This is a genomic window from Parachitinimonas caeni (assembly GCF_030129945.1).
Classification (GTDB): Bacteria; Pseudomonadota; Gammaproteobacteria; order Burkholderiales; family Chitinimonadaceae; genus Parachitinimonas; species Parachitinimonas caeni.
Map to the genome: position 1 here is coordinate 1 of NZ_JARRAF010000039.1, position 41,040 is coordinate 41,040.

Genomic DNA, 41,040 nt, shown 5'->3' on the forward strand with positions numbered 1-41,040 from the left:
GCCAGCAAATCGGGGGCATGCGGCGCCGGGGCGGTCCAGCCTTCCGAAACCAGATCAGACTTGCCAATCGGCACGAATGCCTGCTTGGCCATCGCGGCATTGAGCTTGTCCAGATCCAGCTCAAGGGGTTCTGTCAGGCGGTAGGGCTGTGCATTGGTGAACCAGGTCATGCGCTTATCCTCGTCAGTGTCATTTTCAGAATGCAACTGCACCAAATGTCAGAAGTCGGCTACACCTCCAGTATCAAGTCCACTCATCTGGTGCAGTTGCATTCTGAAAATGACATCGGCACCACGAACGAAACTTTTGCCCGTCCGCACTCCTCAATAAATTTTCTTCTGCCGGTCGCATCAAAGTAGGTGACGCCTCGGCAAAAGACCTCAAAGATCTCAACTTCATCAAATACACGGTATTTCGACAAAGCGACGTCCCCGCCAACAAAGCAGATGACGTTCTGCTTGGCTGCAAGCTCGGCAAGTAAGGCGTAATCTTGGCTGATCGGGTAGCCGGTTAATTTACGGAGGGATAAGTCAGATAGTGCCATTGGTTTGCCCCAATGCAATTTTCTCTTAACGCAGAACCAATTTATACAAATTGCTTTTCTCGCCGACTATCTCAATGGCCCCATCCTTTCTGAGTTGCCGCACAACCCTTGCTACTGACAACGCCGCACCTTGCGCCCCTAAAAATTCCCTGTCTGGGCGGACTTCGTAGCCGATTGCAGACAGGGGTAAGCCGTTCGGAAAGCGCATCAGCACGGCAATGATCCGTTGTTTAACTTCTTCCTGCCTCAATGCTTTTCCCTTCCATGCGGTCTAGCCGCTCAATCTCTGCAACAATCAGCGCCGCAGCTTTGACCAGCTCGCGCCGGCGGTCGCCTAGCGCAAGCCTCCAGCCTTTCGGCAATAGCCTCTCGGTTATTGTCTCTTCGTACTGCCCAGTCGCGATGTCTCGAAATCGCTCAGGCATCGCATAGAGCGCGGCCAGAACCGCTATCTCGCCGTTTGTGTGCCTGTCATCGTTCTCCGCGTCGTAGCCCATTAACTCTATTTGCAGGGACCGGTCAATCTGGATATCAAGCAACACATCTCTAGCTCCTTCAGCTTTTGCTGCGTTGCGCTCAAGCAATCGAATCAATGTATTTGCTGCGGCATTCGGGCGAATTTTCCCATGTGCCCCATGTATCACGGCTATGTGAAATCTCATTTGTTCCCGCCACCAATCTGCCGACCCCGGCACTCTTGCGCTGTCACTCCACATCGGCAGGTCTTCGTCTTGCTCCATTTAAGCCACTCCTTTTTGCATCAAATCAAAATCATTGAGTGCATCGGTTTTTGGGCTGTTGGTCATGCCGCAGCTCGCTCTCTCTGTTTCAGCTCGCGATGAGTCCACGCAGCAAGGTCCATGCAGTTAGCGCGGATCAATGCCATTGCAGGGGGTGGGCTGACGCTGTTGCCGCACATATGGACCTGCTGCGAGATCGTGAACTTACGGCCGTCGTGACCGGTAGTGATGCGGTAACCAATGGGGAATCCCTGACCACGATACAACTCGGCCGGCGCCAGCATGCGCAGCGTGATATCCACGATCACATACGGCATGCCTTTGATGGTGACAGTCACCAGCGCCAGGCGATCCTTAGTAGTGATGGTTGCCATGGGTTCACGTAGATCGCCCCATTGACCGCCTTCGCCGTAGTAGCGCATCAAAAATGCGGCAACACTTTCGGCGCCAGCTTGATGTTCCGGTGATAAGGTGCATTCGACCAGACCAATTCGGTTTTCGGTGGTAATGGTCGCCAGTGGATCATTCGCATCGCGAGCACGGTTAGATTCGTCGGTGTAGTAGCTGGTCATGAACGCTGTGACCAGTTGTTGCTGGCTACCAGTATTAGTGATCGTGCTGAATGGCCGGCGGGTGTCATGCCCTGGAGTTTCATTGAATCCGCCATTCATTTGGGCTAAGAACGCCGTGGCCAATGCCTGACCGCCTCCGCTGGCGGTGATGGTGCCCATCGGCTTCTGAATGTCGTTGTGCCCATGGCTCCAGCGCTGAGCACCGGGGCTGCCCTCGCCGTGGCCAGCTTGGATCAGGATCGGGCTGGCTAACGCTATCTCGCCACGGTTGGCACTAGTGATGGTGCGGATTGGCTCGGCAATGTCAAAGACACGATCGCAACCTTGGTGGGTCAGCGGCACCAAAGATGGTGCAGCCATCGCTAAATGCCCACCTTTCGGGTATGCCGTAACGGTCCGCATTGGTTCGCGGATATCATGCGTCGGCTCGCTGCCGTTGAAGTGAGCAATTGGCACGATGAATGGGTCGCCGCACTCTAGTACGTACCGTTTCAATCCCTTTGCAATACGGCGTAGAGTAGCGTCAGCTAATGGTTTCTGGCGGTCGAAAATACTCTTGCTGGCTATCGACCAGTCGATACACTCGGCTGCCGAGCGCCATTGTTTTTGCCCTCTTGTGGGGTTTTTAAAGTGCGTGGGCTGCGGCCAGGTGATGGGCTTGCCATCGCGGCGAGCGACCATGAATAACCTCTCGCGGGTGGTCGGGGCACCGTAGTCGGCAGCACAGAGTGTGCGCCACTCAACCCTATACCCCTTGATCTGCAGCAGCTTGATGAAACGGTTCCAGGTGCGGCCGGCATGAGCCGGATCCGGAACTAGAAACTGTTGTTGCACTGGGACGCGCTCACCCGGCTCAGCTACTCGATTGATTGTTTTGCCAGTTGTCGGGCATTGAATTCGGTCAAGCGTGACTACGCGACCAGTAGCTGGATCGCGCTTAGCAATCAAGGGCCCCCACTTGAGGATCTGTGTGACGTTTTCGAGCGTCATCACGTCAGGTGCCACTTGTCCCGCCCAGCGGTAACCGACCCACGACAATGCCCGGCGCTTCTTGTTGCGCGGTTGACCGCCAGCAGCCTGGCTGTGGTGAGTGCAGTCGGGGGATAGGTGCAGCAGGCCAACGGGGCGGCCTTGCGTTACATCGTACGGGCAGACCTCAAAAACGTCGGCGATGTAGTGCTCAGTCTGCGGATGATTGGCCCGATGCATCGACAGTGCATTGTCATCGTGGTTGACGGCGATGTCTGGCGAGCGTCCCAATGCCCATTCAATCGCAGTGCTCATGCCGCCACCGCCGGCGAACAGATCAACGATCAGCTTAGGATGCAAGTCAAGTTGGAATTGATCACGGATCACTTTGAGGTACTCCAGGTCGGGTATTGGTCGTATGTGACACCCTGCAACGCTCTACCCGACAGATTGCGACCAACTTTTTGCATGTACACATCATCGCCATCATCAGCGTTGCCAAGCTGTTGGCCATCATTTCCAGCGAATGTGAGTCGGATGCACGGCCAGCGTGTCGCGTCTGGATCAATGTCTGCCGCAGCCTGGCCACACGTAAGCGTGTGGTAGCAGGCTGATCGCGGAGACCAACTCCCCCATTGCTTGAAAAAAAACGGGATTCGTTCTTTAGCGCATTGATCTCGCAGGCCCTTTACCCAGTCGGGATGCATGGGCCGAGCATTCGGGCCGGACTCCCCCCCCACTACCACCCATTTCAAGGCGCTTTCATCCAAGGGGCTGAGGTACGGGGTTATGTCCACAGGCCCTAGAAGTGGTTCAGCGCTTACCCAAGGCATAAAGGCCGGGGTTTTCAGCAAGAGCGGGATGCGCTCGTCAGCGGTTTCTTGATCTTCGATACTCACCCCCAGCCAGACATTCGGCAGAGTGACGCCATGGCCAGAACGCAGCGTTGCCCCATTTCGTTTCCAGCGCTGCAGTAGCGCTAGCATCCGTTGAGGTCGTTTGGTGAGGACCTGGAATTGATGCTGGCGCGCAGTTGCCATGGTGGTAAACACCGCTTGTACGAAACTCTCCGGCACGTCGTCATGAAACAGGTCACTCATGCTGTTGACAAAAATGCGACGCGGCTTCTTCCAATGGTATGGCTGATCCAGGCGCTCACGATGACATTGCACCTGCTCGAAGTCGCGGCCGGTATAGATGGTATTGGGCATGGCAGACAGACGTGGCCATGTCTGATGTTTGGCGTAGCAATTTTTGCAGCCCGATGAGACTTTTGTGCAGCCCGTTACGGGGTTCCAAGTCGCATCGGTCCATTGGATGCCTGTATGGTCAGCCATTTCGCCCTCCTGCTACATCCAATGCACTGGCATCTTGCTTGTGCTGATTAGCCTGCGTGTAGCTGTACTCATGCAGGCTGACGGCCAATCGCAATGCCATAGCGGCCGTCTGTATTGCCTCTGCGTACACTTCTTGATGGCTTGTCTTTGCGGGCTCATAAGTAAGCTGGAGCATGGCTTTTGTCAGCTCGCCGAATTCTTCGCCAAGTATTGCCAGAGCATGCAAAGGGTCAGTTGGCCAAGTCGGGTGCTTTGTCATTGCCTGTTTCAACTCGACTAAGACTTCAACAGACAGAGCAAAAAACCCTTTTGGATTTCCTTCGTGGTCAAGGTTAGGCAGCTCTGCTGCAGACAGCTTTTTTGTCTCGCTCATTGCTCGGCCCCCTTTTGTGCAGCCAGCGCAACATCCTCGGCCGAAAATGTCCTCTCTTCGGTGTCCACAACCGCCCAAAACGATACCTTGATGTTTTTGTCCAGCCAGTTGCTGATGAGGGACTTCAACTCAGCCTTTTCTGCCGCCGAAAAATCCGGAAAATCCTCGGCAGACTCCCCCGCATCATCGTATGCGGCGTCTTCCATGTTGCTGATCAGGTCATCCATCGCGAAATATTCGGACGCTGTTTTCTGGATGCGCTGGCCTTGGTAGTAAGTGGTTCCTGCGATGCCTTCCGAGTCACAGTTCTCAAGCGCGTCTTGCACCAGCTCAGCAAAATCGGTGTAACAGTAGTTCTCGCCATCGAGGCTGTAGCAAAGATTGCAATCCGCTTGCGCAGGTTCAATGACTGCACTGACGCAGCCTGTTTTGCCCTCCAGCTGCTGTTCCAATTCTCGGATTCTATTGTTCAGATGGTTAAGCCCCTCAACGAGAGGCCTGTTTTGCTCAAGATTTTCTGTGCTGATGCCAACGCAGGCTTTCACGCAAGCCGCGATGCGTCGTTCGTTCTCTGATGTCATTGCCTGGCTCCCTTGAAGTCTTCGCCCACGATGTTTTTTGCCTGAACATCCACCCGCGATGAAGCGCTGAATGCAATGTGATCGGTCAGCAGCCGCTTGATGCCTGCGTCAAGCACAGCCTTCGTTTCCTCTGGCAAATCAAAGCACCCGCTGTAGCAATCGCCAAACACATCACTGACAGCTGCACGTAAATTCTCCAGCAAGGCATCAATGTCGAAAAACGCGGACGCCCGCTTCTCAACCAGCTCTGCAACCCAATATCGGCGTCCGATCAGCTCTTCATTGCTGCTCGTGGTTTGGGCGTAAGCAATCATCGCGTCAAGGCTGTTAAAGGTGATGCCATGCTCGTCCCACTTGCCGTCACATGACCAGACCCAGCGCCTCTGGGGCTGCCCGATAACCTCTTCGAGGTATTCAACTTCCCATGTTGGATGGCAGGAGCGCACAAGATCAGGCCAGTGATGGTCGAATCGCACGCCGATGCGATGCCCTTGCGCTTCGCAGATTGTCCCCAGCTTGCCATTGATGATGACGCGCCGGCCGAATTCAGCAGGGACGCCATACGATTTGCGGATGTAGTCAAATGCGTTGTCGTGAGTATTCATTTGTCTCTCTCTGTCTGGTCACGCCGCATAGGCCAATTCGGCGAGCCGTGCCGGCAGGCCAATTCCGCATCGGGAAACGCTGGCCGGCATGCGGCCCGGAGCGATAGCGTAGAAACCATGAGCCTTCCCCGATTTCGTCTTGCAGCTGGCAAATAGCCTCAAATTGCGCAGGGAAATCTTCGCGGATCGCCCGCCAGTAGCCTTCGCCACCCCTCACGCAGCCAATGCAGTTTGCGTTGTCATACCCCAGCCGATACATCATCGGCAGTTCACTCCCTGCGCGCTCCAGCATGGCTTTACAGTCTGCCTTGCAGAGTCCGGCCTCAATCAGCGGCGCTACAACGGGGCGGTCAGGGTTCCGCTCGTGGAAGTCTTCAAGCCGATCTAACACGCAAGAGGTCAATGTCCGGCCACTTTGTCATTGATCAGCTAGCAGACGCTGCTCTGCAGAGAGATATGCTTTCCAGCCAGTGTTCTACGGCCTGTTCCATCCCCCTCTCCATCAGAAAGCACTGCCATGTGGCAAACAATACCCCATTTAAATGGGGCTATCAAGCAGCGATCGCTACGCTCTTAACACTTTCAACAAATACCCCACGCCGCAGATGAATCGGCGTCAGAAAGTCCACGCATAGGCTGGCATCCAGTTGTTCCGCAATTTTTTCGCGAACCATGGCAATCTGCCCTTCGGAGAGCTTGCCAAACGACTCTGCCACAGCCCCAGCCTCATCCACCGCACTCCTCCGCAACTGATCCAACAATTCACTGACCACCAAAAAGTCGCTCGGCCGCCGCTTGACCCAGACCCCCTGCAAATAGGTTTTCCCCGCCACCTGATCCGGTCCATACACCCGCATAGCTTCCGCAAACAGCTCGTCAAAACCGCCAAAGAACCGTTCGCCATCCAGGCTGAAACACACTGAGCCTTCCTTCACTTCAACACCCTTTCTCAAACAACCTTATCCAATTGCCTCACGGCCTCCAGTAACGCTATTCCCGCCTCTTCAGCTTCTAGTGATACCGGCTCGTTGTAATAACTGGTGTGCTCATCCAGATGCCAGCATCCTTGCTGCTTCACCAAACCAAGGGTTGATCGACTTCCCGCCGGGCCTTCTACTGCAAACACCAGATACCTTCCTTCAAAGCACGCCTCATCAAAGTTACCGACACAGTGATGAAGCAGGTCCCCTTCCTCCCACAGCGCTGCCGAAGAGGTTAGCGGCCGAAACAAAAAATCCCGCTGACAGGTTTCACCGAGTGGTGATACCCATTGCAAGTTCTGGATCTCCGTCCTCTGGCGCGTTTGACGTTCATGCCAAGCAGCACTTCGCCGACGCAGCGAACCCCAGCTAGCCTGCTTCGCTGGCTGGCCTTGTTCCAACCCCTCAAAACACAGCCAGTCGACCACTTCAAGAAAACTATTCGACAGTGCCCAACAGTTCAGCTCACGCCGCAGAACCTGATACCCCGCTGAGACCCAACGCTCTGCACAGTACTGAGCCAAGGCACGAATTAGGCGTTGAATGGCGATGGACTGCCCTAGTCGGACGAAGCTATGGTGATGCTTAATCAGAAAGCACCAGAACACCGCAGGTACTCGGGCCTGGACCTGGCAGCGCACAATCATGTCGAGAATGTTGGTGTCCATGCCTTGGTAGCACCAACAATTCACCACCGTAAATCGCGCCCGGCACAGCCAGCGGAAAGACGCTGCTGACTCAAATCCGCTGAAATTTGGATAGCGTGATTGAACCCAGCGGATTCCTTCCTGTCCCGGTCCCCAGAGGTGTCGGGCAAACAGGTCCTCCCGCTGCCAGTGCGCGGTAGGCACTATCAAGAGCCAGGGCAGCAGATTGCGCCGCTCACGCGCCACCCGCAGCACGGCCTCCCGATGCAAAGCCAGCTTCAGGTAGAACCACAAGTCAACCTGATTGGGCCTCAAGGCCACAGCAACGGATGCCAGCTCCCGCTCCAGCACGTTCTGAAACAATGCGGCACGCAAAGCTCTGGCAGCTCGTTCCATCGATGCGCGATCCAGAAAGCCTGGCCGCTCGGAACAACCGATATAGTGCGTCACCAGTTTTTCCAGTACCCATTCAACTTTCCTGACTTTGAGTGGCGGGTCCGCACGCTGATAACCAGTGGCTTTGGCTACTGCATGGACCATCTGTCTAATCAGGACCATCCACCAGTTCAGCCCACGGGTATTCCGGATTGGCAACAGGGGCACAGCCGGCACCGACTTCAGTGATACCGTGGCGCGCCAGCGCCCGGTGTGAAGATTGCGCTTGGCAAAGCGCACCCGTCCGTCAGCCAGTCTGTCGATCCGCCAAAAGTTGCAGATGATTACTCGCTTGCCGCCAGCGGGAAGCGACACCACCTGCACGATCCGTAGCATTTGGAAAGTGACAATGAAATGTTTGGTCTGGCGATACAGGGCATGCAATGCCTCGTCACCGAAAGCGGGTGACTTTTTTGGCGTGGATCGACGCTCTCCTTGGCGACGCCGATAGATTGATCCAGGCGCAGGCAGGTTGACACTGGCTGTTCCCGCATTCGCGGAATCCACAGTATTCCCCCCATCTTCTTTGCCTCTCGACATTGGATAGCTCCTCATCAGTCCAGGCATCACTCCGCCAAGGCGGCCTCCAACACCCCCAACAGCACTTTCTCTGGTTCAATCACCTCCGAGGCAACCGTCTTTTTGTGCAGCAGCAACTCCCACAACTGCTGATCAATCGTCCCGGCCAGCAGCGGGATCTGCACAATCACCAAACGCAGCTGCCCCAATCGGAATGCCCGGTCTTCCGCCTGTTCCAGTAATCCAGGTGTCCACGGCAGACTGGCAAAACAGACATAATTCGCAGCCGTCAACGTGATACCGGTCCCTGCCGCCATCGTCGTGCCGACGAACACCCGTACCGCAGGATCCTGCTGAAAGCGATCGATGGCCGCCTGCCGTTGCCGGGTTGAGTCCTCGCCAGTCAAGCTGACACACTCGATCCCCAGCTGCTCGCAATGCGCGACCACCTCCCGCACGGACTGTTTGAACTCGCAGAACACGATCAACTTGTCATCGGCACCGAGCAATCCGATCCGCTCCCGCACCCACGGCAGCTTCTCCTGCTCCAGCCACTGCCGCAGCGTGCCCATCCGCTGAAAGCCGATCAGTGCCGGGTCGCGCAGAATTTCCTCGTATTCGGTGGTTTGGGTATCGTTCAGAGGCAAAGTCAGCAACTGCCGCTGCTTGCCCTGCAACTCCCGCAGCACCTCATCCTTGGATCGCCGCAACATCCAGTCACCGAGCTGCGCATGCAGCGACTGCCGGAACTCACTGCTGCCCGCAAATTGACTGACAAACTGCCCCTGTGGCATCTGCCCCAAGGCATGTCCGGACAGACGCAACAAGGTGTGCAACTCCGCCTCCCGGTTCATGATCGGCGTCCCCGTCAACAACATCCGGTGCGGGATCTGCGCTGCCACCTCGAAAGTCAGTCGCGTCTTGGCCGCTGACGGCTCCTTCAGCACATGCGCCTCATCGACGATCAGCACCGCCACCTTGGCCAGCGCCGATTTCAACTTGTGCAGCTGCTCGTAGTTGCACACCAGCCAGCGGGCCTCGAACTCAGCCCGTTGGATCCCAATCCTTGCCTGCGGATCCACCGCCAGAATCTCGTTCCGCCAGTTCAACACCAGCGAGGCCGGGCAGGCGATCAACACCTGCTGATCTGGCTCCGCCACCAGATCCGCCGCCACCACCGCCTGCCGGGTCTTGCCCAAACCCATGTCATCCGCCAGCAACGCCCCGGTCTGGCGAATCAGATGCTTCACCCCAAGCTGTTGATGGGTTCGCAGCGAATACCGTTGCAATAGCTGCTCGACCGCCGCCCAATCCCAGGCCTTTGGCGCACACGCATCGGTCGCAGCCAGATAGACCTGGCCGACCTTGTCGTCCTGCAAGCCGTCAGCCGCCCCACTCGCCGACTCACTGCCGGCCGGCGGCGGGGCACCCTGCAGCGTAATGGCCGCGTCACCATTCCCCCCGGATCCAGCCCCTTCCGCTGCCAGCCCATACAGCACGTCGGCAATCCGCACTTGCGACACATCCAGCCGCAGCGATTCAACCAGGTTGTGGCGGACATAAGCGGGGGACGACCGTTGCAAGCGCCAGGCCTTCATCGCTGGCAAATACGTGCCATGCATCGCCTTGGCCACCGCTACCACACCCGGGTGGAAAGGTGCTGCCTGCAACAACACCGCTCCACCCTCCAGCGGCGCCAGCGAGATCTGCAAACCCTCGGCAAAACACGACGGATCCGGCCGACTACGTGCCGCCAGCAACATTTCCGACAAGACAGTGCGGTCGACCCTCACCCCGCAGGCCTCACATACCGGCGCCAGCTCCGCCAACAAGCCCTCCAGCCGGGTGTCCACTACCAGAGCTGACAGCCGCCACCAACCCTTGAACCGGCCTTGTCGCAAATACCACCCACGGTAATCTGGCCGAGTCAGCACGACCGACGCGCCCGGCATGTAGGGCAGGCGCAAGCCAAAATCCCACCCGTCAAACACCACCGATCGCAGCAAAGGCTGACTCACAACATCACCAGAGCCTGACTGGCCAGATCAGACGCCCGGTTGCCTTCGACCTCGCCAACAAGCGGCGCAGGCGTACCAAAAAGGTAACCCTGCCCGAATCGAATTCCCGCATCCCGCAATACCGGCAACATCGCAACATCATCCACATGCTCCACGATGACTCGGCCTTGCCATGGCTGAACCAGCTCCAGCAAACGCGTGAATTCCGCCCCACACTGCTGCGTCATTGCCCGTTGCACCAAGCAACCATCTGTTTTCAGGTAGTCAGGTTTTAACTGCCGAACCAAACTCTCCGTAAACCAGCCCCTGCCAAAATCATCCAGGGCGAAACGGCAGCCGTAGTCAAAAATCACTTCACGAAAGCGCGAAATCAGTCGCAGATCCTTGGGCGGCAAAGACTCGGTCAACTCCCACACCAGCCGAGGCGCCACCAGACGATGCTGGTCCAGCAACACCACTACCGAATGGAAAGCGTGTTCCACCGTCCAGGGCGAAACATTGATTGCCACCCCGAAGTCGTGAAACGCCGTCTCCTGCAACACCCGCTCCACCATGGCCAGGTCGAGGTGATCGATAAATCTCGCCTCCTCAGCCAACCGGATCAAACCGACATGGGCATCCCCATCCAGCTGCCCACTGATCCTGGCCAACGCTTCGTAGTGCAAGACATGGCTGGAGTCCTCCAGATCCACAACCGGCTGGTACACCGGTTGCAACAGCTGCAACATACGACCTCCCTAGCGGACGACCGCCGCTTCCCGTTCCGACGAGTCCGACAGCGAACGAGGCCCCAAACTGCGCAGGGTCTTGATCACCAGCTCTCGATTCACCTCATCCAGAGACCAGGTCAGCAGATCCGGCAACCGGCCCGACTCAGCTGCCAAATGACGCACCAAACGGTCACCGTCAGAATCCTTCGGGCATAGGCTCACTACCGCGACAATATCCGGTCGCCGCATCAAGCCTGACAACATCGCCGCATGCTGTTGCGCCTTCTCCGCCAGCGACGTCGAAAACCACCCGAATCGAGCACTTTTCCCGACTTCCGGCAAAGCGGCGAATACACTGCTGACCAGCAATAACTCGCCTTGCCACCAACCCGAATCATTTTGCGCAAAGCAGCGATCCAGACTGTTTGTTAAGGCTCGCGCAGAGGTCGTTTGCTCAGTCAGCAGCAACAAGCGTCGCCTCTGCAAAGGCATCTGGGCGCCCTCCACCTTTTGCAATTCCGCGTCTGGAAAGGGCAGTCCAAAGAGCCGTTCGGCTGCACAATCGGCACTTGGGTGCAAAGCCAGCACGCGGTCCAGGTCCAGACTTGTCAAGGCTTTCAGCGTCCGCTCTGCCTTGCACAACCACTCCAAATAACTACGGAGCTTTTTGCGGAGCGGAGCAAGCAGCTCACGCTTATTGGCGTAGGACAAGACTTCGCAGGCCAGCGCATGGACCATCCATCCGACGCAGCAATCAAACTCATGCAAGAGATCGACCAATACGGCTGCATGCTGGCTGGCGAATCGAATTTCGATGGTGTATCGCGGCTGCGGCAATGCGGCATCAGCGGGCAACATATCTGCCACCCCCTTGGCATAACCTCGACACTCACGTACCAAACAATCCGTCACGCGACGAAACTGACCCAGCAACCAAGGCACTAGTACATGACCTTGCGACTCCATCGAACTGAGTTGCTCCACCGCAGACGCCACGCGCCGGACTCCGGCCAGCGGATGCTCCCCACCTTTTGCCTTACGGCCATTGAACAATTGCAGAGCATCTTCGGTGTGCAGGCGTAAGGATTGCACGACGGGTGACGACATTTTCATCACGCTGCCCCTCACTGCGGAATGTCGCCGTTGTCGTCGTCAAACCCTTGATAAGCGGGCGGGTAATCTAGTGGTACAGGTTCGGATCCAGACGCGCTACTGGCATGGGCACGTCTTTGCGGTGGCTGAGCTGAGGTGCTAACGACAGGTGCCTGACCCTCTCGCGGCACTCGCGTAATGGACTTGATACGGCGTAGCTTCAAGGCGATCTGGTTCGCACGTAGGGACAGCGAACGACGTTCAACACCCTCATTGTCGGTGTAGACAGACCCCTGCAATTCTCCGAAAGCTACGATTTCATCGCCTTTTGTGAGCAGACTGGCGATGTGATTGGCATCCTCCGTCCACCAGGCAATATCGAGAAAAAACCCCTTGTCAGTCTGTACAAACTCCCCATTCTCAAGCTTGCGCCATTTATTCTCAGCGATGCTGAGTTTGAGCAGCGTTTGATCGTTGTGATACATCACTTCAGGCGCCTTGGTCAGGCGGCCTTCGATTCTGACTTCATTCATTTCACGCTCCTGTTCGGTCAACACAAAACAGGGCAATTGCTTCAGAGCTCATCCTGAACGGGATTGCTTCTGCAATCTCTCGTCATCCGCCGTTGGCGGTCCTACCTGTATAACGCCTACTGCCCGATTCGTCTGGGACGCAAGGCATGCTGCCTGACCGCCACCAACCCACGTCCGCGCTGCCGCAGAAACTCGGCCTCAGTCCGAATCGCCAACACAATCCGCTGCCAGGACTGCAGCTCTTCCAATCGACTGCGTAGCGCCTTCAGCCGTTCCGACAGGGTTAATGACAACAGCGGGTAGCCCAGCACTGTTGACCAGTCCACGTACTGATTGGCGGCTTGGCGGCGCCAGCGAAACTTGAAAGCGTGGCTTCGTTCTCTTGGCGCGGTCACGTACAGCAGAAAAGGCGTCTCAACCTGCAGCACAGGCCGGACTTCAGCCACCAGCCACTTCGCCCGCTCCAACAAGGCATCGTAGGCTTGTAAACAGACCTCAACCGCCCGTCTGGCCCCTCCCTTACCCTTAAGGGCCTTTGGTATCTCCGTTAGGTGTATTGCAAATTCCGCACTCGACACCACCCCCGGCACCTCATCCAACCACCCCTGCGGCAGCCCAACATCGGCCCTCATTCCACCAGCTCCGCTTCGTTCAAAGGATCCAGATCTGCCGCAATCGTCACCTGCTCCAGCGAGACCAATTCAGACTGCAACTGCTGCACGGCCACGGGTGTAGCTGGCGCCACCTGCATCAACTCCAACGGAATAACTGTTGCACTGCTCTGCATCACCGAGGCCAGCTGATCCAATTCGACTTGCGACAACACACTGCGGCGTTGATGCGCGCTGGGCAGTGTGGCGTAGAGCATGACTGGTGCAGGCACTTTCTCGATATGCTTGAGCTTGGCTACTGCTGCCGAGACCAACGCGACCCTTTGTTGCGCGGCCGCGTCGGCGCCAGGCAGCCAGTCCTTCCGTGACAAGGCACGTGTTGCCTCAATTCGGTTCAACAGCAGCGACCAGGTGTGCACCTGATCAAATAAAGCGCGGATCTTTTTTCGGAACGAGAGTCGCAAACTCGCGTCCTGGTCCCACGGCTGCAAGCCACGGTTGCGCAGGGTGAGGCTGTAGCGAATCAGGCGATCAAACGTTGCCAACAAAAAAATCATCTTGTAGGCGTACGGCGACGCGAAATCTAGCGGGTAATAGCCTGGCCTGGAGGACTGTTGTACGGCTAATTTCATCCCATACTGTTCGGTGCTTTTAAGGCATTGATCGCACCATTCGATCTGGCTTTGCAAGTGCTTAAGAATGTCGTCTGCTACCCGCTCGAATTCGAGCAGCGCGCAATCCGCATACGGGTTATCTGCAACTGACAACAGAGTGAGGATCTTGAGATCCGCCGCAACTCGGCGCCCACCAATGATTTGAGACAGTCGCTCCCCTTGCACATGCGATGCCATGCGTCCCAAAAAAAGTGCAGCCGCCTCCCGCGTGTGGAGCTCGATCTGGTCCTGGCCATCAGTCACCAAGCGGCCAATGCTTTGCACCTTGGTCTGACCAGACTGCACCGGCTTTTCAACCGTCACGGGTCGTTCAGGCAGACCAGGCTGGCTATTCGCCACGGCAAGAGATCGCGACTCAAACTCTGACCACCGTACAAAGTACGGATCGTCCGGCGGGGGGCCATCCCCCTCCAGCACACCCGCCAAGCGCAAGGTCTCACGCTCGGCTTCAAGATCGTAGCCATCTGCAAATTGGCGCAGCTCTTTCGAATGCGCTGCGCCGATTTGCGAGGCTGATCGCCATTCTTTGCGCCACGCAACGGGTGACGCTTTTACACCTTCTGTCATATACACCTCCAACACCATACAGGCCAATTGGTGGCCAAACCCCTGTCCCATCCATGAGACAGCACAAAGCGGAGAGTGACAAATTGCTATATATAGATAAATGCAAAAATAGTGCCAGGTCTTTCTATATCAGCTTACTATCATTCAACACATCAAAAATCTGCTGCAATTGCAGATTGGGGAACCGGTCTCTCACGGACAGAATCAGGCTACGTCTGGGTGTGTCCGGGCTGCATTTAGCCAGCCTCAGAATCTCATCAATCTGCTCTTGCGTGGCTTGTGATCGTCGCCCCGCCTGTGGCCGCACACCATAGTGCTGGCGCGCTTGACGATAGGCGTCGCGAGACCACCGGAACAACTTGTGCATCACCATCCAGTTCACGCCATCGGTCACGAACTGCTCCACCTCTCGTTGATAAAGATGCTGCTGCTGCAGTTGATCACGGCAGAATCTTAGCGAGGGCAAACTGATCTGCACCTGGATCTGTAAGTCGGGCATATCAGCAAGGTCTGTGAGCTCGCCCAGAGTGATTTTCGATAGCAGATCCAGCACCTCAGCAGGGGCGCCATTACCCAACCATCCCGCCACATCACCCTTTGCCATTCCCTGCGCCAGATCCGCCAACACCAGCTGCCGCAGGCTGCGCGAACAATCGACACTGAGCACTTCGCTGGACGTAACCATCCCTGCACAATCCTGCATGTTCATTTCTCCGATAGGGACTGGATGGATAGGGATTAGGCGCTGGATGATCGAAGCTTGCGCACGATCTTCAGCATCATTTCGCCCGTTCGATCACGGGGATTCAGGATGCGCGCAAAGATGTCTGAATAGGAGTCGGCAAATGCTTGTCGCATCTGGTGCATTCGACCACCTGACCGCTGGATGCCCGACCATCGACTCGTTGGCGGCGCCTCAATGATTTTTTCATCACTGAGCTGCCCACAGGCATAGGCGAGCAGTAGCCATTCAGGGCGAGGTGCGCCCTCGCCCTCAGCCGGCTCCATAAAATAGCCCAGAGGTGACGCATCATGTGCCAACACGCACCCCTGCAGATTGGCCTGTTCGGCCAGCTTGCGACAGTCATCAATCAACCCTGGACGGCCGTTGCTCGAGCCGTCCAGAGTTGTTACTTCAGCCTCCGGTTGACTGGACAGACCCTCCGCCACGGCGGTCATATCCAGTTCGGACAACATCGGCGTGACGGCAGAGACGATCTCAGCCTCTCCCGCCACCAAAGACGCGCTTTCGGCTTGCGCTGTCGCAATCGCCTGGGGCTGGGCATAACCACATTGCATCAAATCCACAACCCGACGCATCTGAGACAATGACAGTCCGAATTCTGACTGCACAACCTCTGTAAACGCAGACTCAAACGTTGCAAAATCGACAGTCAAACGTTGCGCATAATCTGACTCCAGCGCCACCATAGCTTGTTGCAGCAGGGCCATCGCTCGCGACGCTGACTTTTCGCACAATCGCTCCAGCATCCCGTACATTGGCTGTATGTCGCGCACCACACTCTGCGGAATGGCATACGCCACATCCCCCAACTGCCCCAACACTTTGACCGCAAACAAGTCCCGACCCAAGGTGGTTCGGCTTCGCTGCACCCCTCGCGCCGACAATTCGTCTTCGAGTCGCCGCAACGAAATCTCCTGCAGATCCAATTGTCGCTGGATCTGCCGCCGCGCCTTATCAATTGCCAGCGCCTCCTCGAAGTACGACAGATCTTCGCGGGCACTGTTTTCGACCAAGTGATCCAGCAATACCTGCGTCTCACCCTGCCATTCGCTCACCCAAAAGGTAGCATGGCGATAAATTGGATTACCCGACGCCCGCCATAACTCCTGTTGCACTGCGAGACGGGTGTTCCCGCCGGCGATAAGCGTGTAGCGGCCTGTCTTGGGATTGATGGCGACGAGAGGAGGCGACATCATCGGAGGCAAACCCTGTGCCGCTCGACTCTGCATCGACAGTCGAATCGTCGCTGTCTGGCTATTTCCACGCAGGCGAGGATTTTCAGAAAAATAGTCGACGTCATCGACGCACAGCTCGATTGGGCTGACGGGCTTTACTGCAGGCTTGTCAGCATAGCGCCCCCATCGCATGTTGCGGGCGATTTCGACAAATGTTCGGGTGAGCGGTATTCGGGCAAATGCGGGCATGATTCACTCCTAATCTCAGGAGGGCTCTCGGCCCCCGTCATACTTAATCAGTTTTATTGATTTAAAGTATGACGGGGCAGCTAAAAACCTCAATCATTACCGTAATGATTGACAAATCCGCAGATTTAATATTTATGTTATTTAACGCTTAAACAGATAACTCATGCCATGAAAGTCAGACAGCTTGAAACCTTGATTCCATATGGCATTCATGACACTTGCGGCCTTTTTCTCACCAATGGTTCTAGGGTGAATTTCGACAAGTAATGTCCGAACGGATAATGGAAGCTCGACTTCTAAGAGGAAAATTTCGCCGCCTTCGATATCGCAAATAGCGAAATCAAGTCCTTCAAAAGCTTGATGTGGTGAAATTGCAACAACCTGAATTTGATATCGGGGGCGGTGCTGGCAATCACTGGCACTCGCCCAAAACTCGTCGGACACCGTAAATGGCACAATTGACGACTCAAAAATGCCGACCGCACCATGGCGAATATCGAAAATCACTTGGTTGCGATGCGCTGTGTCCCGAAGTCGAGGCAGCATTTTCGGGTTTGCTTCGATAACGCGCACCGGCAATCCGCTAATCTTGGCAGACAACGCGGCTGTTACTCCTATACCTGCGCCAATCACTCCTACAATTTGGCCTGGCTGCATATACTTGCGCAGCAAATCCATGTCGCCGTGCTCATAAGCGTCACAGATCAAGGCATAAACTATCCAAGGATCTATTTCACGATCAATTTCGATCCTTATGCCTTCGACTTCCAACTCAAATGGATCAACACTGGCTAATTCGGCAAGTAACGGGAGTTCAGCCGCCGTAGGAGACGGAAATACTGGCTTCAGATCCCACCGATCTCGAATGCGCGATCGCTTGCCCAGGCAACGGACTCGTTCAAGCAACGACTGAGTGTCGTTGATGGCACTCCAGTTGTGTGTAGATCCGGGCGAGTTGTCCAATTTCCGAGCGAGTCGGCTTACGCCCATAAGGGACTCCCAGCATGTTCTGAATATTAAGCGTATGGTTGTTGACGGTAGGTATCGACTTTTCACTCCGTGTAGCGAGCCCCTTGCCGTCATCCCCTTCAGCGAAGGCCACAAACACCTCTAGCTGCGCTTCTGATAGCAGCTTGATTTGCTGTAGGATGGGATGAATGTACAACAGATCAGCAAGAATACCGGTATAAATAGCCAGATGTCTGGGCACTGATGCATCAAATTCGTCAAAACGTCGGAAAGTTCGGCAAAACGCCACCATGATATTCATACCAGACCGACAATCGCTATAGACGAGCATGTCAGCTAAACCTTCAACCGGTGTTTGAAATCGTGCCACACCTTTACGGTAGGCGTTTCCTGCCAATTGGCGCAACGCGGCAGCCCAGTCCGTTCGATTTTCGACTAAAGGTCCAAAACTGGATGAGCAGAAATGCAACGACGATGCGGCATCACTTGGGCCTGGACTGAACACCAACATGCCATCTATCAATTTATCTTGCCGCAGCGTTTCGCCGATCTTCGCACACATCGCGTAAGGGCTATCGTGTACTCTGACACCAGCAATTCCCAGCATCGTAATTGCCCAATCGCCAACGAGCTCACGCATAGACATGATTGCTCTCCTCGCCTTTGGCTTTTGCACTCAGTGCTTGATGTATACGTCTTTGGAGATCAACCTCATTGATGGGCTTGACCAAGAAGTCATCCATCCCGGCGGCAAGTCCCTGACTCTCCCAGTCTGGATTGTCCGCAGCAGTTAGTCCTATGATCAGGGTGCGCGCCTCCGGCCCAGGCAGCGCGCGAATGGCCGCAGTCGCAGTGAGACCATCCATACCTTCCATGTGTACATCCATCAGTACGACGTCGATCCCACCTTGCCTGACGCGATCGACCGCCTCTATACCCGTGCTCGCTTCGTACCATTGAATTTGCCGCCACGCGCTGAGCAAGGACCGCACAACCATACGATTCATGCTCATATCATCCACAATCAACATGCCGATCCGGCTCTGGTCTGGCACTACCCGCGCAATAGCGGGTGCCGGCAAGCGAATGGACACTTTTGTCCCTACATCTATCTCACCTGCTAGCTTGATTTCCCCCCCCATGACTTCAACCAGTTGCTTGGTAATTTCCAATCCCAAACCCGTACCACGTTGCGCCCCTCCTGCGCTGAATCGCGAGAAGGCACTACGCATCTGTTCGTGAGTCATACCGCAGCCGGTATCAAGCACCGTCATTTGCAGCTCGTCTCCTTCATAAGCGAGGGTGACTGTGACATGGCCACGCCTGGTGAATTTGATCGCGTTACTGATCACATTAATCAGAATCTGACGCAGCTTTGTCCGGTCTGCCTCGACTAATGCCGGCAAGTCATCGCGCAAATCCAGATACAGGTTGAGTCCCTTCTCGGATGCCAGGATTTCCAGTTCATCCTTTAGAGATTCGGCAAGGTGGGCGGGCGAAAATGCCGTATTGTGGCAGACGAGTTTGCCAGCTTCGCTCTGAGCCAAGGTCAGTAAATCGTTGATCAAGGCAAGCAACTCCTGTGCACTTGCCACGATCACTGCCGTCGCCTCCTGAGCGGATTTTGATGCAGAGCGGTCTGACAGCAGGTTTTGTCCCAATCCCAGAATTGCATTGAGGGGACTGCGCAATTCATGACTCATATTGGCCAGGAATCTCGTTTTGGTCTGCGCTGCAGACTCCGCGCGCTGTCGGGCTTGCTCCAAGTCGTTCGACCGGAGGGTGTCACGTCGGATAACCCACCATACGGTCAATACAAATATGGCCATAATGCAGGCTTGAGCGTGGGTCATCCAACGATTCATCTGGCTATAGTGCCGGACCATATCTTTACGTGCCGATATCGCCGCACCTGTCGCACGATTTACGGCCAAGCTTTGATCAGTGAGCACTGGCTCCAGAGCCGCCAACCTGTGTATCAATTGCCTACGCCGTGCATCATCGGGCGTCGCATCTTTAATCCAGCCGTCCGTCCACGACACCAATACATCCAAGTCAGCGAATAACTGTTGCTGTTGCGCTGCCTCTCCTTGGGCGACCAAGACCAAGGAGTCTCGACCATCACGCAAGATCAAATATCGCGACACGAAAAGTTCCCACTGTGTCGCCAATAAACTGGCTGGTACACCCTCAAGCAGACTGCGTCGCAGACGCTCGAATTCAACGCTTAATTGGTAATAAGTCCAAGGCGCATTGTCGGCACTGGGATTGGACTGTTCCGACATCACTGTCTCTTGGTCGTTTTGGACCTTGCCAATACCCAGATAGAGCAACACGAGCGCGGAAATTAACGCAATAAGCAAAACACCGTGGCTTGAAATTTTCGGCAGCGCACGCCCACGCGTCATCATGGCAACACCCGTACCTGGACGACTTGCCAAATCGACTTTTGCCTAATTGGTTCGATGGCGGTGGATATCGGTGTGCGCTCTGCAAACGGATACATCAGCCAAAGGGGGCCACGCTGTCTGATCGACAAAAGTTTCCCGTTCTGTCGACGGGCCAGGATGACTGGCATATCAGCGAAGTCACTGGACGGAATGGTCACTTTGTAGCGATTGAGCGCTACGAACTCAACGTGCTTGCCTCTGGCTCCGACAGCGTCCAACACAGACAACATGGTGGGGCCGGAAAATTGCTGTTTGCCCGCAAGCCAGACTGGTATGTCAACAGTCAGGCTTTGTTGTGGCAAGGCTCCGAGGCGCGCTTCGTCGAAGCGCGCACACGGGGCCGGCTCACATCCAGGATCCGCCTTATCGATTTGTCCCGTCACGATCAGAAAAGCAGAATCAACTGCAATAGCCTGTCCTGCAATGAGCACTGCAATAGCAAGTGTAAACCCCCGCATCCGCTACTCCCCCCTTTTTTTCCAAGTCATTCCATGACGATTTATCGACCTTGTCCGGACAGGCTCATGCTAGCTCGCCCAACCAAGGTCGCTTTGGTCATAATTTTTGATTTAAATTGGGGGATTCAGCAAGCCAAACTTTATTCCATCGATCAAAACTGAGCGATATGCGTCATTTGTTCAACAAACGGAAGTCAACACATTGAAGATTTAAGAAGAAGTGCTGCTGCACCCTGGACGGAAGAGACACCGGCCCGCTCCCGAAGCTGGGAGGCCAGCAGCACGGTTTGCCGACGCGACAGTCCACATATCTCACCCGCTTGCTCCTCAGTGCAACCATCTGACACCCTGTATAGCAATTCTTTTTCAGTAGGGCTGAGGGATGAAACGAAGATCTGCAAATCGAGCAATGGCGTCACCAACGCACCCAAACAGTGTGTGAGTGTTGCGCCTAAAATGATGGTATCGATCAGCTCAGTATTCATCGGCAAGCTGTCGCCACGAATCATCCCAAATAGAAGCCCCCCTCTGGAATGGCTTCTAGACAAAGGGAAATCAATCCCTGACATCAAACCGAACTGTTTGAAATACTCCCAGAGGTGCATCTTGCCCGCAGCGGCGTAAAGGGAATCATCCCATGTTATGGGGACGTTAGAACGCTGGGTGGCGATTGCCTGAACCAAAGGATCAGAAGCCATAATTTCCGGTGAAACTACACCGGTCCAGCCCGTGGGAAAGTGATGAGTCGTAAAGGAAGGGATGCCATCAGACCGATGACCATAGGCGAGGCAGAAGTAATCGTGATTACGCTGACGCACGAATGCCAAGATGAGGCGTCGCAGATCGTCCAGTCTTTGGGCCGAAATCAAATCTGCAATCAAATTCCGCCGCATTGCTCTCGTCACTTCTGCGTTCGCCCATAAAGCGTCGCAGCCGCCATAGGGGTCTGGACACTATCCCCTGCGAGACGGCAAATCGTAGTAAAACGCTGCTTCACAGCCCGTATAGTCAAAGCGGTCTCATCTGCAATGTCCTCGATACTCAAGCCATCAAGACAGTATTGCAGCAATCGTCTTTGCACAGGACTCAACCGATCTGCAAATAGTTCAGCCTGAATAATATCCATGGCGACAGCAGAGAGGCAGTGCGCAAAGGTCGCGGCTTTGGCCAATTTCTCTGCCATTTCGAATCGCTTGGGCAACTCACCATCTCGGATCAAGCTCAAGACAAATCGGTTGGTGCTCGATGTAGAAATCGGTATATCAAAACCCGATCGCATCCCGTGTTCCGCAAAAAGATCCCAGATATCAAGCGTATCCGTCAGCGCAAACAAGGGCCTTGACCAAGCAATGGGTGGAGGACGACTCTGCCGCAATAACCGAAAAATCGGATCACGATGCCTGATCTCATCGGTAGCAATAGCCAACCATGAGTCAGGAAGATTGTGCAGGACGCAGCTCGGAACATCGCTGTCGGAAGTTCCGACAGCGACCACAAAATTGTCAAACTCCAGTCGCGAGCAAAAGTTGGCGGCTAGAGCGGACACCTCATTGGAGGATCGCGCTTGCGCGACCTCCAGAATCATGTTCATTCAGCTTAGGTTGGGAGATTAATTACCGGCGGCACCGTTGGGTTCGGCCCGCAGGGCATGACCGGCGGGGTGCCCGTGTCGGATATGCCTGCAGATACTGATTCAAGCTCTTGATCGGTCAATGTCCTTGGTTCTTGACTTTTCTCGTGATACATAGTTCTCGTCCTATCGGTTTGGTAATGCAACATCGCGTGTAAAACAGTAGAAATTTTATCGGCCGATGGCGGTAGCAACCAAAAGTTAGTCATGGCAACGTATTGCATGTCTCTCGGTAAATTCGCGTGGTAGGAGTCCACAAAAATTATCGGTACATCGGAACCTACCTTGACACGACAGCGGCTGGCCGGTAGATCCGAATCCTCGAACGGAGATCCCGGTAGTATGATCGCAATGACGGTCTCAACATTGATCGCATCAAGCAGTTCTCCAGTCGTATCAAATATTTCCATTGGCATAGATTCAATTTGATCCATCCAGCGCCCACAATCCACCGCGTAGACTGTTCCGGCCATTGATAGTGGCAAGTGGCCAATCAATTCTGCATGTGCCAAGCGACGCACGGCACCTGGTAAAGCCACCCGTAAAGGAGCAATCACAAGTCCTTCAATACCCAGATCAAACGCTACCAATTCGTCTGGCGCAATTGGCACCTCTTTCGTAAGCCATGCGACACAGGGGTAAGCCCTTCCGTATTGCATCATGGTACCGTTACGACGCTCACATCCCGCTAGCTTGGGCTGCAACAGGTTGCTGGTTGATACGTCCCAAGTCTGCGCAATCAACTCCAGCAGCGACAGATCTACCGGAGCCTTGCCGGTATACACGCGCTTGAGCGTAGCATCCGACACCGCATTGGTAGGTAGTTTTGCACGCAACAATGACACTGCCGTAGCAGGCCCGAAAAGTTTCCCTTGTGCTTGGCAGTCCATCCAATGGATCAATGATTTTTGGGCCTCCGGCATCACTGATTTCGTAGCAGGCATTGCAGCAGACCTCCCAAATTTCTGAACGATTCTACTGTTCTGATGATTCAGCGACAAATCAAATTCTCAGTGCATACCCATGCTTGATGCGACGACGATGGATGTTGTTCAGCAAGAGATCCCCTTCCTCACGCGTACAAACGGGCTTAAACAATGAATTGCCACGACGACTGTTTTTACCACCCCACGCTTGGTATACGCCCCAGTCTCCTAGTAGATCCGGTTGAAGAATCGCCAGGTAGTAGCGTTCCGACGTCTCCCAACGCATTAAACGTATAGTTTCATCATCCGAATTGAAATCATCCCCAGAAACTGTGGATAAACCCATAAAAAAAACTCCCAGCTTTATGATAATTAAAAGATAATTTTCTTCGATCAAATTCTAGGCGACACACTGCAACATGGCTGAGTCAGTATTTGACGCGTATCCCCAGCGTCTGCTGGATGTGGTTCACTACGGGCTTTGAGTCGTGCACGCACTTCAACAATCGAAAAGGTCTTGGCATTGCCCGCCAGCCCCTCATCGAACGCTGGACCAACCGCTTTTCTCAGCCAGTCATCCAAAGCACATTCACTTCGCAACTCACGATGGGAAGTCATGGCGGCACTCCTTGAAGTCATTTAATGTAGTCCCGGCTATCGCCGGGAATTCAACCCTTGGCACGACCATTTCTGCCATCCACGAACATCTTTAAATGTAGTCCCGGCTATAGCCGGGAATTCAACAGCGGCAGTGCGAGCTTCGGCCACAGTCAGCCACTCCTTTAAATGTAGTCCCGGCTATAGCCGGGAATTCAACATCATTGGCAGTGGTCTTGCCTTGCCAATGCAATGCTTTAAATGCAGTCCCGGCTATAGCCGGGAATTCAACGTCAGTTTGATATGTTTTTCCACAGTCTTCCTCCTAACTTTAAATGTAGTCCCGGCTATAGCCGGGAATTCAACGCCCCTGTCCTAGTTACCTCATGATTAGGTAGGATCTTTAAATGTAGTCCCGGCTATAGCCGGGAATTCAACCAAACCGTGATGCCGCTCGGCTTCGACGTCTCCTCCTTTAAATGTAGTCCCGGCTATAGCCGGGAATTCAACGGCGAGGTCTGGTCGCGTGAGCAATGTGCTGATGCCTTTAAATGTAGTCCCGGCTATAGCCGGGAATTCAACCCCTGTCATTGCTGATTCCGAAGACCTGTACATGCTTTAAATGTAGTCCCGGCTATAGCCGGGAATTCAACAGCCATGTTTTCGAAGGCTGCAGCACAATTGCGCAACTTTAAATGTAGTCCCGGCTATAGCCGGGAATTCAACATGTCGCAGGCCCTTGCAATCTCTGGCAAGTACATCTTTAAATGTAGTCCCGGCTATAGCCGGGAATTCAACGGCTCAATATCTGGAGGATGTGGTCCCGCCAAAAAAGCTTTAAATGTAGTCCCGGCTATAGCCGGGAATTCAACCCTTCTTTTCCAGGTCTTTGAATACCCATCATGTTTTTGGCCCATTGCGCGAACCTCTACAATATGTCAGGAGCGTGTCAGTAGGTTTGCCGTGCCGCAATGTGTCGGTGCCCTTCCTCACAGCAAGCGCGAACTCCCCGTATTTTCTCCATCAATCGGGGTTCGCGCACATCAGCCCGAGCCCGAAATGTCGGCCGCGACCAATAATCAAGGGACCAGCGATTGGCTCTCTGAAATGCACTCTCGCATAAGTCAGCGGTATGGCATGTGCCTGCCATCGCTTAAGCATCACGGCTGACAACTGAGGCTCATATCTATGGTAAGGAAATCGACTGACCTCTATCTCTTCCACCATCCCCAGATCCAACCCCGACTCGCGCAATGCTTTTCTTACCAACTTACGAGTCTGTTTGTGATCGGTCGCGAAACAGCCTGGTAAAGCAATCGGTGTCACCGTCTGATAGGTATAACCTTTGCGACGGTATGCCCACAAGACACCGTTGGCTCGCCGGTCTTGTCTGGATTGAACAACGCGCGCGCGTGCCACACAGCATGCCGATCTTTCGTCTCGCAACGGCAATGCTTCGGTGAGCAGTCGTTGATAAAGCGCTTCCATCTCTTCTTGCTCGCTGACTCTGGCGACCAGCAAGGCTTGCCGGATCCTGCGATCAGCATGGGCATGACCAATCGAGGGGAGAGGAATCCATGACAGGCGCGCACCCTTGTCGTCTGGGGGGCTATGCCCGGCCGCCCAGGCTGCATATGGTGTGTCTTGCATCAACTGCATGACACCATGCCGTAACATCGCCGACACCTGTACCGTGAGCTCGGGCGCCCAGGATAATGGCTGCTCTTCCTGATCAGGATGCAGCAGTTTGATTGGCATCATCAGGTAATGCGTGTTCCGACCGGCCAAACTGTAGCGCTGTATTGCGTAGGTTGCATCGAGCCGAAGGAACGAAGTGAATGCATCCGGCGAATGGCAATGCCGCTGGGACCGGGCATGCCGTTTCGCGATCGATGCCACCGAGCCAATGACCGGTATGCGTAGATCGGTATCACTATTAAGAAGCTGAACAGACCCTGGTAGATTCAACGGCGTCCAGAGGCTCTGTCCCGGCACGCTTGTCAGCGCATCTTCGTCAAACCAGGCCCGAGCGGCACACATATCCTGGCCTGTACCCAGGGTATGCAGCTGCGCGGAAATCTCGATGATCGGTGACAGCGCGGTGATCGGTGCCGCGTCGATCTCCCAACAGTAGACGACCGGCCGGGATGGACGGCGGATGGTGCGTACCTGCTCAGCTCTTTCAAACGGCGTTGCATCGGTGCCTTTCCGGGTATTCAGCGGAACATATGTCTTTACCGTGGTACTTGGAGGGTCGTCTTCAGCGAGCAGTGTTGGGGCAGGAAGTGTCTCCAACACAAAGAGTGCCGGATGGGTATCCCGATACCCTCCAACCAGTGCTTGCAGTAGTCGCATCGGTGCGGGCGGCCACTCCTCTCCGCCATATCGGCCCGCCAGAAAAGTCACTTCAATCTTAAGTCGCGTCATCTTGACCGCCTTTCTTCTTCCTCTTGCCTGCACCCTCCTTTTTCTCTTTCGTGACGGCATCGACGTAACCCTTGACTGACTTTGGTGTCAACTTCGCGACTCGATCCACGAAGCCCATTTGACTCGCCAGAGCGCCAAGCGCTTCCAGTACCGCATCATGTTCAATCGACACGACTTCGCGCGAGCCATCTCGCCGCACCAAGGTCATGGTTGCAGACCCTGCAGGCAACAGGGTGCATCCGACTCTCAGGTAAGGAGAGGTTGGCATAGACAATGCCAGCAGGCCCAAAGTGGCTGTGTACTCTGCGGTGATCTGGTGCGCCGCGTCCTTATCTTCCGGCGTCAGCCAACCCAAATTGGATCGGAGCGGAATCATGGACAGCGTGGCACGACGAACAATCTCCCCATGCACTTCGACCCCCGCGCCGGCATCGCCGTCGGGCGCACTTTCCAGCCCCACTACTGAAGGCTTGACTGTGCCGATCGCTTCCACCAGTGAAGAGTGCAGGTGACTGGCATGCCATGCAGCGTTATAAAGCGAGTGCTTGATCCTCTCCGACACATTGGTCGCCTCAATTTCAGCACTAAATGCCCGCGGCAGCTTCAAACCGGTGCGATTTGGGCGGCTATCCCAAAGGCCCATTAACAATGATGTCGGTGATAGTCGGGCCAAGGGTACCGGGTTGGGGGTTCGCGAGGACATGGCCAGCATCGCAGCAGTCACCTCTTCATTCAGCTCTGAGGCGAGAACGGCACCATCCGCCGCCCGATGACCCAGCAGCATCAAGGGTCGAACCGAAGTTGAACCATCGTGCTGGGTTGCTTCGATCGAGACATTGGGAAACAGGCCTGCGTATCGTGGATTGGACACCCACTCGGCTTCCAGCCGATTGGCCTGCGAGGGGATGGAATCTATCGTGCAGACATTGCTCCCATCCCGTAAGTGGGCGATGCAATAGCGCGGCTTATCGTCTTTACCGTTTCCTGCGTAAGTCGCCGGATAAACGGTCCTCCCGGTAAGCGGTTGCAAGGCCTGCTCATGCACCATCGCCACGACATCCGGCGAATTGAGAATCCACTGAATCAAATCACGAACATGGCTGGACACAATCTCGCTCCTCTACTTGTTTGAATGGACGACTCATAGCTATCGGTGAATTTTCCGGACTGCACAAAACGGGGGCTGAACTGCTGCAGCACATCCCCCAACCCGGCTCTGGCCGCCAGGCCTACCTGCCGGATGGATCGCGGGCGTCTCCAGGTCGCATAGGCCTGCGTGCGATCCCAGGGTGGTAGAAATACCTGCTGGATGCCCAGCAATGCCAACACCTCAATCCAGGGCCGGACCGCTGCCATGTTTTCATCATGGGGAGACCAGCCGACATCCCGTGCGCTCCAACTGGTGCGGGCATCCAGCCTGAACCGATCTGTTTTCGCTTTATCGCTTCGCCAGCGGAGGATCTGGTGTGACAACACGTCACCGGGATGACTCAGTGACGTGCTTGCACAGTGCATCAGCAATTCCGTCAGGGTCTTGGTCAGCGTGACTTTGGCAGTAAAAAGCTTCCATTTCGAAGGCTTGTCAAACAGCGGAGACAAAAATGCGTTGATCGCCAGAGGGGGGATGGCAAGGTCTTGCGCGAAAACCAGATATAGAGGGAGATTTTGCTCATTTTCGTTTTTTGACATCAGCGTCATTGCACGCTGCTTATCAATCTCAATTCTCGTGCGTTGCAAACAGGCCAGGGCCGTCATGACATCGCCTTGGGTAATACCACTAAACACTGCCATATCCCCCTCCGCTTGCCATTGCAGGCAAGCCTGTGGCTGTCGAAAGGACAGCAGCCGCAGCAGGCCGATGGCAGCGAGATACTCACCGAAATTCCGGGGGTTAAAGCCAAGAGAAACGGTTGACTGGGGGAAGTCAGGTGTCAAAACAGGGGAATGATCGGTCACGCGATCCATCAGGTCGGCATCCAGTACGAGCGCATTTGCATACCACTCGGCCAGAATGTCAGCCCCCTTAACCAGGGATTCGAGGTAGGCACAGCCCCACTGCCCGTAACGCCGTACCACCTCATCAAAATCGCCCTGGGCGGTCGCAGCAGCTTGCTCGCACCCTGCATGCAACTGGCTGGCAACCGGAAAATTCGGACGGGCGTAGCCATGGTGAGCCGCAATCAGGTGTCGCGTAACGGAATCCAGGTCTGCCCATTCCGCCGCAGATCCCAATTCGTGGCGATAGCCGGCATTGGTCTGGTAGTCGAAATCCTTGTGACCCGATTTACCCAAGGGTTGACTCAGGTCGCGATTGCCAATCGCGTGCTGCCAGCAAGCGCGACGCTTCCCATCATCATGATGGCGAGCCGCACACTCGATAGCCGTACCCAGCTCATTGGGCAGTTTCAGCTTTGACGCAATCCGACGTGCCGCTTTACCCGCCAAAGTCTGGTGATCCTCCAGCAAGCGGGCCGTACGCCCTGGTACCTCGTTCGCATCGGAGATTTCCCGCGCCGGCGCCGATAGCCAGGCCGTGGGCCCTTCCGCCCCGTCTGCATCCAGCCAGACCACCTGATATTCGGGATAGTGTTCAGCCAGATAGGCCGACAGCGTCAGGTAACTGATGGTCTGTTCTGTCAGCCATACTTCGTTCTCGTCATCAAACTCGAGGGGCAAGACCTCGACTCGGCCGTGATAGCGGCCAGACACATCCTCAACTGGTTCGGTAAGGGTGGCATCGACCAGGCCATGCAGAGACAAGCCTCCCAGCCGCCGGTCAATGAGGATGGTTTGATTTGGTTGTATTTGTTTAACGTCGCGGACGGCAATGAGCGATCCCTCTGGCTGCAAGGTCACGACTTCCGCGCCATCCGGTTCGGTGCGGCGAGCCAGTAGGGTTTGCAGATAGACACGGGTGGCTTGGTTTAGGGGCAGTCGCAATCGCTCGGATTGCTGCAGTGGCCACCGCGTCAACCATTCATCCTGGTCCCGACCCGGCAGGATCCGCCAGGCCAGTTCAATTTCCGGGGTTTCCTCTACCAGCCCATGTATCCAGAGCGCTGGATCAGGAACCTGCAGTGATGGCAGTGCCTCCGTCGTGGCCGCAAACAGATCGATGATCCCATCCTCCAGGTCTCGATCCGGAACTGGTGCCTCGCAAGCCATCGCATATTCCGGATGTTGCCGAAGCTGCGTCAGGGCTGCGGGCGAAGCGTCGCGTACCTCAGTCTCCTCGAACGGGGTAGGGAGATGATCGAGCAGTGCAAGCGCCTTTGCCACTGCGGAACGGACTTTGCCTTCATCACAACGCATCAGATGAATATGGGCCAGACACAGGCCACGGCGATTACAGCGGCCAAAGCGCTGGGTCAGCCGCTCAATCGTCGCAGCATCACAGATCAACACATCCACATCCAGGTCAATGCCGATTTCCCCCGCACTCGTCGCGATCAGCACCGCGGATCCTTGTTCATCCTGCTCGGATCGCCCGGCACTGACCCGCTGCCAGGCTTCTGATTGCAGCAGGTCATCCCGCTCAGCACCTCGCATGGTCCCGGTCAAAACCACGACCCGATTCCTGGCTATCGCAGGCCCGACGGCTTTGCCATCGACCTTTCCCCGCTGCGTCAACGCCTTACTCAAGCGGTTGGCCATTTCGGGAGATGTCACAAAAATCCCGATGGCCTTGTTTTGGGGGGCATAGGCTTGCACCAGTTCGACAACGCGCGCTTCGAACGCTTTCCGGGTCTCACAACGTTCTATCTTGAGGGCTTTTCTGGCCTGCATCCGTTTTAACAGTGCGGGATCCGCTTGCGGGTCACAGACGATTTCGGCGCCTTGACCTTCCGAACGGGAAGTGTCGATGCGGCTCGTCGCCGTCATTTCAACAACCCGCAAAGCCGGAACACCCATTTCTTGAGCAGGACACGCCACTCGGCGCTCAATTTGTCGCAGCAGATGGGTAAAGGCGGGAGACAGATGCGCCTCGTCATGCACGACCGTCGTATCCATGGAGAGCAAACCCGCATGCAACGCGGCCCGGTTCCGGCCGACGCCGTATCCTCTGAACAACAAGCGACTGCCCAGCATGTCCGGTGTCGCCAGAATAATGGCCGGGGTCGTCGGATCGGTGGCCCATTGGCCATCATCGACAAACTGACCTCGTAGTGTCGCGATCTGCAGCGGCTGCCCCGTCGCAGACAGCTCGGCCAGGGCTTGGCGAAGGCCTGGAATCTCATCCTGATAAATGATCGTCCGGAGCGTTTCGGCAAGGCGGGTAGCGTCATCAACCAGTACCCGTCGATTGACGACAAAGACCAGTCGCCGCGGAAGAGGCTGGCGCGTATCCATCTGACACTGGGTTGCCAGGGCCGCCAGATAGGTGGGAATGATCAGCGCTTTACCTGCGGAGGTCGGCGCATGGATGGCCTGAGGGACAACCCCTTGCACTAGCTGCGCAAAGGTCTCTCGCTGCCACTGATACGGTTCAGCCGCATCCCCCAGCAGTCGCTGAAACAGCGACTCCTGAAAATTCTTCAAAACATCCATGGTTGCACCTCTTCGACGTTGTAGACAGCCAGCAGGTAATCCGGCGGACACTGGATCTGGACGTTCATCGCGAGGTGCATGACCTGGACATAGTAATGCACCAAGGCACCACGAACGGTGGTGACCCGAGAAGGTTGGCCGGCGCAGAATTCGGCACTCACCACACCGGCTTGGGCACGGGTCAATTGAGGATGTGGCCCCAGCTCGATCTGGACGAGGGTTTGCCAGGCCTGATCAGGCGCCACCTCGGCCGGCAAGACCTCATCACACAATGCGATATCCAGAATGCGCCCCAGATTGTGATCCCGATATTCACCATGCTCGGGGCTGAAGCCGCGCACATGCCATCGCTGGCCGGTGCAAACCAGACTATGAGGAAAAAGGACACGCCAATGCGGTTCGGGTTGATTCAAGGACACATACTGAATGTTGACCCCGACCGATGTCCTGATGGCGAGTTGAAGGCGGGACACGACCCGGGCACTGGGTTGCCCGATTGCCTGAAATCCCTGAAATATGATGCAATGCAGGTCACTTTGCAGCGTCGGCTGTCGGGTCGACAGGGCCAGGTACTGGCTAAGTGACAGCGCCGGCAGCTCTGACGGGACCTGTTGATATAACAGGCTGCTGGCTAAAAAGCGGCGTCGCTTGGAGTGCCACTCGCAACTATCCGGGAAATGCGCTCTGAACTCCTTGATCCACTCCGAGGCCCGGACCTGGCTCAGATCAAATAAACCACGCAGGCGCTCATTGCTGACCTCCCCTTCCCAGAGTAGGAGCAACGCGATCTGCTGCAGGCGGCCAGTGAGGATCCCATCGATTTGCATAGACATTATGTTTTTTCGTAACTTACGAAAAAACATAACATTGATTCATAAGCCCTGTCACTTCTCCATTTGGTCAATACCGTTCCTTGGGCGCCGGTTTTATCGTGCCTGCGCCGATTTCAGGCATCTACCGACAAAAATGTGTAAGAGGAGGATTGAATCGATAAAAGTGTCTTCAAGCGGAATGATCTGCCTGGCCCTATGCAGCGGCCTGGCGGAGGCGGCGACCTTGGCCGCCGGCGACGCGCACTCCATTGCGATTCGTAAGGATGGCGTGGCATTGGCCTGGGGTCAGAATGAGGACGGCCAAACTGGCAACGGTCATACCAGTACCAGTTTCACGCCTCAGAAATCACGCTATCTGACCGGGGCTAAGTCCATTGCGGCAGCGTCTCGCCATACGCTGCTGCTCAAGGCAGACGGCACGGTCTGGTCCTGGGGCGCGAATTTTTCCGGTCAATTGGGCACCGGCAATACCTCGTCCTCCAGCACCCCACAGATGGTCCCGTATCTGGGCAATGTCACGGCGATTGCCGCAGCAAGCAACTTCTCGGTGGCCTTGAAAGCCGACGGGACGGTATGGACCTGGGGTGACAATGGTAATGGCCAACTGGGCATCGGCAGCACCCAGAGTTACACGGTGCCGCAACTAGTCAAAGGCTTGTCTGGCGTAGCGGCCGTCAGCAGTGGCAACAATTTTGCGGTGGCCCTGAAAAGCGATGGGACGGTCTGGTCCTGGGGTAGCAACTCACAAGGTCGGCTGGGCATCGGCGACACTACCGAGCAACGGCAACCTGTTCCGGTAAAGAGCCTGAGCGGGGTGGTCAGCGTGGCGGCCGGCAGTGGCCATGTCCTCGCCGTGACCCAGGACGGAAAGGTGTGGGGCTGGGGCTTTGGTGATCGTTGCCAGTTAGGAGAAGGCTCCCTCTCCAGCTGGAAAACCTGCACCTCCTCCGGGCTCCCTGTCTTGATCCCTGGACTGCCCGCCATTCGAAGTGTCTCAGCGGGCGAAAGCTACTCGCTGGCACTCGGCCAGGATGGCGTCGTCTACGCCTGGGGAGACAATAGCAGTGGTCAACTGGGGGACGGGAGTAAAGACAATCGCGCCAAACCTGCCGCAGTCCCATTGCCCACCGCCATCACCGAAATCGTCGCGGGGGAAGATCATGCGCTGGTGAGAGGCCAGAATGGCCGTGTCTATGCCTGGGGATACAATCGCTATGGCCAACTGGGGGACGATGCTGGTGGCACCCTCAACTATCAAGCCGTGGTCAGCCCCTCGCCGGTTGCGGTGTCGGGACCCGGAGGGGACGGCCAATTGAATCTCGATAGCACCTTGCCGGCACCCAACGCGGATGGCTGCAGGAGTACGGCCGGCGACCAGGATGGTCTGGTCGCGACCATTCCCTGTATCAGCTATCAGGGCATGGATTACCAGATCAAACTCAAACTGGATGCCAGCATCGGACAGGCACCACAGATCTACTTCAAACTGATCGATTTGAAACCGCTCAGCCCACCGTAAACCATGTCCTCTGATCAACGCCCGTTGTCGATCCGCCTTGCACTGGTCGGGAAACCGGCCAGTGATTCTGTTCGTGCGGCGCTGGTCCTGCCAGCACCTTCAACACCGTTGTCGATTGCGGGCCACCCGCCTGGTCAAACCAATGGCCCTCCAACCCGCGTCACATGATCAAAACGATACACATGCTCTCTAGGTGAGGCCTCGCAACTACCGACCAAACGCCCCCAGAATCGCAGCCCGCCAGACCGGATGGTCACCCGCCCGCCACAGATCGGACACTGGCCGATATAGCGTACCGCGACGATATGCGCTTGGGGGCCATCGGGGGGCCTGCGCCATTCCAGTACCAGCCCCGCGTCCCATGACAGCCAGAAGGGTGTCATTACGACCCTTGCCGTCGGTAAATTCAAAATAGGCCATGCCACTTCGACCACACAGGCAGCCCCCAGCAAGAGAACGAGTAACTCACCGCCACGAACCTCCAATGACCTCCAAGCCAGCCCCATCAGAAACGTCAACAGGAGGGTCATGACGGTCAAGACAATCAACGTGATCAGACCCAAAAATACACCGCGTCGCCATCCCACGACTTGATAGCCTAAGCAGAGCATCCGCAGCATGGTATTTCCTTGCGTCACATCTTCTGGAAAGTAATGAATTTGAACGGCGGCGCAGGAACGGACCGGATCCGATTCGACTGGCGAGGCCGCATCGCTTGGCTCCGCCGGCAAGTACCTCATGGTATAGCGCGTGGGATTGCCCGCACCTCCTTTGGACTCGAACTTCTGCAACACGACTTTCCCCGGGAACCCCGCATGGCGTAAGGCCAGGTGAATGCCCTCCTGCTTCTCTCCCCACCTTTTCTCGACCAGCTGATCCCAGTTGTCTCGGACTTTCCTGGAGACGTCGCTTTGGTTGCTCAAATCCAGAATCCAGACCTTCCCTTGAACCTTGGCAACCATTTCGGCCAATTCCAGTGATGTGAACCCCTCTTCTTGATACGGGTGTGCCTGGCACAGCCGCAACAGCGCCCGAAACAACCACACGGCCAGAACCGGTTTCTGCCCCCAGCCATCCGAATATTTCACCAATAAATCAATCACCTCAGCTGGAACCAACCCGGTATCCAACCGGTTCCCCCCCTGTTCAGCCCTCACTGATACCGCCGAATCTGCCGTCTTCATCCAAACTCTTTCCAATGAACTAATCATGGCTATCGTGGGTTTACTACAGCAATTCGCCTTCAACCAGGACCAGCAGCTGGTCTCCGTCAGAGAAGTGCGGCGCGGGCTCCATTGCGCCTGCTTTTGCCCCCTGTGTTCGACCCCGTTGATGGCCCGCCAGGGGGAAGTCAGAACCTGGCACTTTGCCCATCCTCCCCATCAGGCAAACTGTTCCGGCGCCGCAGAGTCGGCCTTGCATCTTGCCGCGAAAGCCTGCCTGCAGCGGTCACGCGCCCTGCAGCTACCCGCCTTCAGCATTACCGGTAAGGCTTGCCTGCAGGACGGCCGGCAAGCAACGATTCACCTGCCACAAGCACCCTGGATAGTTCAGTTCACGGCAGTGGAATTGGAGCGACGATTCGGGGATCTACGACCGGATGTCTATGTCACGGGCCCCGACGGCCCCCTATTGGTCGAAATAGCCGTCACCCATGCCGTTACGCCAGAGAAGCGGGTCAAACTCCAGTCATTAGGTATCCCGGCACTCGAAATTAACCTCAGTGCCTGGCATGGCCTGGACTGGGATTGGGAAACGCTGACGGAGCAGGTGACACAGACGCTCGACAATCGCCACTGGATTGTTCCACCCGACTTATCGTCGCTACAACGAACGGCCAATGTTCGGGCATGGGAACAGGCCATGGCCCTGCCCATACCGGAAGTCATACCGGACGGCACGCAAACCCGTGTGATCGGCAAGGCAAAACTGACTCTCTATTTCCAACCCCGATCAATCGTGGTGCACGTGGCGGGCTATCTAGAGGAGAAACCTTTTCAGGGCCTGCGGCAACTGATGTACCGTTTGAAGGGTGAGTGGCGATGCCAGAAGGGAAACTGGCGGTTGCCGCGCCACGCAGGTAAGGCGCTATTGGAAGGCATCAGGACTCTGCAATAAATTGCCAGCCGAAGTCGTGGCGATGACTGGCGTTCTCATTCTCAGACAGACCGGCTTCTCGCTGAACCCGAGGCCCAGTTCTCAATGCCGCCTTGCCTTCTCCTTCAGCAAGCGCAACGTCCCCTGTAACAATCGACTGCCCTCAGCATGGGGCAGAGACAGCTTTTGTCTCCGTGCCGCTTGGCCCGCCTCAGTAATGGTATAAACTTTACCGTGTTGGCGGCTAGCTAAGCCGCGTGCGACCAGGCGTTCCAATGACGCGAGTGTCATGGCTTCGCCACCCACCACAAAGTTCGCCTGCTCAAACACGGTATGTTGCGCCAATAGATTGAGCACCATGGCATCTATCTGCGCATCCGACTGATCCTGTTCCGACATTTACACCCCCCTGATTCACTTGTCCTGACTCAAAAATTCCAGATGGCGAGCCTGCGTATCGCGTGCCACACCATGATGCAGACGCGCAGCTCGGCCGGCCAGATGGCCCTGCACCAGATCCTGCCGATTTGCCGCGCCACGCGCATTCCTGTCCCTGGCCGTCAATGACCGGGTGATAGCATTCTGCTGATCAATATAGGCGGTAAGGAGAGCGGACTGCGCCTCACTGGGCTGTGCAAACTCACCAAGCTGGCGGGCCACCGCGCCGACCCAGCCTTGGCAGAACACGTCGGCCCGCCGGGTCTTGTTGGCGGGTCTACATCGCTGCAGCGCTGTGGCCAGGTAATCGCGGCGCGCCGCCTTGGCCTGACGTAACAGACAACTGAAACCGTAAGCGGCAATATCACCTGCCGGCTCAATCCCGATGAATTGCCAGTAGGCGCCGACCGTACTGGCATTGGCCGGCATCAGAAAAAACAGGCGACAACCGAAAGCCGACGCCACCAGATTAGCCAGTGCCGCCTCCCACAGGGCAGGCTGGCGACTGGCGCTGGCCTTGATCTTGGCCTCGCTAACTTCGGCCAGAGAAACGTCCAGTTCGCTTAGCTGGTAGGCATCCATCAGCTTGCGGGCCTGACGCAGGGCAGCCGCCGCCTCGTGTTCATTCGCGCTACGGGCCAGCGCCAGGCACTTCCGGATTTTCTGCAATGCGGTAGATCGATCCATTACCACTCCCATGATACCCCCGGCTCTGGCCGGGCGAATGCTGGGGCAGATGCCGTCAAACACCGCTCCAGCTAGCGAAGCGTGCCGAACCTTTCCAACACGCAATGGCCCCTATCGGGTTACGGCATCAAATACCGCATCCAGTTCATCCTCCACGCCCGTGACCAGGCGGTACAACGAGTGCCGCTTCACTGCTTCTAGCCGCTCTTCATCCGAAACAGCCGCTTTAGCCGCAGCCAGATAGTCCGTCGTATCCGCCAACACCTGCCCAATCGACAAACCTGCCTCTCTCAACTTGCCGTATACCTCGTTTTTGTGGAGCACGGCTGCCGATGGAAATAAGAACTTGCGCTCCGTCTCCTGATAATCAATCAGGCCCGAGAACAGCGATGTGGGCTCATCGCCTTGTTCCACCATATTCATGACCACCCGGATTTTATTGGCGGGTATGCCAAGCGAAGCCAATGCCTCAATCGTGCCGATGGTGTCACGTTGCTGCTTGGCAGCTGGCACGACCGGCACAATAAAAAGATCGAAGTCTTGGTGCGAGCCCCGATATTGACCCATCAATTGCATGAAGTCTTCGACGTTGCTTGCGCCAATATCCACGACGGCTGACTCCATTAACATCAGTCCCTCCTGCAACAAACCAAACTGCTTGCCCTTTAACGTCTGTGTTTCGAGTCCGCCATCCGAGTTGATCGACTCAATTGCGATTAACTCGGCATCGTTCAGGCGTGGCCATAACAGGTACTGGGCTATCGTCGACTTGCCGACGTTCCCCGAAAAGTTAATCACGGCAATCTTCAGACTTGGCTTGCTGGTCATCGTCATTTTTCATCCTTCTTTCGCTTTAAAAGCGGATTGTCATTCGATATGTAGCGGTTCGCTGTTGCTTCCCATGCAGCCCTACTGCCAATTCCGTGCTGCCCCTCTGACGACGTCAATTTGCCTTCCTCCAGAGAGGGCTGCGTCTTAACGTTTGGCTTCGCAGTCTGGTGCTTCGGTTCTGCAGGTGATGCCGCAGCGTCTCGCAAGTACCTCACAACGGTTGAGGTCGAGACCTCAACCCCCTGCAGCTTGAGCCAGGTCACGATCTGATCAGGGGTACACCCCCCGGCATGCAACTTGGCAATTCCCTCTGCGTAACGCTGCAAAAAGAGTCGCTTCTTTCTTGGACTGGGTTTTTCTTGAGCCAAAAACTCATCGGCGTCCATGGGGTTCTCCTCAAAGTGATCGTCATAGGATAGCACAACCAATCACTAACAACCCACAACGATCCACTATACGCCACTAAAATCCATTAAGCAACACTAATCAGCATTAAACATCATTCCACATCTTTAAATGTCACTAAATATCATAATTGAGCAATATCGATCACTTTATGCCTATCAATGTCACAACCGATATTGAGAACAAACGTTCACCAAACTATGATGGATCTATGAAAGTCACTCTCTACCTCCAACGCCAGCACGGCAGACGCCTCAGCAACTCCCAGAAAATTGCTCTGGGGCCAGGCACCCTCACCTCCCATCACAGCCAACTTGCGGGCGGGTGGCCAGTGATGGTGGTGCAGTTTGAAATCCCCATTCCACTTGGAGCACCGGGCATGGGGCAAACATGGAAACTTTATGACGCCCGACTTCAGGCAATCACCCCAAACGGATTGCGATTTATCGGTTTTGAGCGATCAGGACAGGGGGAAGATGCAATTGGGGTGGTACAGGAGTGGCTCTGTGACTTTTGCGAAAGCGACTGACTTGTCGTCATAGCGGAGAGGGAAGCGCCACACGGGGTTTATGCTATGGTCCAGAGATACCTCGCCTTCGAGCCACCAATCATGTGTGCCAACTATCGCCCCAGCCGTCGCGAACTCATCGCTGCACGATATCAAGTACAACTTGACGTCGAACCCAAGGAAGCGTGGCCATTGTCGCTAGCACCGATCATTCGACAGTATGAGGGGCATAGAGTGGTCGAAATGGCGCAGTTTGGATTGCTTCCGCATTTCGCAAAGAGCCGACAGTTCGGTCGTGCTACCTACAATGCCAGGTCGGAGACTGTGGCCGAAAAAGCGTCTTTTAAGGTCTCATGGAAAAAGGCGCATTTCTGCTTGATCCCTGCCGGCATGATTATGGAACCATGCTATGAGAGTGGCAGGGCCGTACGCTGGGAAATCTCCCCGAAAGAAGATGAAGACTGGGCGATCGCAGGGATTTGGAGCTGGTGGAAAGATCCAGAGACAGGACAAGGTATGCCCAGCTTTGCCATGCTGACACTCAATGCAGACCAGCACCCGCTGATGCAACGATTTCACAAACCAGAGGATGAAAAGCGAATGGTCTATATCGTTGATCCAGGCGATTACGATACTTGGCTGAGCGCCACCCCAGATCTAGCCCGAGCCATGATCGCCGCCTACCCTGCGGAAAAGATGCAGGCGAGGGTTTCTGCGAGCAAAGCGAACGTCACCAGCCCTAAAGCGACCGGGGATGTATTTTAACTTTATGTCGACCGTATGTAGCAGCAGGGCGGGACCGGACTTGCCAACGGTATACAAAAATGCATTTGACATGTTCGGCGTGCGAACTTATTAATCCGGCAATTTGAAAGCACATTCAATCTCGGTGTCTTAGGCAACAAAACCCGAAGACGAAGAACCACTGATTTATTGTGCGACTCTTCCTTTCTTTTCGGATGAGATCGCTATTCATATCATAAGATGATTATTTCAGCAGCCTGATAGGGAAAAAGTCACATGAAATTATACTATATCGTCACCATGATAATTAGTCTGATCGCTTTGGGTGGAGGATATATTCTTGGATCTTCCAATCCTGGCTCCGTTTCATGCACGATTAATTCGGCAAAGAAATTTGAAGGAAAGATTTATGAAACTTTTGGAGATACAAAATCAGAAAATCCCAACGAGAAGGTCATTGGCAAACTAGTACTGGAGAAGGATATTGATCTTGTCATCATTGAAGAAAAAGGTGTAAAGACCATTCGGGCCCGCCATTACGAATCAAGATAGTATCGCCTAAATGATTTTTAATTGCAGGCACATCTGCAAATGGTTTATCTTTACTCTTCCCTAAAAAAGTAGTTAGGACTGAGCATATTTCAGAAATAAATGTGCTGCGCCGATAAAAATTTCATCGGTGCGTGCATTGCTTTAAATCTATAGCAGGTTGAATTGGCGTTAAATTTTCATATTGAAACTTGTTTAAATACTCAATGGCTGCGAGATGACATGTCGATGCTGCCATAACAACCCATTCAGCAGATTTATTTTTATTTACATAGCCAAATCTCCCTTCAAACAAGGCCGTTCCGATAGAATATTGAATGAGCTGTATATCACTCTGACTTAGCTCGTTTTTGCATCTATTTATAAGGTTTTTTATTTCCTCTGCCCGGCCTGTGGGTCGGGCGGCAAGAAGCAATGAATAGTAAAATACTTCTTTTTTTTCATTGCGGCATTGTTTGGCGGATTCCTCAAGCATCATGATCGCTTGCTCAAACTGATCAGACTGAATTGCTTCAATCAGTTTGGTTTTCCAGTTATAGTGATAATACTTATAGCCTATGGCAGTTAAAGCAAAGGCAACACCAGTCAAGATTGCTATTTTTTTCATCTATATACCTGAAGTGTACTGGCGGAATCAGCATTAATGATTTTCTGGATATCTCTATAATTTTTAATTTGCTCCTTATTAAACTTATCTACTGTAATACAGCCTTGAGAAACACTACCTGGATGCAATTGAAAGTCACAACGGGCCAAACCCACCACACATAATGCCATGGCCCCGTTATACCGCGTCTCGGAAGTTGTATTCTGGGGAACAAGATTATAAAACTCTGGTTTTGATTGGTGTGGTTGGATTTTATATTTATCAACAGGAATGGGTCCTTCAAATGGCACATTACTGGCCGCTGGATTGTTTTGGGAGTTGCCTTCAGCGCCGGAAAATACTCCTATAGGCCCAACTGTTGCTGATTTATCCCCACTATCGGAAAAGCAAGTCAGAGAATGGGCAGAAATTGAGTAATGGCAACTTGCAAGACCCAGAGCGTCAGTACGACTGAGGGGCGAATTGTCAGCATAGGTATAGGCGTTTGTTCCTCCGTGCCACCCCACCGGATCCTGCGTCACATACCGCCCTAGTTTGGGATCGTAATAGCGGAAGCGGTTGTAGTGGAAGCCTGTTTCCTCATCCTGCCATTGCCCCGGCAGCCGTAGCGGCTGATCCCCCTGGAGGGGGCCGGATTCGTTGAGCAGCTGGCCCCACGGATCAATCTGAGCTTGCCAGACGCGCTGACCATCGGGGTCGGTCAGGGCATAGGGCGTACCCAGGTGGTCGGTGTGGAACAGGTAGCAGCCCGTCTTCGGCGCTTGCGGGGGTTTCCAGGCGGCCTGTTTGGGCGGTTTGGCCGTATCCAGCCGTAGCAGCGGGGTGAAGCTGCCGGGGCGGTAGACGATGCGGCTTTGCCGGTCGGGGTTGTCAATCAGGCACAGGCGGTCGCCGTCCCAGCCATACCAGGTGATCTGGTCACCGGTCTGCTTGGCGATGCGGCGGCCGAAGGCGTCGTAGTCGTACCAGGTGGTACGGCTTTGGCCATCGTGTTCGGTACGCTTGCTGCAGTGTAGTTGATGCAGGCCGTCATAGCCCAGATGCAGGCGACACGGCCCTGCGTGATCGTAACGCTCGACCAGATTGCCGTGGGCGTCGTACCGGTAGTCGATGGCGCCATCGAAGTCGATCCGGTTGCCGG

At 55.2% G+C, this 41,040-nt stretch carries 45 protein-coding genes and 1 CRISPR repeat array; of the genes, 5 read left to right on the forward strand and 40 right to left on the reverse strand.

The features are described 5' to 3' along the window. The 33 genes from rdgC to PZA18_RS20845 form a co-directional block, all read right to left on the reverse strand. The coding region (gene rdgC, locus PZA18_RS25485) for a recombination-associated protein RdgC (protein ID WP_407951202.1) at nucleotides 1-170 on the reverse strand (170 nt) is incomplete at its 3' end. Between the two features lie 83 nt (nucleotides 171-253). Beyond that, entirely contained in the window at nucleotides 254-544 is a 291-nt protein-coding gene (locus PZA18_RS20690) for a hypothetical protein (protein ID WP_284102783.1), read from the reverse strand. A gap of 25 nt (nucleotides 545-569) precedes the next feature. Beyond that, complete coding sequence (locus PZA18_RS20695; protein WP_284102784.1) at nucleotides 570-794, reverse strand: hypothetical protein; 225 nt, start codon at nucleotides 792-794, stop codon at nucleotides 570-572. After that, nucleotides 775-1,284: a hypothetical protein gene (locus tag PZA18_RS20700; protein ID WP_284102785.1), complete on the reverse strand. Its 510-nt coding sequence runs from the start codon at nucleotides 1,282-1,284 to the stop codon at nucleotides 775-777. The genes PZA18_RS20695 and PZA18_RS20700 overlap by 20 nt, the downstream gene beginning before the upstream one ends. 62 nt (nucleotides 1,285-1,346) lie before the next feature. Further along, nucleotides 1,347-3,212, reverse strand: a complete 1,866-nt coding sequence (locus tag PZA18_RS20705; protein WP_284102786.1) for a DNA cytosine methyltransferase — start codon at nucleotides 3,210-3,212, stop codon at nucleotides 1,347-1,349. Further along, nucleotides 3,209-4,162, reverse strand: a complete 954-nt coding sequence (locus PZA18_RS20710; protein WP_284102787.1) for a DUF5131 family protein — start codon at nucleotides 4,160-4,162, stop codon at nucleotides 3,209-3,211. The genes PZA18_RS20705 and PZA18_RS20710 overlap by 4 nt, the downstream gene beginning before the upstream one ends. After that, on the reverse strand, nucleotides 4,155-4,535 hold the full coding sequence (locus tag PZA18_RS20715) for a nucleoside triphosphate pyrophosphohydrolase family protein (RefSeq protein ID WP_284102788.1): 381 nt from the start codon (nucleotides 4,533-4,535) through the stop codon (nucleotides 4,155-4,157). Before PZA18_RS20715 ends, PZA18_RS20710 begins: the two co-directional genes overlap by 8 nt. After that, on the reverse strand, nucleotides 4,532-5,116 hold the full coding sequence (locus tag PZA18_RS20720; protein ID WP_284102789.1) for a hypothetical protein: 585 nt from the start codon (nucleotides 5,114-5,116) through the stop codon (nucleotides 4,532-4,534). The genes PZA18_RS20715 and PZA18_RS20720 overlap by 4 nt, the downstream gene beginning before the upstream one ends. Beyond that, complete coding sequence (locus PZA18_RS20725; protein ID WP_284102790.1) at nucleotides 5,113-5,721, reverse strand: hypothetical protein; 609 nt, start codon at nucleotides 5,719-5,721, stop codon at nucleotides 5,113-5,115. Before PZA18_RS20725 ends, PZA18_RS20720 begins: the two co-directional genes overlap by 4 nt. Continuing rightward, complete coding sequence (locus PZA18_RS20730; protein WP_284102791.1) at nucleotides 5,696-6,112, reverse strand: hypothetical protein; 417 nt, start codon at nucleotides 6,110-6,112, stop codon at nucleotides 5,696-5,698. The genes PZA18_RS20725 and PZA18_RS20730 overlap by 26 nt, the downstream gene beginning before the upstream one ends. A 160-nt stretch (nucleotides 6,113-6,272) precedes the next feature. Beyond that, on the reverse strand, nucleotides 6,273-6,674 hold the full coding sequence (locus PZA18_RS20735; protein ID WP_284102792.1) for a hypothetical protein: 402 nt from the start codon (nucleotides 6,672-6,674) through the stop codon (nucleotides 6,273-6,275). Next, complete coding sequence (locus PZA18_RS20740) at nucleotides 6,671-8,323, reverse strand: PcfJ domain-containing protein (protein ID WP_284102793.1); 1,653 nt, start codon at nucleotides 8,321-8,323, stop codon at nucleotides 6,671-6,673. Before PZA18_RS20740 ends, PZA18_RS20735 begins: the two co-directional genes overlap by 4 nt. Before the next feature lie 26 nt (nucleotides 8,324-8,349). Beyond that, the gene (locus PZA18_RS20745) at nucleotides 8,350-10,320 is read right to left on the reverse strand and encodes a DEAD/DEAH box helicase (RefSeq protein ID WP_284102794.1); all 1,971 of its coding nucleotides are present in this window, start codon (nucleotides 10,318-10,320) and stop codon (nucleotides 8,350-8,352) included. Continuing rightward, nucleotides 10,317-11,048: an EAL domain-containing protein gene (locus PZA18_RS20750; protein ID WP_284102795.1), complete on the reverse strand. Its 732-nt coding sequence runs from the start codon at nucleotides 11,046-11,048 to the stop codon at nucleotides 10,317-10,319. Before PZA18_RS20750 ends, PZA18_RS20745 begins: the two co-directional genes overlap by 4 nt. Nucleotides 11,049-11,057: 9 nt before the next feature. Further along, nucleotides 11,058-12,143, reverse strand: coding sequence for a hypothetical protein (locus PZA18_RS20755; protein WP_284102796.1), 1,086 nt, complete (start codon nucleotides 12,141-12,143; stop codon nucleotides 11,058-11,060). Nucleotides 12,144-12,154: 11 nt separating this feature from the next. Then, nucleotides 12,155-12,655 (reverse strand): single-stranded DNA-binding protein, encoded by a 501-nt coding sequence (locus tag PZA18_RS20760; RefSeq protein ID WP_284102797.1) that lies wholly within the window; start codon nucleotides 12,653-12,655, stop codon nucleotides 12,155-12,157. 116 nt (nucleotides 12,656-12,771) lie between these two features. Further along, the gene (locus tag PZA18_RS20765) at nucleotides 12,772-13,287 is read right to left on the reverse strand and encodes a hypothetical protein (RefSeq protein ID WP_284102798.1); all 516 of its coding nucleotides are present in this window, start codon (nucleotides 13,285-13,287) and stop codon (nucleotides 12,772-12,774) included. Then, nucleotides 13,284-14,507 (reverse strand): PFL_4669 family integrating conjugative element protein, encoded by a 1,224-nt coding sequence (locus tag PZA18_RS20770; RefSeq protein WP_284102799.1) that lies wholly within the window; start codon nucleotides 14,505-14,507, stop codon nucleotides 13,284-13,286. Before PZA18_RS20770 ends, PZA18_RS20765 begins: the two co-directional genes overlap by 4 nt. Before the next feature lie 124 nt (nucleotides 14,508-14,631). Continuing rightward, the gene (locus tag PZA18_RS20775; protein ID WP_284102800.1) at nucleotides 14,632-15,192 is read right to left on the reverse strand and encodes an STY4526/YPO1902 family pathogenicity island replication protein; all 561 of its coding nucleotides are present in this window, start codon (nucleotides 15,190-15,192) and stop codon (nucleotides 14,632-14,634) included. Between the two features lie 53 nt (nucleotides 15,193-15,245). Beyond that, nucleotides 15,246-16,676, reverse strand: a complete 1,431-nt coding sequence (locus PZA18_RS20780) for a hypothetical protein (protein WP_284102801.1) — start codon at nucleotides 16,674-16,676, stop codon at nucleotides 15,246-15,248. Nucleotides 16,677-16,817: 141 nt separating this feature from the next. Further along, nucleotides 16,818-17,582 carry a class I SAM-dependent methyltransferase gene (locus PZA18_RS20785; RefSeq protein WP_284102802.1) on the reverse strand — a complete coding sequence of 255 codons (765 nt, stop codon included), beginning with the start codon at nucleotides 17,580-17,582 and terminating at the stop codon, nucleotides 16,818-16,820. Further along, complete coding sequence (locus PZA18_RS20790; protein ID WP_284102803.1) at nucleotides 17,575-18,291, reverse strand: hypothetical protein; 717 nt, start codon at nucleotides 18,289-18,291, stop codon at nucleotides 17,575-17,577. The genes PZA18_RS20785 and PZA18_RS20790 overlap by 8 nt, the downstream gene beginning before the upstream one ends. After that, entirely contained in the window at nucleotides 18,278-20,056 is a 1,779-nt protein-coding gene (locus PZA18_RS20795; protein WP_284102804.1) for a hybrid sensor histidine kinase/response regulator, read from the reverse strand. The genes PZA18_RS20790 and PZA18_RS20795 overlap by 14 nt, the downstream gene beginning before the upstream one ends. Beyond that, nucleotides 20,053-20,553, reverse strand: coding sequence for a molybdopterin-dependent oxidoreductase (locus PZA18_RS20800; RefSeq protein WP_284102805.1), 501 nt, complete (start codon nucleotides 20,551-20,553; stop codon nucleotides 20,053-20,055). The genes PZA18_RS20795 and PZA18_RS20800 overlap by 4 nt, the downstream gene beginning before the upstream one ends. A 194-nt stretch (nucleotides 20,554-20,747) precedes the next feature. Further along, a complete protein-coding gene (locus tag PZA18_RS20805; protein WP_284102806.1) occupies nucleotides 20,748-21,446 on the reverse strand; it encodes a helix-turn-helix transcriptional regulator in 699 nt (232 codons plus the stop codon). Nucleotides 21,447-21,454: 8 nt separating this feature from the next. After that, on the reverse strand, nucleotides 21,455-22,144 hold the full coding sequence (locus PZA18_RS20810; RefSeq protein WP_284102807.1) for a helix-turn-helix transcriptional regulator: 690 nt from the start codon (nucleotides 22,142-22,144) through the stop codon (nucleotides 21,455-21,457). 5 nt (nucleotides 22,145-22,149) lie between these two features. After that, nucleotides 22,150-23,127, reverse strand: a complete 978-nt coding sequence (locus PZA18_RS20815; protein ID WP_284102808.1) for a hypothetical protein — start codon at nucleotides 23,125-23,127, stop codon at nucleotides 22,150-22,152. Between the two features lie 58 nt (nucleotides 23,128-23,185). Then, nucleotides 23,186-23,506 (reverse strand): WGR domain-containing protein, encoded by a 321-nt coding sequence (locus PZA18_RS20820; RefSeq protein WP_284102809.1) that lies wholly within the window; start codon nucleotides 23,504-23,506, stop codon nucleotides 23,186-23,188. Beyond that, the gene (locus PZA18_RS20825; protein ID WP_284102810.1) at nucleotides 23,503-23,727 is read right to left on the reverse strand and encodes a hypothetical protein; all 225 of its coding nucleotides are present in this window, start codon (nucleotides 23,725-23,727) and stop codon (nucleotides 23,503-23,505) included. Before PZA18_RS20825 ends, PZA18_RS20820 begins: the two co-directional genes overlap by 4 nt. An 18-nt stretch (nucleotides 23,728-23,745) precedes the next feature. Then, nucleotides 23,746-24,578: a CRISPR direct-repeat array (repeat unit 37 nt; unit sequence CTTTAAATGTAGTCCCGGCTATAGCCGGGAATTCAAC). 151 nt (nucleotides 24,579-24,729) lie between these two features. Further along, nucleotides 24,730-26,133 (reverse strand): type I-G CRISPR-associated protein Csb2, encoded by a 1,404-nt coding sequence (gene csb2, locus PZA18_RS20830; protein WP_284102811.1) that lies wholly within the window; start codon nucleotides 26,131-26,133, stop codon nucleotides 24,730-24,732. Next, a complete protein-coding gene (cas7g, locus tag PZA18_RS20835; protein WP_284102812.1) occupies nucleotides 26,120-27,241 on the reverse strand; it encodes a type I-G CRISPR-associated RAMP protein Csb1/Cas7g in 1,122 nt (373 codons plus the stop codon). The genes csb2 and cas7g overlap by 14 nt, the downstream gene beginning before the upstream one ends. After that, entirely contained in the window at nucleotides 27,217-30,681 is a 3,465-nt protein-coding gene (cas3g, locus tag PZA18_RS20840) for a type I-G CRISPR-associated helicase/endonuclease Cas3g (RefSeq protein ID WP_284102813.1), read from the reverse strand. The genes cas7g and cas3g overlap by 25 nt, the downstream gene beginning before the upstream one ends. Beyond that, nucleotides 30,669-31,514, reverse strand: coding sequence for a WYL domain-containing protein (locus tag PZA18_RS20845; RefSeq protein WP_284102814.1), 846 nt, complete (start codon nucleotides 31,512-31,514; stop codon nucleotides 30,669-30,671). Before PZA18_RS20845 ends, cas3g begins: the two co-directional genes overlap by 13 nt. Nucleotides 31,515-31,677: 163 nt before the next feature. Here PZA18_RS20845 and PZA18_RS20850 point away from each other — a divergent pair, with 163 nt between their 5' ends. Continuing rightward, nucleotides 31,678-33,033, forward strand: coding sequence for an RCC1 domain-containing protein (locus PZA18_RS20850; protein WP_284102815.1), 1,356 nt, complete (start codon nucleotides 31,678-31,680; stop codon nucleotides 33,031-33,033). A 134-nt stretch (nucleotides 33,034-33,167) separates the two neighbouring features. On the opposite strand, the gene PZA18_RS20855 is transcribed toward PZA18_RS20850, so the two are convergent. Beyond that, on the reverse strand, nucleotides 33,168-34,217 hold the full coding sequence (locus PZA18_RS20855) for a hypothetical protein (RefSeq protein WP_284102816.1): 1,050 nt from the start codon (nucleotides 34,215-34,217) through the stop codon (nucleotides 33,168-33,170). A 25-nt stretch (nucleotides 34,218-34,242) separates the two neighbouring features. On the opposite strand from PZA18_RS20855, the gene PZA18_RS20860 reads away from it, so the two are divergent. Beyond that, nucleotides 34,243-35,151 carry a competence protein CoiA family protein gene (locus tag PZA18_RS20860; RefSeq protein ID WP_284102817.1) on the forward strand — a complete coding sequence of 303 codons (909 nt, stop codon included), beginning with the start codon at nucleotides 34,243-34,245 and terminating at the stop codon, nucleotides 35,149-35,151. 81 nt (nucleotides 35,152-35,232) lie between these two features. On the opposite strand, the gene PZA18_RS20865 is transcribed toward PZA18_RS20860, so the two are convergent. The 4 genes from PZA18_RS20865 to PZA18_RS20880 form a co-directional block, all read right to left on the reverse strand. After that, a complete protein-coding gene (locus PZA18_RS20865; protein ID WP_284102818.1) occupies nucleotides 35,233-35,529 on the reverse strand; it encodes a hypothetical protein in 297 nt (98 codons plus the stop codon). Nucleotides 35,530-35,544: 15 nt separating this feature from the next. Next, the gene (locus PZA18_RS20870; RefSeq protein ID WP_284102819.1) at nucleotides 35,545-36,255 is read right to left on the reverse strand and encodes a DUF2786 domain-containing protein; all 711 of its coding nucleotides are present in this window, start codon (nucleotides 36,253-36,255) and stop codon (nucleotides 35,545-35,547) included. A gap of 111 nt (nucleotides 36,256-36,366) precedes the next feature. Further along, on the reverse strand, nucleotides 36,367-37,089 hold the full coding sequence (gene stbB, locus PZA18_RS20875) for a StbB family protein (RefSeq protein WP_284102820.1): 723 nt from the start codon (nucleotides 37,087-37,089) through the stop codon (nucleotides 36,367-36,369). Further along, the gene (locus tag PZA18_RS20880) at nucleotides 37,086-37,472 is read right to left on the reverse strand and encodes a hypothetical protein (RefSeq protein WP_284102821.1); all 387 of its coding nucleotides are present in this window, start codon (nucleotides 37,470-37,472) and stop codon (nucleotides 37,086-37,088) included. Before PZA18_RS20880 ends, stbB begins: the two co-directional genes overlap by 4 nt. Before the next feature lie 149 nt (nucleotides 37,473-37,621). On the opposite strand from PZA18_RS20880, the gene PZA18_RS20885 reads away from it, so the two are divergent. From PZA18_RS20885 to PZA18_RS20895, 3 genes are all read left to right on the forward strand, one after another. Then, nucleotides 37,622-38,020: a hypothetical protein gene (locus PZA18_RS20885; protein ID WP_284102822.1), complete on the forward strand. Its 399-nt coding sequence runs from the start codon at nucleotides 37,622-37,624 to the stop codon at nucleotides 38,018-38,020. Between the two features lie 81 nt (nucleotides 38,021-38,101). After that, nucleotides 38,102-38,764 (forward strand): SOS response-associated peptidase, encoded by a 663-nt coding sequence (locus tag PZA18_RS20890; RefSeq protein ID WP_284102823.1) that lies wholly within the window; start codon nucleotides 38,102-38,104, stop codon nucleotides 38,762-38,764. Nucleotides 38,765-39,019: 255 nt separating this feature from the next. Next, a complete protein-coding gene (locus PZA18_RS20895) occupies nucleotides 39,020-39,295 on the forward strand; it encodes a hypothetical protein (RefSeq protein ID WP_284102824.1) in 276 nt (91 codons plus the stop codon). A gap of 121 nt (nucleotides 39,296-39,416) precedes the next feature. On the opposite strand, the gene PZA18_RS20900 is transcribed toward PZA18_RS20895, so the two are convergent. Together PZA18_RS20900 and PZA18_RS20905 are read right to left on the reverse strand one after the other, a co-directional pair. Beyond that, the gene (locus PZA18_RS20900; RefSeq protein WP_284102825.1) at nucleotides 39,417-39,899 is read right to left on the reverse strand and encodes a hypothetical protein; all 483 of its coding nucleotides are present in this window, start codon (nucleotides 39,897-39,899) and stop codon (nucleotides 39,417-39,419) included. Continuing rightward, nucleotides 39,896-41,040: RHS repeat-associated core domain-containing protein (locus PZA18_RS20905; protein ID WP_284102826.1), on the reverse strand; the 1,145-nt coding region annotated here is incomplete at its 5' end. The genes PZA18_RS20900 and PZA18_RS20905, both read right to left, overlap by 4 nt.

Excerpts from the sequence above, each read along its gene's own strand:
- PZA18_RS20690 (WP_284102783.1), bottom strand. The coding sequence starts at position 544 with ATGGCACTATCTGACTTATCCCTCCGTAAATTAACCGGCTACCCGATC.
- PZA18_RS20700 (WP_284102785.1), bottom strand. The coding sequence starts at position 1,284 with ATGGAGCAAGACGAAGACCTGCCGATGTGGAGTGACAGCGCAAGAGTG.
- PZA18_RS20710 (WP_284102787.1), bottom strand. The coding sequence starts at position 4,162 with ATGGCTGACCATACAGGCATCCAATGGACCGATGCGACTTGGAACCCC.
- PZA18_RS20715 (WP_284102788.1), bottom strand. The coding sequence starts at position 4,535 with ATGAGCGAGACAAAAAAGCTGTCTGCAGCAGAGCTGCCTAACCTTGAC.
- PZA18_RS20720 (WP_284102789.1), bottom strand. The coding sequence starts at position 5,116 with ATGACATCAGAGAACGAACGACGCATCGCGGCTTGCGTGAAAGCCTGC.
- PZA18_RS20725 (WP_284102790.1), bottom strand. The coding sequence starts at position 5,721 with ATGAATACTCACGACAACGCATTTGACTACATCCGCAAATCGTATGGC.
- PZA18_RS20740 (WP_284102793.1), bottom strand. The coding sequence starts at position 8,323 with ATGTCGAGAGGCAAAGAAGATGGGGGGAATACTGTGGATTCCGCGAAT.
- PZA18_RS20750 (WP_284102795.1), bottom strand. The coding sequence starts at position 11,048 with ATGTTGCAGCTGTTGCAACCGGTGTACCAGCCGGTTGTGGATCTGGAG.
- PZA18_RS20755 (WP_284102796.1), bottom strand. The coding sequence starts at position 12,143 with ATGAAAATGTCGTCACCCGTCGTGCAATCCTTACGCCTGCACACCGAA.
- PZA18_RS20760 (WP_284102797.1), bottom strand. The coding sequence starts at position 12,655 with ATGAATGAAGTCAGAATCGAAGGCCGCCTGACCAAGGCGCCTGAAGTG.
- PZA18_RS20765 (WP_284102798.1), bottom strand. The coding sequence starts at position 13,287 with ATGAGGGCCGATGTTGGGCTGCCGCAGGGGTGGTTGGATGAGGTGCCG.
- PZA18_RS20770 (WP_284102799.1), bottom strand. The coding sequence starts at position 14,507 with ATGACAGAAGGTGTAAAAGCGTCACCCGTTGCGTGGCGCAAAGAATGG.
- PZA18_RS20775 (WP_284102800.1), bottom strand. The coding sequence starts at position 15,192 with ATGGTTACGTCCAGCGAAGTGCTCAGTGTCGATTGTTCGCGCAGCCTG.
- PZA18_RS20780 (WP_284102801.1), bottom strand. The coding sequence starts at position 16,676 with ATGCCCGCATTTGCCCGAATACCGCTCACCCGAACATTTGTCGAAATC.
- PZA18_RS20790 (WP_284102803.1), bottom strand. The coding sequence starts at position 18,291 with ATGTCTATGCGTGAGCTCGTTGGCGATTGGGCAATTACGATGCTGGGA.
- PZA18_RS20795 (WP_284102804.1), bottom strand. The coding sequence starts at position 20,056 with ATGATGACGCGTGGGCGTGCGCTGCCGAAAATTTCAAGCCACGGTGTT.
- PZA18_RS20800 (WP_284102805.1), bottom strand. The coding sequence starts at position 20,553 with ATGCGGGGGTTTACACTTGCTATTGCAGTGCTCATTGCAGGACAGGCT.
- PZA18_RS20805 (WP_284102806.1), bottom strand. The coding sequence starts at position 21,446 with ATGCGGCGGAATTTGATTGCAGATTTGATTTCGGCCCAAAGACTGGAC.
- PZA18_RS20810 (WP_284102807.1), bottom strand. The coding sequence starts at position 22,144 with ATGAACATGATTCTGGAGGTCGCGCAAGCGCGATCCTCCAATGAGGTG.
- PZA18_RS20815 (WP_284102808.1), bottom strand. The coding sequence starts at position 23,127 with ATGCCTGCTACGAAATCAGTGATGCCGGAGGCCCAAAAATCATTGATC.
- PZA18_RS20825 (WP_284102810.1), bottom strand. The coding sequence starts at position 23,727 with ATGACTTCCCATCGTGAGTTGCGAAGTGAATGTGCTTTGGATGACTGG.
- csb2 (WP_284102811.1), bottom strand. The coding sequence starts at position 26,133 with ATGACGCGACTTAAGATTGAAGTGACTTTTCTGGCGGGCCGATATGGC.
- cas3g (WP_284102813.1), bottom strand. The coding sequence starts at position 30,681 with ATGGATGTTTTGAAGAATTTTCAGGAGTCGCTGTTTCAGCGACTGCTG.
- PZA18_RS20845 (WP_284102814.1), bottom strand. The coding sequence starts at position 31,514 with ATGTCTATGCAAATCGATGGGATCCTCACTGGCCGCCTGCAGCAGATC.
- PZA18_RS20855 (WP_284102816.1), bottom strand. The coding sequence starts at position 34,217 with ATGAAGACGGCAGATTCGGCGGTATCAGTGAGGGCTGAACAGGGGGGG.
- PZA18_RS20860 (WP_284102817.1), top strand. The coding sequence starts at position 34,243 with ATGGCTATCGTGGGTTTACTACAGCAATTCGCCTTCAACCAGGACCAG.
- PZA18_RS20865 (WP_284102818.1), bottom strand. The coding sequence starts at position 35,529 with ATGTCGGAACAGGATCAGTCGGATGCGCAGATAGATGCCATGGTGCTC.
- PZA18_RS20870 (WP_284102819.1), bottom strand. The coding sequence starts at position 36,255 with ATGGATCGATCTACCGCATTGCAGAAAATCCGGAAGTGCCTGGCGCTG.
- stbB (WP_284102820.1), bottom strand. The coding sequence starts at position 37,089 with ATGACGATGACCAGCAAGCCAAGTCTGAAGATTGCCGTGATTAACTTT.
- PZA18_RS20880 (WP_284102821.1), bottom strand. The coding sequence starts at position 37,472 with ATGGACGCCGATGAGTTTTTGGCTCAAGAAAAACCCAGTCCAAGAAAG.
- PZA18_RS20890 (WP_284102823.1), top strand. The coding sequence starts at position 38,102 with ATGTGTGCCAACTATCGCCCCAGCCGTCGCGAACTCATCGCTGCACGA.
- PZA18_RS20895 (WP_284102824.1), top strand. The coding sequence starts at position 39,020 with ATGAAATTATACTATATCGTCACCATGATAATTAGTCTGATCGCTTTG.
- PZA18_RS20900 (WP_284102825.1), bottom strand. The coding sequence starts at position 39,899 with ATGAAAAAAATAGCAATCTTGACTGGTGTTGCCTTTGCTTTAACTGCC.